44 protein-coding genes and 2 riboswitches (1 of these 46 only partly in view) are annotated in these 54168 nt (G+C 30.3%); of the genes, 16 read left to right on the top strand and 28 right to left on the bottom strand.

Features of this window, described 5'->3' with window-relative positions; genetic code table 11:
• From CRN98_RS04640 to CRN98_RS04620, 5 genes are all read right to left on the bottom strand, one after another.
• A partial coding sequence (locus tag CRN98_RS04640) for an acyl-CoA dehydrogenase family protein (RefSeq protein ID WP_179631923.1) occupies nucleotides 1–371 on the bottom strand: 371 nt, incomplete at its 3' end.
• A gap of 51 nt (nucleotides 372–422) precedes the next feature.
• Nucleotides 423–839 carry a MaoC family dehydratase gene (locus tag CRN98_RS04635; protein ID WP_097026238.1) on the bottom strand — a complete coding sequence of 139 codons (417 nt, stop codon included), beginning with the start codon at nucleotides 837–839 and terminating at the stop codon, nucleotides 423–425.
• 29 nt (nucleotides 840–868) lie between these two features.
• The gene (locus CRN98_RS04630; RefSeq protein WP_097026237.1) at nucleotides 869–2239 is read right to left on the bottom strand and encodes a GntP family permease; all 1371 of its coding nucleotides are present in this window, start codon (nucleotides 2237–2239) and stop codon (nucleotides 869–871) included.
• A gap of 35 nt (nucleotides 2240–2274) precedes the next feature.
• The gene (locus tag CRN98_RS04625) at nucleotides 2275–3825 is read right to left on the bottom strand and encodes an acyl CoA:acetate/3-ketoacid CoA transferase (protein ID WP_097026236.1); all 1551 of its coding nucleotides are present in this window, start codon (nucleotides 3823–3825) and stop codon (nucleotides 2275–2277) included.
• Nucleotides 3826–4124: 299 nt separating this feature from the next.
• Nucleotides 4125–5903 carry a sigma 54-interacting transcriptional regulator gene (locus CRN98_RS04620; protein ID WP_341455754.1) on the bottom strand — a complete coding sequence of 593 codons (1779 nt, stop codon included), beginning with the start codon at nucleotides 5901–5903 and terminating at the stop codon, nucleotides 4125–4127.
• Nucleotides 5904–6307: 404 nt separating this feature from the next.
• Here CRN98_RS04620 and CRN98_RS04615 point away from each other — a divergent pair, with 404 nt between their 5' ends.
• Nucleotides 6308–7309 carry a choloylglycine hydrolase family protein gene (locus CRN98_RS04615; RefSeq protein WP_097026234.1) on the top strand — a complete coding sequence of 334 codons (1002 nt, stop codon included), beginning with the start codon at nucleotides 6308–6310 and terminating at the stop codon, nucleotides 7307–7309.
• A gap of 192 nt (nucleotides 7310–7501) precedes the next feature.
• Here the strand turns inward: CRN98_RS04615 and CRN98_RS04610 are convergent, their stop codons facing one another.
• Nucleotides 7502–8425, bottom strand: a complete 924-nt coding sequence (locus CRN98_RS04610) for an NAD-dependent epimerase/dehydratase family protein (protein ID WP_097026233.1) — start codon at nucleotides 8423–8425, stop codon at nucleotides 7502–7504.
• A gap of 339 nt (nucleotides 8426–8764) precedes the next feature.
• Here CRN98_RS04610 and CRN98_RS04605 point away from each other — a divergent pair, with 339 nt between their 5' ends.
• Together CRN98_RS04605 and CRN98_RS04600 are read left to right on the top strand one after the other, a co-directional pair.
• Complete coding sequence (locus CRN98_RS04605) at nucleotides 8765–10114, top strand: glycosyltransferase family 2 protein (RefSeq protein ID WP_097026232.1); 1350 nt, start codon at nucleotides 8765–8767, stop codon at nucleotides 10112–10114.
• A gap of 27 nt (nucleotides 10115–10141) precedes the next feature.
• On the top strand, nucleotides 10142–12745 hold the full coding sequence (locus CRN98_RS04600; protein ID WP_097026231.1) for a glycosyltransferase: 2604 nt from the start codon (nucleotides 10142–10144) through the stop codon (nucleotides 12743–12745).
• A gap of 259 nt (nucleotides 12746–13004) precedes the next feature.
• Here CRN98_RS04600 and rlmD read toward each other — a convergent pair whose 3' ends face one another.
• Together rlmD and CRN98_RS04590 are read right to left on the bottom strand one after the other, a co-directional pair.
• Nucleotides 13005–14357, bottom strand: a complete 1353-nt coding sequence (gene rlmD, locus CRN98_RS04595) for a 23S rRNA (uracil(1939)-C(5))-methyltransferase RlmD (RefSeq protein WP_097026230.1) — start codon at nucleotides 14355–14357, stop codon at nucleotides 13005–13007.
• A 50-nt stretch (nucleotides 14358–14407) separates the two neighbouring features.
• On the bottom strand, nucleotides 14408–14725 hold the full coding sequence (locus CRN98_RS04590) for an RDD family protein (protein WP_097026229.1): 318 nt from the start codon (nucleotides 14723–14725) through the stop codon (nucleotides 14408–14410).
• A 296-nt stretch (nucleotides 14726–15021) separates the two neighbouring features.
• Here CRN98_RS04590 and CRN98_RS04585 point away from each other — a divergent pair, with 296 nt between their 5' ends.
• Nucleotides 15022–16881: an LTA synthase family protein gene (locus CRN98_RS04585; RefSeq protein ID WP_097026228.1), complete on the top strand. Its 1860-nt coding sequence runs from the start codon at nucleotides 15022–15024 to the stop codon at nucleotides 16879–16881.
• A 125-nt stretch (nucleotides 16882–17006) separates the two neighbouring features.
• On the opposite strand, the gene CRN98_RS04580 is transcribed toward CRN98_RS04585, so the two are convergent.
• The 4 genes from CRN98_RS04580 to CRN98_RS04565 form a co-directional block, all read right to left on the bottom strand.
• Entirely contained in the window at nucleotides 17007–17672 is a 666-nt protein-coding gene (locus CRN98_RS04580; protein WP_341455753.1) for a sulfite exporter TauE/SafE family protein, read from the bottom strand.
• Between the two features lie 360 nt (nucleotides 17673–18032).
• Nucleotides 18033–19424, bottom strand: a complete 1392-nt coding sequence (pepV, locus tag CRN98_RS04575; protein ID WP_097026227.1) for a dipeptidase PepV — start codon at nucleotides 19422–19424, stop codon at nucleotides 18033–18035.
• 105 nt (nucleotides 19425–19529) lie between these two features.
• Entirely contained in the window at nucleotides 19530–19790 is a 261-nt protein-coding gene (locus tag CRN98_RS04570) for an ATP cone domain-containing protein (protein ID WP_179631922.1), read from the bottom strand.
• Between the two features lie 280 nt (nucleotides 19791–20070).
• On the bottom strand, nucleotides 20071–21480 hold the full coding sequence (locus tag CRN98_RS04565) for a C40 family peptidase (protein WP_179631920.1): 1410 nt from the start codon (nucleotides 21478–21480) through the stop codon (nucleotides 20071–20073).
• A 391-nt stretch (nucleotides 21481–21871) separates the two neighbouring features.
• On the opposite strand from CRN98_RS04565, the gene CRN98_RS04560 reads away from it, so the two are divergent.
• Entirely contained in the window at nucleotides 21872–22759 is an 888-nt protein-coding gene (locus CRN98_RS04560) for an MBL fold metallo-hydrolase (RefSeq protein WP_097026224.1), read from the top strand.
• A 110-nt stretch (nucleotides 22760–22869) separates the two neighbouring features.
• Complete coding sequence (locus CRN98_RS04555; RefSeq protein WP_097026223.1) at nucleotides 22870–23940, top strand: AI-2E family transporter; 1071 nt, start codon at nucleotides 22870–22872, stop codon at nucleotides 23938–23940.
• 16 nt (nucleotides 23941–23956) lie between these two features.
• On the opposite strand, the gene CRN98_RS04550 is transcribed toward CRN98_RS04555, so the two are convergent.
• From CRN98_RS04550 to hisS, 3 genes are all read right to left on the bottom strand, one after another.
• Entirely contained in the window at nucleotides 23957–25189 is a 1233-nt protein-coding gene (locus CRN98_RS04550; RefSeq protein WP_097026222.1) for an NRAMP family divalent metal transporter, read from the bottom strand.
• A gap of 8 nt (nucleotides 25190–25197) precedes the next feature.
• On the bottom strand, nucleotides 25198–27486 hold the full coding sequence (gene helD / locus CRN98_RS04545; protein WP_097026221.1) for an RNA polymerase recycling motor HelD: 2289 nt from the start codon (nucleotides 27484–27486) through the stop codon (nucleotides 25198–25200).
• A gap of 152 nt (nucleotides 27487–27638) precedes the next feature.
• A complete protein-coding gene (gene hisS, locus CRN98_RS04540) occupies nucleotides 27639–28961 on the bottom strand; it encodes a histidine--tRNA ligase (protein WP_097026220.1) in 1323 nt (440 codons plus the stop codon).
• Nucleotides 28962–29291: 330 nt separating this feature from the next.
• Here hisS and CRN98_RS04535 point away from each other — a divergent pair, with 330 nt between their 5' ends.
• Nucleotides 29292–29966 carry a hypothetical protein gene (locus tag CRN98_RS04535; RefSeq protein ID WP_097026219.1) on the top strand — a complete coding sequence of 225 codons (675 nt, stop codon included), beginning with the start codon at nucleotides 29292–29294 and terminating at the stop codon, nucleotides 29964–29966.
• Between the two features lie 103 nt (nucleotides 29967–30069).
• Here CRN98_RS04535 and CRN98_RS04530 read toward each other — a convergent pair whose 3' ends face one another.
• The 3 genes from CRN98_RS04530 to CRN98_RS04520 all read right to left on the bottom strand — a co-directional run bounded on the left by CRN98_RS04530 (nucleotide 30070) and on the right by CRN98_RS04520 (nucleotide 31849).
• A complete protein-coding gene (locus CRN98_RS04530) occupies nucleotides 30070–30315 on the bottom strand; it encodes a hypothetical protein (protein WP_097026218.1) in 246 nt (81 codons plus the stop codon).
• Nucleotides 30316–30475: 160 nt separating this feature from the next.
• Nucleotides 30476–31048: a YdcF family protein gene (locus CRN98_RS04525; protein ID WP_097026217.1), complete on the bottom strand. Its 573-nt coding sequence runs from the start codon at nucleotides 31046–31048 to the stop codon at nucleotides 30476–30478.
• A gap of 120 nt (nucleotides 31049–31168) precedes the next feature.
• Entirely contained in the window at nucleotides 31169–31849 is a 681-nt protein-coding gene (locus CRN98_RS04520) for a Crp/Fnr family transcriptional regulator (RefSeq protein ID WP_097026216.1), read from the bottom strand.
• Between the two features lie 175 nt (nucleotides 31850–32024).
• Here CRN98_RS04520 and CRN98_RS04515 point away from each other — a divergent pair, with 175 nt between their 5' ends.
• Nucleotides 32025–32783, top strand: coding sequence for an ATP-binding protein (locus CRN98_RS04515; protein ID WP_097026215.1), 759 nt, complete (start codon nucleotides 32025–32027; stop codon nucleotides 32781–32783).
• 330 nt (nucleotides 32784–33113) lie between these two features.
• On the opposite strand, the gene CRN98_RS04510 is transcribed toward CRN98_RS04515, so the two are convergent.
• The 4 genes from CRN98_RS04510 to CRN98_RS04495 form a co-directional block, all read right to left on the bottom strand.
• Nucleotides 33114–34559 (bottom strand): NCS2 family permease, encoded by a 1446-nt coding sequence (locus CRN98_RS04510; protein ID WP_097026214.1) that lies wholly within the window; start codon nucleotides 34557–34559, stop codon nucleotides 33114–33116.
• A gap of 246 nt (nucleotides 34560–34805) precedes the next feature.
• A complete protein-coding gene (locus CRN98_RS04505) occupies nucleotides 34806–36209 on the bottom strand; it encodes an alanine/glycine:cation symporter family protein (protein ID WP_097026213.1) in 1404 nt (467 codons plus the stop codon).
• A gap of 100 nt (nucleotides 36210–36309) precedes the next feature.
• Nucleotides 36310–36409, bottom strand: a riboswitch (glycine riboswitch).
• A gap of 14 nt (nucleotides 36410–36423) precedes the next feature.
• A riboswitch (glycine riboswitch) is annotated at nucleotides 36424–36494 on the bottom strand.
• 271 nt (nucleotides 36495–36765) lie between these two features.
• Nucleotides 36766–37308 (bottom strand): ECF transporter S component, encoded by a 543-nt coding sequence (locus CRN98_RS04500; RefSeq protein ID WP_097026212.1) that lies wholly within the window; start codon nucleotides 37306–37308, stop codon nucleotides 36766–36768.
• Between the two features lie 119 nt (nucleotides 37309–37427).
• Nucleotides 37428–38270, bottom strand: coding sequence for a metallophosphoesterase (locus CRN98_RS04495; RefSeq protein ID WP_179631919.1), 843 nt, complete (start codon nucleotides 38268–38270; stop codon nucleotides 37428–37430).
• 188 nt (nucleotides 38271–38458) lie between these two features.
• Between CRN98_RS04495 and nuoE the strand changes: the two genes are divergently transcribed.
• The 3 genes from nuoE to CRN98_RS04480 are packed head-to-tail and all read left to right on the top strand — an operon-like array spanning nucleotide 38459 to nucleotide 42610.
• A complete protein-coding gene (gene nuoE, locus CRN98_RS04490) occupies nucleotides 38459–38941 on the top strand; it encodes an NADH-quinone oxidoreductase subunit NuoE (RefSeq protein WP_097026210.1) in 483 nt (160 codons plus the stop codon).
• 12 nt (nucleotides 38942–38953) lie between these two features.
• On the top strand, nucleotides 38954–40849 hold the full coding sequence (locus CRN98_RS04485; RefSeq protein WP_097026209.1) for an NADH-quinone oxidoreductase subunit NuoF: 1896 nt from the start codon (nucleotides 38954–38956) through the stop codon (nucleotides 40847–40849).
• Between the two features lie 24 nt (nucleotides 40850–40873).
• Nucleotides 40874–42610: an NADH-dependent [FeFe] hydrogenase, group A6 gene (locus CRN98_RS04480; RefSeq protein WP_097026208.1), complete on the top strand. Its 1737-nt coding sequence runs from the start codon at nucleotides 40874–40876 to the stop codon at nucleotides 42608–42610.
• Between the two features lie 70 nt (nucleotides 42611–42680).
• On the opposite strand, the gene CRN98_RS04475 is transcribed toward CRN98_RS04480, so the two are convergent.
• Together CRN98_RS04475 and CRN98_RS04470 are read right to left on the bottom strand one after the other, a co-directional pair.
• Nucleotides 42681–43853, bottom strand: coding sequence for a SpoIIE family protein phosphatase (locus CRN98_RS04475; RefSeq protein WP_097026207.1), 1173 nt, complete (start codon nucleotides 43851–43853; stop codon nucleotides 42681–42683).
• Entirely contained in the window at nucleotides 43850–45571 is a 1722-nt protein-coding gene (locus tag CRN98_RS04470) for a [Fe-Fe] hydrogenase large subunit C-terminal domain-containing protein (protein ID WP_097026206.1), read from the bottom strand. The genes CRN98_RS04475 and CRN98_RS04470 overlap by 4 nt, the downstream gene beginning before the upstream one ends.
• Before the next feature lie 201 nt (nucleotides 45572–45772).
• On the opposite strand from CRN98_RS04470, the gene CRN98_RS04465 reads away from it, so the two are divergent.
• The 3 genes from CRN98_RS04465 (at nucleotide 45773) to sdaAA (ending at nucleotide 50500) form a co-directional block, all read left to right on the top strand.
• Nucleotides 45773–47071: a hemolysin family protein gene (locus CRN98_RS04465; protein WP_097026205.1), complete on the top strand. Its 1299-nt coding sequence runs from the start codon at nucleotides 45773–45775 to the stop codon at nucleotides 47069–47071.
• 123 nt (nucleotides 47072–47194) lie between these two features.
• Nucleotides 47195–49375, top strand: coding sequence for a cell wall-binding repeat-containing protein (locus tag CRN98_RS04460; protein WP_097026204.1), 2181 nt, complete (start codon nucleotides 47195–47197; stop codon nucleotides 49373–49375).
• Between the two features lie 252 nt (nucleotides 49376–49627).
• Nucleotides 49628–50500: an L-serine ammonia-lyase, iron-sulfur-dependent, subunit alpha gene (gene sdaAA / locus CRN98_RS04455; protein WP_097026203.1), complete on the top strand. Its 873-nt coding sequence runs from the start codon at nucleotides 49628–49630 to the stop codon at nucleotides 50498–50500.
• Between the two features lie 9 nt (nucleotides 50501–50509).
• Here the strand turns inward: sdaAA and CRN98_RS04450 are convergent, their stop codons facing one another.
• Nucleotides 50510–51469: an aromatic acid exporter family protein gene (locus CRN98_RS04450; RefSeq protein WP_097026202.1), complete on the bottom strand. Its 960-nt coding sequence runs from the start codon at nucleotides 51467–51469 to the stop codon at nucleotides 50510–50512.
• A gap of 166 nt (nucleotides 51470–51635) precedes the next feature.
• On the opposite strand from CRN98_RS04450, the gene mscL reads away from it, so the two are divergent.
• Complete coding sequence (gene mscL / locus CRN98_RS04445) at nucleotides 51636–52049, top strand: large-conductance mechanosensitive channel protein MscL (protein WP_097026201.1); 414 nt, start codon at nucleotides 51636–51638, stop codon at nucleotides 52047–52049.
• Between the two features lie 36 nt (nucleotides 52050–52085).
• Nucleotides 52086–52262 carry a polynucleotide phosphorylase gene (locus CRN98_RS04440; RefSeq protein WP_242960825.1) on the top strand — a complete coding sequence of 59 codons (177 nt, stop codon included), beginning with the start codon at nucleotides 52086–52088 and terminating at the stop codon, nucleotides 52260–52262.
• Nucleotides 52263–52468: 206 nt separating this feature from the next.
• Here CRN98_RS04440 and CRN98_RS04435 read toward each other — a convergent pair whose 3' ends face one another.
• The 3 genes in view from CRN98_RS04435 to CRN98_RS04425 are tightly spaced (at most 25 nt apart) and all read right to left on the bottom strand, a layout consistent with a single transcriptional unit that may run on beyond the window.
• Nucleotides 52469–53122, bottom strand: coding sequence for a response regulator transcription factor (locus CRN98_RS04435; RefSeq protein WP_097026199.1), 654 nt, complete (start codon nucleotides 53120–53122; stop codon nucleotides 52469–52471).
• Between the two features lie 25 nt (nucleotides 53123–53147).
• Nucleotides 53148–53786, bottom strand: coding sequence for a hypothetical protein (locus CRN98_RS04430; RefSeq protein ID WP_097026198.1), 639 nt, complete (start codon nucleotides 53784–53786; stop codon nucleotides 53148–53150).
• Nucleotides 53783–54168, bottom strand: the 3' end of a protein-coding gene (locus CRN98_RS04425; RefSeq protein ID WP_097026197.1) for a sensor histidine kinase. It continues 1057 nt past the right edge of the window; 386 of the gene's 1443 nt are visible here — the last part of the coding sequence; its start codon lies off the right edge, out of view; it ends in the stop codon at nucleotides 53783–53785. Before CRN98_RS04425 ends, CRN98_RS04430 begins: the two co-directional genes overlap by 4 nt.

Here is a 54168-nt window from a genome sequence, read left to right as displayed (position 1 = left end):
CCGAAAGCACCTATTCTTTCACCCTTAGCAAGTGCTGGTAAGTACTTTTCCTTTTGAGCTGGTGTTCCATGCTCATTTATTACTGATGCACATAATGAAGTGTGAGCTGAAACGATAACACCTGTTGAAGCACAAACTCTTGATAATTCTTCAACTGTTATTGCATAGGAAACAACGTCTCCACCTGCTCCACCATATTCCTTTGAAAATGGGATTCCCATCATTCCAAGTTTACCCATTTTCTGTACATTTTCCATAGGAAATTCTTCTGTTATATCGATTTCTGCTGCTAATGGCTTTACTTCAGTTTCAGCAAACTCTCTTACCATTTGTCTTACAAATTCTTGTTCTCTTGTTAATGAAAAATTCATTATACTTTACCTCCTCATTTATTGTTAATTAATTAACTAGGCTAAGCATATTTATACTCTTGGGGGCATAACCAGAGCTTCACCTGCAATAACTATTTTGCCATCTTGATTAGTACAGGTTGTCCTTAATTTAACTCTATTTTTTTCTGTAATCAATTCCACTATTTCTGCCTCTGCTTTTATTGTATCACCAATTTTTACTGGTGCCATAAACTTTAATTCTTGACCTAAATATATTGTCCCTGGTCCAGGTAGCTGCATTCCTAAAACTGCTGAAATTAATCCAGATACTAAAATTCCATGAGCAATTCTACCTTTAAATATGGTCTTTTCTGATTCTATTTGATTTATATGCGCTGGATTTAAGTCTCCAGTTATTCCTGCAAAAAGATATACATCTGTTTCACTTATAGTCTTTTCTATATATGATTTATCTCCTATCTTTAGTTCATTTATTGTTTTTCCCATACAAATAACACCTCTTTATTTTAATTTTTCTATACTAATCCAAAACCAGCCGCAATTATACATACTATTGTAGCTATAACTGGAATAACTACTGTACACATTCCTATATCTGCATAGGATTCCCTATGTGTAAGACCTGTAATTCCTAATAATGTTATTACAGCTCCATTATGCGGAAGTGTATCAAATCCTCCACAAGCAATAGCTGCTATTCTATGCATTACCTCTGGATTAATACCTAAGGCTGATGCTTTTTGCATATAAATATCTCCTAAAGCTCCTAGTGCTATACTCATTCCACCTGAAGCTGATCCAGTTATACCAGCTAATATACTTGTTGAAACTGATAAAGAAATTAGAGGAGTTCCTGGTATTGCAAGTATCGCCCCTTTAATTAATGCAAAAGCTCCCAATGTTTTAATAACATTTCCATACCCAACCTCTGATGAAGTATTCGCAATTGCGAGTAATGAACCAATTGCTCCATCATTAACAGTCTTTATTATACTCTTAAAATTCTTTCTCATTAAAACTATTGCAAGTATTGTTGATATAAGAAGAGCAACAATTAAGCTCCATAATCCTTTTACTTTATCTATTGATGTTCCATATGATTTTAGATATTCTGAAGGAATTCTTTCAAAATATACACCAAATATATAATTTAATACCAAAACTGTTACTATCGGAATAATAGCTACAACAATATTGGGAAGTTTAGATACATCTACTGTTTCAAGCCTTTCATCTTTATGATTTCCATAACCTTCTCCAGCTGCAACTGCCTTTTGTGCTCTTCTATTAAGCCACATCATACCTAAAGCAAATATTACTATTGAACCAATTATACCTATTACAGGTGCTGCCCAAGCAGTTGTTCCAAAATAAGTCATTGGTATAGCATTTTGAATCTGAGGAGTTCCTGGTAATGCTGTCATTGTGAAAGTAAATGCTCCAAGAGCTATAGTTCCCGGTATAAGTCTTTTTGGCAGATTAGACTCTTTAAATAATTCAACTGCTATTGGATATACCGCAAATGCAACAACGAATAAAGAAACACCACCATAAGTTAATACTGCGCAGGATAATACTACCGCGAGCATTGCTTTATCTTTCCCAAGCTTATGTGCTATAAAATTTGCAATGGATTTAGCTGCCCCTGAATCATCCATTATTTTTCCAAATACTGCTCCAAATAAGAATAGTGGGAAATAGGTTTTTGCATAACCTGCAAAATCTTTCATAAATACTTCTGTATAAGTTACAAGTAATGGAAGCTCTCCAGAGAATACTACCGCAAGTAATGCTAGTGCTGGAGCCAAAATTAATACCGTTATTCCTCTATAAGCTAAATACATTAATAATACTAGGGAAATCATAATACCTATAACACCTAACATAAAAATTCTCCTTTCTCTCTCTAATTTAATTTATTTTAATTTACTTTAATCCCCATTAATTCATCTTTAAATATTCTTTCATCCATAACTTTAAGATTTTCAGATATTATTGGCTTGAAGTCCATATTTGCTAAAATATCCTTCTCTAAACTGATCCCTGGAGCTATTTCTGTTAAAACTAATCCTTCTGATTTTAACTCAAATACCGCTCTTTCAGTTATATATAAAACTTGTTGCCCTATTTCCCTTGCATATTCTCCGCTAAAGGTAATTTGTTCAACATCTTTAATAAATTTTTTAGTCTTTCCTTCTTGTCCAATTATTAGTTCTCCATTTTGAACCTTTATTTTTAAGCCTCCAGCTGTAAATGTTCCACAATATATTACTTTCTTTGAATTCTGTGTAATATTAATAAATCCGCCACAACCAGCTATTTTAGGCCCAAACTTACTAACATTAATATTTCCCTTTTCATCACATTGGGCTAACCCTAAAAATGCTATATCAAGACCTCCACCATCATAAAAGTCAAATTGGTAAGGTTGGTCTAAAATACACTCTGCATTTAAAGATGCACCAAAACTTAAACCACTTGCTGGCACTCCACCTATTGGTCCAGCCTCTACGGTTAAGGTCATCATGTCCCCAATACCTTCTTCATTTGCAACAGCAGCTACTCCTTCTGGAACGCCTATTCCCAAATTTACTACTGCGTTAGGCATAAGTTCCATAGATGCTCTTCTTGATATTACTTTTCTTTCATCTAATTTCATGACTTCCATACAATCTAATGGAACCTTTACTTCTCCACAGTATGAAGGATTAAAATGCTCTGAGAATGTTTGCATATGATTCTCTGGCTTAGCAACAACAACAGCATCTACATATATTCCTGGAATTTTTACTAGCTTAGGATCTAATGTTCCACTCTTAACTACAGATTGAACTTGAGCTATTACTATTCCACCAGAATTTTTAGCAGCTTGAGCTATGGATACAGCTTCTAATGTGGCTGCTTCTTTTTCAAAAGATAGATTACCTTTTTCATCTGCATAGGTGGCTCGTATAATACTAACATTTATAGGAAAAGCTTTATATAATAGTCTTTCTTCCCCTTCAATGCTAACAACCTTTACAATATCCTTCTTTGTTATATCATTTAGCTTTCCACCTTCAACTCTAGGATCAACAAAAGTCTTAAGACCAACATGAGTAATTGTTCCTACCTTTTTGGCTGCTATATCTCTAAAAAGATGGGATATTACACCCTGAGGAAGATTATATGCTTCTATTTTATTTTCTAACGCTAATTTTTGGAGTTTCGGTGCAAGTCCCCAATGTCCCCCTATTACTTTTGACACTAATCCTTCACGTCCTAAGTGGTTTAATCCTTTTTCATTTGAATCTCCTTGTCCAGCAGCATACACAAGTGTAAGATTATTAGGTGCTCCTGTATTAATAAAACTTTTTTCTATTTCTGATGTTATCTCTTCTGGATGTCCAGTTCCTATAAATCCACCTATGGCAACAGTACTGCCACCTTTAATCATTTGTACTGCTTCTGAAACAGTTTTTACTTTAATCATAAATATATCTCCTTTCTCATAACGATTACAAACTTACACTTTAATTAATAAGCAAAAGCCGTGCCAAAATAAATATTTTTTTATTTTTTCTTCTCTTAATGTTGATTTATCTGCATTCTTTAATAATATTATGAAAAACAAATTTTATAAATATTTAGTCAATTCCTAAAAAAGTGTATGCTTATCATTACACATCTAAAATAACAACAAAAAAGTGTATGCAAAATCGAACACTTTTAAAATAAGTCTAAAAATGTGTACGATTTCATATACACTTTACACAATTTTCATTAAATTTTTTATAATATTTTATATTTATTAATCTTTTCATATAAAGTAGTTCTACTTACTCCTAATTCTTTAGCTGCCTTTTGTTTATTACCTTTACATATTTTTATAGCATTAATAATTGTATTTCTTTCCGCTTGCCATATAACATCTTCAAGCTTTGAAATATTAATATTAATTTCAACTCCTGTTATTTCCTTTGGCAAATGCTTTGGTAGCAATAAAGTATTTGTATTTTCTATAATATTTATGGCTCTTTCAATTGCATTCTCTAATTGTCTTACATTTCCTTCCCATTTATAATTTTTTAAGTATTCTAAAGCTTCATCCGAAATTGTGCATTTTTCTTTATTTAATTTTTTAGATATTTTATCACATAAAAGATTAGATAATAATATAATATCATCTTTTCTCTCTCTTAAAGATGGAATTTTTATAGTAACTACATTAAGTCGATAATATAAGTCAGCTCTGAACTTTCCTTCCTTTACCATACCGCAAAGATCTTGATTAGTTGCTGCTATAATTCTTATATCTATATTTTTAGGAGAAACAGCTCCTACCCTTTCAACTTCTCTTTCCTGTAATACTCTTAAAAGTTTAACTTGCATATGTAGTGGCATATCTCCGATTTCATCTAAAAAAATAGTTCCTCCATCGGCCAATTCAAACTTTCCCATTTTCCCTTCTTTTTTAGCTCCAGTAAAGGCTCCCCCTTCATATCCAAATAATTCTGATTCCAATAAATCAGATGGAATTGCTGCACAATTTACCTTCACAAATGGTCCATAATTTCTATTACTATTTTTGTGTATAGAATGTGCAAATAGTTCTTTTCCTGTGCCACTTTCACCAATGAGTAATACATTAGAATCAGTTAAGGCTGCTTTTTTAGATAGCTTTTTAGCTTCCATAATTCCATCGCTATTTCCAACAATATCAGCGAAGGTATACCTTGCACTAGTTTTCTGTTGAAGTTGTTCTTTATAAGCTTCTAATTCCTTCTGAACTTTACTAAATTTCTTGTAAAGAGAATCTAATTCTTTTACATTTTTAAAAAGCACCTTACCTACAGCACCTTGTAGCTCTCCATTAATAAATAGTGGAGTTCTAGTTGCTATCATATATCTATTTCTAATTTTATGCAATTGAACTTCCTCTTCTCTTCCTGTTTTTACTACAATATGCATTCTTGTATTTTCAATTATATCTGTAATATGCTTGCCTATTGCTTTTTTATCATCTATCCCTAAAAAATCTGCATATCCTTTACTTATCATAATTATATATCCGTATTTATCTATAATTACTATTCCTTCATAAGCCATATCCAAAGCCTTCTTTAGCATATCACTCCAATTTTTTTCATTAATTAATTCTTCTTTTATTTTTTCTTTCTCAGTAATATCCTCACATACATAAATCACTTTTTTAACTTCTTTAGCTTCATTATTTTCAATGATTGGAATTTTAGTCATTGAAACTACTTTTTCCCCTATTACTATATTTTTATTAGTTTTTATATATTTTCTTTTCGGTAATTGAAATTCAAGAACTTCCGGAATTAAATCACTTATAATCCGTCCAATACCATAATGTTCAGCAATATTCAAAATTTCCTGTGCTGCTTTATTAATAATATTAATTTCCCCATTAATGTCTGTAACTACTATTCCATCATTTATGTTATTAATTGTGCTGTCAAAAACATTCAGATTGCAATTATTTCCACAGTCATTCATCTGTTCTGCCTCCTCTTTCAATATTTCATTTGTAATAAATAACTTCATCTCTATGCACTAATATCTATTTCTGCCCTCAAACTATAAAAGAGCCTTGTCATTGGCTCAATAAGTTTTATTTATTTTAATTCTTATAAATGAATTAATTTATTCCTTAATACTAATTAATGCAAGTTTTTATATAAATTATATCATATTTACACCCTTTTACAATAAATCAAACTTGTATTACATGACAATCGTATCTATAACCTGGTGCAAACTTAAGAAATAGCGAATTTCCCGACTCAAAGAAGCATACTAATAAATATGCAGTCCTTTTGTTACAAAATAGATGAATTTCAGAGTGTAAATGCATATGCTTAAATATCACACCCTACCATCTTCAAATCTTTATATAAGGTATGTTGTTGTGAAAATCAAATTTTATAAATCATAGGAGGGAAATTAACATGTGCACAGCAATAACGTTACAGTCCCAACAGATGGAAAACTTTTTCGGGCGAACCATGGATTTTTCTTATTCTATTGAACCACAGCTTTATGTGGTACCCAAAAATTATGTGTGGAATAATGTTTTAAACATGCATAAATTTTGTAATTACTATAAATTTATAGGAATAGGACAGGAAACTGATGGAACACTCGGTTTTTTTGACGGAGTAAATGAAAAGGGCTTTGCGGCAGCTGCATTATATTTTGCTGGTTATGCCAAATACAATATGCATGTGAAGCATATGGGAAAGGAGCCTATTGCATCTTTAGATTTTCTCCATTATATTTTGGGAAGATGCGGATCCATAGAAGAACTGGGAGAAATACTACAGGAAATATCTCTCATTGGTCTGCCAGATCCCGTAACACAAACAGTTGCACCATTACATTGGATTGCCACAGATAAAAGCGGAAAATGTGTTGTTATTGAGCAAACAGAAAAAGGTCTGAAGTTATTCAAAAATCCCATCGGTGTTATGGCCAACAGTCCTGATTTTCATTGGCATATGACTAATTTAAGAAATTATATGGATGTATCTCCAATGCAGACTAGTGAAACCTACTGGGGAAAAATTAAATTAAAGCCATTCGGTCAGGCAGGAGGAACCATGTCGTTGCCGGGGGGCTATACGTCACCAGAACGATTTGTAAGAACGGCATATCAAAAGACACATATTCAAACACCTAAAGACAGGATGGAGGCAATAATTACATGCTTTCATATTATGGAAGGTGTTTCTATTCCAAAGGGAGTTGTCATAACAGATCGAAATACTTATGATTATACGCAATATATAGCTTTTATGAATACAAATACTTGTGAATATTTCTTTAAAACTTATGGTAATAATCAGATTATAACTGCAAGTCTTTGGGATAATTATAAATATAGTACACAGCCAATCTGCCTTGGAAAATTAATGCGTCCGCTTATCTTTGAAAAAATGCAGAGCTGTTGAACCTGTCGCTCTAAATCATAAGTATTAAAATTTCTCTGCATTTATTCTTAAATTTTTTTTAGTAAACTAAATCCAGTAGTAAACAATAATAAGCTTTTCTACTGGATTTTTTGTATTTAATTAATTCCTTATTTTTTACAGGTTCTATTTGCTCAAATAACTAAGACATGCTACGTTCTTCTTTTTTACTTTTTAATCTTCTAGATTATTTTTATAATATTCTATAGTTTTCTTGAGTCCATCTTTCAAACTAAATCTTGGACTCCAATTAAGTTTATTTTTAGCTTTATTAATATTAAAATATGAATTTTCTATATCTCCTTTTCTAGCTGATTTATACTCTATATTAGATTTTAGACCAATGATATCTATCATATTTTCAGCTAGTTCCTTGACAGAAGTATAAACTCCAGTGCCTATATTAAATATCTCTTTGCCTCCACTGCTGATAGCTGCAATATTAGCGTCAACGATATCTTCTACAAAGATGTAATCTCTTAAGGCACTACCATCTCCAAATATATATAGTGGTTGTTCTTTTAATAAACTATTCATAAATGTGGATATTACGCCGCCTTCACCCTTTGGATCTTGCCTTATTCCGTATACATTTGCATATCTAAGTATGGTGAAGTCTAAATTATTTAAATTACTAAATACTCTTATATATTCTTCAGCAGTATATTTAGATAATCCGTAATAAGATACGGGTCTTATTTCATGTTTTTCATCTATAGGTAGGTACTGGGGATGACCATAAACAGCTGCTGAAGAAGAATATACTATTTTTTTAACATTATAGTTAACACAATTATTTATTATATTTATAGTACCACATACATTTACATTAGAATCAAATATAGGATTCGTTATAGATTTTTGCACATTTATCTGAGCTGCTAGATGATAGACTATATCAAACTTTTCCTTTTCAAATATTTTTGATACATTAGGATCCAAAATATCATTTATATATAATTTAGCTTTTTTATTTACATTATTTATATTTCCAGTAGATAAATTATCTATTATACATACATTGTGTCCTAGATTTATAAGTTTATCTACTAAATTAGATCCTATAAATCCTGCACCGCCACTAACTAATACCCTCATAAAGCTCTCTCCTTTTCTACAGCAAATTAAAATAATCAATTAATGGATGTAACAATCCATATTTTTATAATATTATGACAGGTATCATATTGTGAAAATAATAATGAGAGATTAATGAGAAAGTTATTATTATAAAGTTCTTAACAATTCTTAAATTTTATTAAACATTGTCAAGGCTATTCTCACATTAAGAATAAATAGAACATTTTATGATTTTACTCATATGATAATTATGTAATGGTAATAAAATGTTTTCTTTGAGTAGTTTCAATGAATCATTTATGTATCCTATGTAAACTTAATTTAAAAAATGATTTACTTCTGGAGGAGTGATATAAAATGACAATGTTATATGATCGATCAGCAGGACTTGTAAGCGTAATTATCCCTGCCTATAATTATGATCGCTATATAATTGATACTCTTGAAAGTTTAAAAAGGCAAACCTATTCTAATATAGAGATTATTTTGATAGATGATTGCTCACAGGATAACACAAAAACTATTGTAAATGAATGGCTTGCTGAAAATCGAGATGACTTTACGGACTTTATATATGTACGGCTGCCAAGAAATCTTGGTTTCGAGTGGGCCGTAAATATTGGTTTATGTCTATCAAAAGGAGAATATGTTGTATTTCACGACGCTGATGACATTAGTCATGATGAAAAAATTGAAAAACAGGTAAAATATCTTCAAGAACATCCTGATACTTCCGCATTAGGTACTATATTTTCATCTTTTCGCGATGATATATCAAACACTATATCTACCAGCAACTGGATTAGTTTTGATGCAAATGAAATTGAAAAAAACTATAAGATTGATATTAAGCACTGTGTGTGCTATGGAACACTTATGATCCGTGCCTATATTATCGACGAGATCATTGGCTTTAATAAACCAGTTCTATTTTCTAATGATTTCTTTTTTGTAAGTAATATTGTAAATCATGACTTTATCGTTGAGAACTTAAATGAAAACCTGTTTTTCTACAGAAACCATGATAAGCAATTTTCACGTAGTCTTTATGAGGACGATACTGTAACTCATAACTACAAAGAAAAAAGAAAAAAAAATGAAGGCCAAACAAGTATCGTTATCCCAATAAAAGGAATATCCGATAAAGTCAAGAAATCCTTAGATAGTATAGCCTCTCAAACTTACGATAATCTTGAATTAGTTATCATAGATGAGCAGCCTGATATTAATACAGAAAACTTTATTAGCAAATGGGCAGAACCATATAAAAATAATGGTAAATTTAAAGATTTAGTATATTTCCCTCTACCAAGGGAAGTTGGATTTCCTTGGGCTTATAATATAGGGACTTATCTTTCTAAAGGAGAATTTATAGCATTTCACAATGTTGGAGGTAAAAGCCATCCAAAAAGAATAGAAAAACAGATTGAATTTTTAACAAACAATTTCATGTATAGTGTTGTAGGCACAAATTATAATGACAGTGGAGATTATATAAAATTCAAGGATGATGTTGAATATTCCTATAACGTTGATTTTATGCCTTGCATGAATTTTAATACGCTTCTTCTTCGCAGTGACATTATAGATAAAACTGGAGGCATAAATAAACGTACTGATGGTGCAGAAGACTTTGAATTTATTTTTAATCTTTTACACAATGGCTACAGAGTAGAAAATCTATCCGATATCCTATACTATCAATAGATATAAAAAAGTAGGTGAATAGCAATTATGAAGCCAGAAATTAGTGTTATTATGCCAGTATACAATTGTAAGCAGTATATCTTTGAATCCATTAAAAGCATATGTAATCAAACTTTTCAAAACTGGGAGCTTATTATTATTAATGATAATTCTATAGAAAATATTGAGGAAGAAATAAAAAAAATACAGGACGACAGAATTCATTATCATGCTTTTGTAGAACATGAAGGCTTATTTAATTCATTAAAATATGGTTTACAGCAAGCACAGGGAGATTTTATCACATTTCATGATCCAGATGATATTAGTTCTCCTACCAGGTTTGATGAACAGCTCAATTACCTTAAATCTAATGATGATTTAGGGATGGTTTCATGCCTTATCAGATGTTTTACTAATGAGACTAGTTATCGTAGTGCCTGTATTTTTATAGAGAAAATTCAAAATAGTTATATATCCAAAGAACAAATTGAAAATGCAATTATCAATAAATTTTCTCCAGTTATATTTCCTACAATAATGATGCGTAGAACCTTATTAAATGGACTTGAATTCCAGAAAGAAGAAAATGAACTAGAAGACTACTTTCATATATTCTTACATTTGCTTAAACAAGGTAGATTAGAAAAGATCAACAGCATTCTTTATTATTATAGAAGGCATAAAAACTCCTATCATATTCAAAATGAAAAAAATTATTCTGAAACAGTAGAAGCTCAGCTAAGTAAAAGCGGAATACAAAATTTTATAAAGTATAGAGAACTCTACAAAGATTTAGAAAAAGAACAGTATATAGTCAGTAGATTGAATGAAGATAGTCCATTAAGAATATTGATGCTTATAGATGCCCTAAATATTGGTGGAACAGAGATGTATGTATTGGAGCTTGCAAAATCTCTGGAAAAGTTAGGGGCGCATGTAGTTATCGGAACCTCTGGTGGTCCACTAGTAGAAGTATTCAAACATTATGGATTAAAAGTTGTAGAAATTCCTTTTGCTAGCGACTATATTTCTAATAAAAACATTATGAAGTTAATTAAATTAACAAAGAAAATAATAGATGAAGAAAAAATCAATTTGCTTCACTGCCACCTTTTTGCAAGTATGCGTCTAGGAAATGATATTTATAGAAGCTACAAAATCCCATATATAGTCACGTTACACGGCTTATTTTATCCTAATGATATACTATTTGCTTCCTGTATCAATGCAACTAAAATTATTGCAGTAAGCGAACCAATTAAAAAACTAATTGAATCAAAATTAGGCTCAAGAATAAGAGGAGAAATTGTGGTGATTCCAAATGGAATTGATATGGAAATTTTCCATCCTCAGCATACAGTAAAAGGTTTGAAAAATCAGCTTGATATACCTGAAAACTCTCAGATTATAACTTACTGTAGTCGTCTGGATTGGGGAAAAACCTTAGCTGCTGAATCTTTTATTTTTGCATGTTTTATTTTAATGATTAAAAATAAACATCTACATGCTTTTGTTATTGGAGATGGAGCTGATAAGCATTTAATCACACATGAAGTAAGCATTCTGAATAAAATGTTACAAAGAGATGCAATTCATGTAGTAGGTGCGAAATTTAACGTACTGCCTTATTATCAGAATGCAAATATTGTAGTTGGTACTGCAAGAGTGGCACTTGAGGCCATGAGTTGTGGTAAGCCAGTTATTGCCGTAGGGAATCATGGATATACCGGAATCATTAGTCCTAGATGTATGAACGAGCAATGGAATATGTATTTTGGTGATCATGATTCAATAAAAAAAGCAGATCCCTTAACACTTGCAAAAGATTTAAATGAATTGCTACAAAATTCCAAAGCATGTAAATCTTTAGAAAAATGGGGTAGAAGCTGGTGTGAAGAAAAATTTGATAGTCGACTCGTAGCAAAAGATATTTTTGATTTATACCAAGAAGTTTTATCCGAAAAAGAAGTAGAAAATACAGATAAAGAAAATATACCTAATCTGGTAGCAACCGATATACAGACAAAAGAAAGTCCTATTTTAGAAAAAACTTCTTCCGTAATTAGCAGAATTCCTAATGAAATTGAATTTACTCCAGAAATAAGCGAAGTAGTATTTGGTTCCAATAATGCAGTTGTACGATACTGCAATCATCCTACCCATGGTAGATTGGACATTACAATGCCTTTTACTATAATATTGAAAGATAAAAAAGATTCCTGTAAAACACTAACTGTGTCTGATTTGCTTCATCTTGAGTTAAATGACTATAACTATAATAATTGCATTCACAAACAAGATTGTGAATGTGAAGCACTGGTGAATCTTAAAAATAAGTGTGGAGTGAAAATAGAAAATGAAATAAAAAATAACCCTATTATTGACGAGCATAACCAGAATATTATATTTGAGATCATTACCAGGATATACATTAATTTCTGTGATACAGGTATATTTGACCTGGAAACTGAAATTTATGAATCAAGTTCTATTATTGATGAAGATAATCTTCTAGTTAAAGATACAGGAAAGGATGAATTTAAAAAAAATACCGCTGCCGAAGATTCTACCAATATACACCATGAACTCTTTTATTGTTATGAAGACCATAACTCACTTATGAAAAAATATCCTTGTAACAGACTTTAATAAAAAATAAGTAAACTATATGAGAAAGTTGACAATGAGCAGTTATTGTGCATTGTCAATTTTCAGTTTCATATGTTTAGATATATTCATGCTACTATAGATACATATTCACATGTTACAAAAAATGAAACAGAGTACTGTGGATATATTTGAAAGTGTAGTAGCAAAAAAAATAATTACTACGAACCTTTTCTCATTGGTAGCAAGTTCATAGTAATTACCTATCTTTTATTATTCAAATTTCATTTAACCTTTGATTTTACTTATACAGCTTCACCACTGTCTCCACGTGCGGCGTATGAGGGAACATATCCTTTACCTTTACCTTTTCTATTTTATATCCCTGTTCAGTTAAGTACTTTAAGTCAGTTATCAATGTTTTAGGATTGCAGGATACGTATATTATATCAGGAGCATTAAAGTCTACCACGTATTTCAATGCATCTGGATGTACTCCTGGTCTTGGTGGATCCAGGATTATAACATCTGGCTTTTCCTTTACGCTTTTTATGATTTTAGCAACATCTCCTGCTATAAATTTGCAGTTATTTAAGTTATTAAGTTTTGCATTTTCATTTGCGGATTTTACTGCTTCTTCAATAAGTTCGATTCCTATTACTTTTTCCGCATCTGGAGCTACTATTTGCCCTATAGTTCCTGTTCCACAGTAAAGGTCGAATACTGTTTTAGATTTTGAATCTCCTAAGAACTCCTTTACTATGCTATAAAGCTTTTCTGCTCCTTTAGAGTTTGTTTGAAAAAATGAAAATGGTGTTATTTTAAATTTAAGTCCTAAAATTTCTTCTATAATATAATCTCTTCCATAAAGTAACTCTATTTTATCTGCTTGAACTACATCAGATAAAGAATCATTTATAGTATGTAATATTCCCACTAAATTTCCTTTATAATTTAAACTTTTAAGAATTTCAGTTATCTCAGCAAAGTCAAATTCCACCTGAGAAGTTGTAACTATGTTTATAAGTATTTCTCCTGTGTTATCAGCTTTTCTTATAACCAAGTTTCTTAAATATCCTTCATGGCTCATTATTCTATAATGAGAAAATTTCTTTTCCCTAAAGTAGGCTAAAACAGTAGCAAGTATATTTCTGTAATCCTCATCTACTATCTTACAATAATCTGCAGTTATTATACCAAAGCTTCTTCCCTTAGCATGCATTCCTAATGTAAGTTCTCCGCCCTTTTCCATGTCTCCAAATGTGAACTCCATTTTATTTCTATACTCTTCTTCTTTAGGACTACCTTCTATACCTAAATATTCAAATCCTGATAAATTTGCTTCTTCAAAGAGTCTTAATACTTGCTTTTCTTTTAAGTTTAGCTGAATATCGTAAGGCACATCTTGAGTACTACATCCTCCGCATCCTTTAAATATAGGACATAGCGCTTCCCTTTTAAAGTCTACATCTTCTAAAATCTTTATAACTTTTGCCTCTGCATATTCTCTTCTCTTTTTACTTAATCTAGCCAATACCTTTTGACCTGGTAGGGAATTTTTTATATATACCTTTAGTCCATCTGCGTAAGATACCCCTGTAGCTGGAAATTCTATATCTTCTATTAAAAATTCATATTCCTTACCTTTTCTCATCTAGTTTTTCTCTCCATTTCTACTATTGTTCTAAATTACTACCTGAAATTTTATTGTACTGTTTCTTTTTTTACTACTTTTAGTTCTGAACCCTTTTCTCCTATGGTTGCACCTTTTTTTCCTCTAATTATAGGAGAATAAAGTATACTTACTATAACAAATATAATTAATACAAATGCTCCTATATATGGCTTTAATATATTATATCCTGCTAGTCTTAGAGTAACTTGTAAAACAAAGAAAAGTACTCCTGATATTATAAGCATTATTGCTGTATCTGTAATTGAAGCTGAAATCAAATTGCTAAATTTTATATTACCTGTATCCTTAACTTCTTCTACATTATTATTTTGTGTTCCATTTTCCATAATTACTCCTCCAATACTTCATTTATATATGTCACTATATCATTATGCACCAGTATTTTATTATTGTAAATACATGGCTATACAATTATTTAAAATAATGGCTAATTTAATATAATGTTCATTTCTTTTATTGTATTATAATACTCTGTGAATTTACACTTACAAAAATTACTCTTAACGATAGAATTTTTACTTTAATTTGTGATATTATTATATATAATATTTAATTTGCATGTTTTGTAAAATTTCCCAATTTTATTACATAAACAAATTACATTTTAAAGGGGCTTTGAGAGATGCTAAATTTTAAAAATACACTTTTAAAATATATAGATGTTATTTTTTTTATATTTATTCTTACATTAAAAATATTAATTTATGGCAAACAAATTGAAACTGAATATTTTACTTATAAGTCTATTTTCCTTGCAGTATTTGCATCTGTAATGATTATATGTTCTATATCTTTACTATTTAAAGATAAACAAAGAGTTAAATTTCTTTTCATATTAAATATATTTATATCATTGTTTATAATAGCTGATTTAAACTACTTTAGATATTTCAAAGATGTAATATCTATTTCAGTAATATTAAATGGTATCCAATTATTAAAGGATGTAAAATCTAGTGTAACAAACTTATTTAAAATTACTGACTTATTGTTTTTATTGGATATAGTTCTTATTATGCCTATAATAAATAAATATAAATACAAAAATTTAACTACATCATCTTTAAAATATAGGCTTCTTTCATTTGTACTTGTATTTTTAGTTGCTGTAGGAATTGATACATGGAAAATATCTAAACTTTCCTTAGAGCAACCTAAGCTTATAAGCACTATGTATAATAGAATTTATGTAGCTAAAAATCTTGGAAACTTAAATTATCATTTTTTAGATGTTTTTAATTCACTAAATAATACTATTTCAAAACGAACTCCTTTGTCCACTGAAAAAAAGGAAGAAATTGAAACATTTTTACAAAATAAAACCTTAAACACTTCCTCAAATTTAAAGGGAGTTGGTAAAGGCAAAAATTTAATTGTAATTCAAGTAGAAGCACTACAATCCTTTGTAATAAATAAATCTATAAATGGGAAGGAAGTTACTCCAAATTTAAATAATTGGATAAATAAGAGCGCTTATTTTGATAATTACTTTTATCAAACAGCTTCTGGTGGAACTTCTGATGCAGAATTTTTATCTATTAACTCCTTATATCCTGCAAACTCTGGAGCTGTTACATCTATTTATTATAATAATGAGTTTAAAGGACTTCCTAAAGTATTAAAAGCTAATGGATATTCTGCTACCGCATTTCATGGCTTTAGGGAAAGCTTTTGGAATAGAAATGTGATATATCCTAAATATGGATTTGATAATTTTTATGGAGAAAAAAGCTATACAATAGATGAAAATATGGGACTTGGTTTAAGTGATAAATCCTTTTTAAATCAGAGCTTTGAAAAAATCAAAGATTTAAAGGAGCCTTATTATGCTCTTTTAATTACATTAAGCAGTCATTTTCCCTATGATGATACTAAAAAATACGATGAATTTGATGTAGGACCTTACGAAAATACGCTTCTTGGAAATTATCTTAAAGCAATTCATTATACAGATAAGGAGTTAGGAATGTTTTTAGATAAGCTAGATAAAGAAGGTATACTGAAGAATAGTATTATAGCCCTTTATGGTGATCATCATGCAATTCCAAAAACTAATGAAAATGAATTAGCAAGTTTTTTAAATAAAAATAAATTTACTGATTTAGAATGGGCTCAAATTCAAAAGGTACCTATGTTTATTCATTTTCCTAATGATATGTATAAGGGTACTTATAATATATATGGAGGGCAAATTGACTTATATCCAACCTTAGCAAACATACTTGGTGTGAACTGCAAATATGCAATGGGCAGGGATTTGTTTAACTCTAAAGAAGGATTGGTTATATTTAGAAATGGTTCATTTACTGATGGTGAAGTATTTTATTTATCTCAGCAAAACACCTACTATGATATAAAATCTTCATCAGTAATACCTGAAACACCAGAACTTAAAAATAAAAAAGACTCTGTTTTAAATCAATTAGAATACTCTGATTTGATATTAAAACACAATCTTTTTAACGAAGAGCTTAATGACTAGTTTCCATTCTCTAATCCCTAGTTGATAATCACTAATCCTTAGTCACCAACTTATGGTGATTAGAGATTAGTGATTAATTTTTAAGTTTAGCTTAAATACTAAATTTTAGCCATAGCTTATCTCATCTAAATTAAAGGTCTTACTACTTCATAAAGCATTTTTAACGCCACACCTAATGACATAGTCACAAATATAGGCTTAATAAGCTTTGCACCTTTCTTTAATGCAAACTTTGTGCCAACTCTTGCACCGAGCATCATGCAGAGGGACATTGGAATACCCATTAAGTACCATATCTTCCCCTTGATTGCAAATAAAAGAAGTGCTGTTAAATTACTTGTGAAATTCATAGCTTTTGCATTTCCGCTGGCCCTTACAAAATCAAAACCATATATTTTTATAAGACCGAATATTATAAAGGAACCAACTCCTGGGCCGAAAAATCCATCATAAAATCCCATAAAAAATGCAAATATACTTCCTATTATTAATGTTTTCTTAGTAGTACCTTCAAAATTGTCTTCTTGTCCCATAGACTTTGAAAAAAAACTATATACACCTACGCCCATTAAAAGTATCAGTATTATTGGTTTTAAAACTGATGAATTAATATGCAATACTGTGGCAACTCCTGCTGCTGCTCCTAAAAATGTAAATGGAAGAAGCACCTTTAATATATTCTTGTCTACCTTACCTGATTTTGCAAAATTCCATGTACTAACTAATGTACCACAAGTAGATGAAAATTTATTTGTGCCTAATGTAAAGTGAGTTTGAAATCCTACAACCATGTATGCAGGTAGGCTTATAAGACCTCCCCCCCTGCTATAGCATCTACAAATGCAGATAAGAATCCAGCAGCACCTAAAAATATAATCTTGTAAATCAATGGAACTGATGCCAACAAACTAAGCTCCCCCTCTAAATAGTATTAATTTTCTTACAATTAAATTATAGCATGATAACCTAAATCTTAGTATATAAATTTTCCATTTCATCATGCTAAATACCAATTCTATTATCTATATGTATGAAACTTATATTTCAAACTATTCTCAAGGACAAAAATATAAAGTAGGTATTAGGGCATTTTCATGTCTCCTAACACCTACTTTTCCCATAGTAACTAGTACCTTGCTCCTAACACCTTTTTATTTTGCTAATTCATATATAGCTTTTGCATATATCTTCGCGTTCATTACCAAATCTTCTATTTCAATATATTCATTAGCTTGATGATCTAAGTCAGGTTTCCCAGGAAATATTGGTCCAAAAGCTACTATATTTTGCATTTCTTTTGCATAAGTTCCCCCACCTATAGCAAAGGCTTCCCCACTATCTCCTGTTACTTGTTCATACACACTTAAAAGCTCTTTAATCAATGGGTGATCTTTAGGAAAATATAATGGAGCTTGATGATCCATATCCTCCACTTTTATTCCTGTTTTATTTATAGTTTTGTTAAATCCATCTAATACATCATCTAAAGTTTTTGTTACAGGATATCTTAAATTAAGTCCCATAGATATTTTCTTATCTTCAAAATTCACTGTTCCTATATTAAAAGAAAGTGAACCTGACACTTCATCTTGCAAATGGACTCCAAAAGATTCTCCATTTACTTCAAAGCCTACATGTTTATTCATAAATTGAATAAATTCATATAAATCTGTATTTTCAAATGCAAGCATTTCTAAAAATTTGAACAACTGCATTATTGCATTTACACCATTTTCTGGGGTACTTCCATGAGCTGAAATCCCTACTGACTTAATAACTACCATATCACTTTTTATATGAGCAGTTATGTTAAAATCATTTTTCACCTTGAATTTTTCTAATGCATGTATTATAACATCTTTTTCTTTTGACCATATTCCAGCCTCACAGTAGTCTGGAACCATATTTACTCTATGCCCACCTCTTATATAATTTATGCATATTTCTTCATTTCCACAATTAGTTATGTCTTTAATTAGATTAAAACTCATTAATCCCTTTTCTGCATGTATTAAAGGATACATAGCATCTGGAGTAAATCCTGATACTGGCATACTTTCCCTTTCTGTATAATGATGCATTTCCTTTGATCCTGTTTCTTCATTTGTTCCAAATATTATTCTCACTCTTTTAGAAATAGGTAACTTTAACTCTTTAATTGCCTTAAGTCCATAAAGAGCTGCCATTATAGGACCTTTATCATCTAAAGTTCCTCTTCCGTACATCTTATCATCATGAATTTCTGCAGCATAAGGTGGATATATCCATCCATCCCCTTCTGGAACCACATCTAAATGTCCAAGCACTGCAACATAATCTTCTCCTTCTCCATACTCAGCATATCCCACATATCCATCTAAGTTTTTAGTTTTAAATCCTAGTTTTCTAGATATCTGCAGTGCATATTCAAGAGCTCTATTTACTCCTTCTCCAAAAGGCATGCCATCCTTTGGTTCATCTTCAACGCTTTTTATTCTTATAATTTCTTGAGTAGATTTTATAAGTTCTTCTTTTAATTCATCAATTTTTTTGTTTAATTCCATATTATTTTCCTCCAGTAAAACTTGTCTGTGATAAACTCTCTCGCTAGGACTTCAATTATGCAAAATGATATAAAAGTAACGTCCTGTTTTTCTCTTTAAAGCATTTTATTTTCTTGAATCATATTTTCTAGCTATTCCACTAAATCCACAATAATTAAGCTTTTCTAGTATAATATTTCTTATTTCACGAGACTCTATTTTATCTTTTTTAAGTGTATTTAAATCTCTCATTATTCTTTCTTCAATGACCTTTAAGTCGCCGTCTGTTAAGGGATTTCTAGCTTCATCAGAAGTTCTAGCTAGTGAAGTTCTTATTTTATCAATCATAAACTCTTCAATTCTTCCATCACGTTTGATAACTTTCATAATACATGCCCCCAAACTTTTACTTACTTTATTAAGCTTTATTATATCATAGTATTTATGCATATATTATTAAATTTTTCATAATTTACTAAAGTTATGTCATTTATATAAGGCAATATAAATCATTATTTAATGTTTTTCTTCTATAAAACACAGAAGACATAGGCACCTTTGCTTGCATGTGCCTATGCCTTAGTATTATGTGTATAAAAGAGTTAAATATACTTTGTTCCCTGTATTCCTTAAAACCACCCCAATAAATATTATAAAATAATATTTATTACTTGCCTAATATAAACTCTTTTCCAATGGTCATTTCTTCCAAATAGGTTGTTCCATCTTCACTAGAAATTATAGTTACAGGTGTAACCATAGTTTGGCGTGATCTATAATATTTATATTTTCCGTTTTGATCTTTGTTATAAAATCCTGAAAAATCATGAATCATATAATGTTCCCCATTGTATTTACCAAGATATAGCATAGCATGACCTGGCATGTATAATGCAGCCCCTGTATTCATGCCATCAAATATCTTTTCCCTTTCATCTAATTTCATTTCTTTTGGCATATTATAATCTTTTGCTATATCTATTTTAGCTTGTTCTCCTGTATTTCTAGGTAATTTTACTCCCATAGTTCTATATATATCCATTATAAAAGCAGAACAATCTCTTCCATTAAACATTCCGCCCCAGCCATATCTCTCGCCTAATAATTTAAAAGCTTGATTTAATATATTCCTTTTTGTATAAGATATATATCCAACATTGACATCCTCTGACTTGGAAATCAAAGCAAACTCTAAAACCATTTTACCATTGTTATCTCTTGTAGGAAGTTTAACTACATAATTTCCTGTAGGGTTTTGTCCATAAATATCGTCTCCAATTTCATCCTGGCTAGCAAGTGGAATTCTTACTCCCATATCAAATTTTAATTCAGAAATTTGTGCATTTAATGGATTATTGACAGTGAAGGACCTCTTGCCTGTAGTAACTATAAAATCCTTTGTGTTAATATAATTAAATAATTCATCCTTAGTAGTTATAGCTACATCCTCTGCTGGTATCCAGGCTAAATAATTATACATTTGCGCAAAAACCCACTTATTGTCTTTACTATGACTTAATATGACTAATGGCTCTAACGGATAAACTGCTGTCTCCATAAATCTATCAAATTCGTAATTGTCTCCTTCTTTAAATATTGCATCGTAGGTTGGATATGTCCTCATAACTGTTCTTCTTACTGTAACTCCATACTTAATCTTGTTAACTTCTTCTAGTGCATTTAAGTTTAAATTTTCCTTTAGCTTATTATAATAACCTTCTGTAACTTGCTTACCATCTGCAGTATAGCGAGGTGTAGATGCAGGTGAGCTAATATTTAATATTAATTTTGTTAATTCATCCTTTTTAAATGATTTATCGTATTTTTCAAGATCTACGATTTCAGGTGAATTTTTTTGAATTTCTTTATTATATTTTTCTATTGCTTTATCATCCATGATAATTTTATCTGTATCTTTAGTATTATTTATCCAAAAATCAGCTTTCATCATCTCTTCGTTAACCTTAGGTACATTAGTCTTATATTGAACATAATTTTCTTCAGCAGCACAAACATTAGTTGAAATAAGAGCAATACACGCCAAAACTAAAATACTCCTTAATTTAAACTTTCCCATAATTATTATATTCCCCCCCATAATTTATAAATTACATTAAAGAAAATAACTTTGCCACTATAAGCTGCTGCAAGTATTGGATAGTTTTTCTCCTATCTCATCAATAAGCTTTGTATTGGAGGTTGTCCACTTACTAAACTTAGGCGAGAAAGATACTAGCCATAACAAAAACATAACCCATATAGAATAATTTATTTAATAGTTTATATATATTTATATAATAAATATGTTATATAATGAAATTCATATTACTATATTTATTATAAATTTTATAAAATTATTACATATTTTAAATACTATAAATTTACATACCAATCCATAAATGGTATATTAGATATTATGTTATAACTAAATTTAAAATCCTCATACATCATGCAAGGAGCTGAAAATTATGGAACTTACAAAGATTAAGGGTAACACTTATTACATAAATGCCACTACAAATATCGGAGTTTACGTGTTTAAAAATAAAAATTGCCTTTTAGTAGATACAGGCATGAATAATTCCTCTACTAAAAAAATAGATGAAGTGTTAGTGCAAAATGGCCTTCATCCTAAATACATAATAAATACCCACAGCCATTTAGATCATTGTGGTGGAAATACATATTTTCAAAATAATTATCCTGGATGTCTAGTTTATTCTTCTTTAAAAGAAAAACTATTTATGGAAAACCAGGAACTTCACGCTTCTATACTTTCCACAGGGGATCCTTTTAAAGGTTTAGATAAAAGTAATAAATCTTTATCTACGGACTTTTTACTTGAATATGGAACCAACAAAATAAATGATGAAAAGCTTGAAATAATTTCTCTTAAAGGACATTCCATAGAGCAAATAGGAATTATAACTCCTGAAAAAATATGTTTTTTAGGTGATTCACTCTTTAGTGATATCACAATAGAAAAGTATTCTTTACCATACTTATATGATATAGAGGAAAGCTTAAATACCCTAAGCTTTATAAAAGAAATAGATGCAGATTATTTTGTAATAGGCCATAGTGATAAAATTTATGAAAAGTTAGAAGTAACTGATTTAGCTGAAAAAAATATAGAAAATATAAATACATATATAAATGATATACTAGAATTATTAGATCAACCATTATCCAAAGAAGATGTTTTAGAAAACTTATCTCTTTTAAATAACTTAGATATGGAATTTAGACAATACCACCTAAATCTATCTGCAGTAAGTTCTTTTTTATCTTATCTTTATAATAGTGGTAAAATAAATTCTTCTGTACAGGATGGCAAGCTTTATTTTTATGTATAATTTTATAACAGTTGTTTTTGCTGGAGTTACAGAACTTATAAAAAGACAAGCTAAAGGATATTCATATATAAAAGTATAAAATATTGCACATGATGAAAGGATGTTTTTAATTGTTTCAAGATAAACTTATTAAATCACTTACAAAAGTTTTACTCACACTTGCTATAATTTATTTATTTGGCAAATTAACCTTTATATTAAACTTAGGAGAGAAAATCATAGGCACTGTCCTTATTCCAATTTTGATAGGACTATTATTTTACTATATGTTAAGACCTGCAGTAAGATTTTTAGTTAAAAATGAATTTAAAAAAAATTTATCCGTAACAATAATTTTACTGTTTTTTATCTTTACTATATACTTACTATTTAGCTATAGTAGTAATACCATTATAACTAGTTTAAGTACATCACTTAATAATATATCTAATCAAATTAAAAATATAGGAAATCCTAGCGATATTATAAATAACAAATTTCAACTACCTTTACTTAACCTTGAAGATATACAACAAAAAGCAATTTCATTCTTACAAACTGCTTTAGTGCATTTAAGTAACAATGTAGTAAATATATTTTCTAACATTGCAAATATAGGAAGTAAAATAATCCTTGTTCCTTTTGTACTATTTTATTTCTTGAAGGATGATGATGAATTTACTAATATGTTTACAAATTTATTTTCTGAAAAGCATAAAAATAATGTAAAGAATTTGGTAAGGGATACCGATAGGGTACTTTCAGATTATATAGCAGGTCAATTAGTAGCTGCTTTAGTTATAGGAATATTTATGTACATAGGATATTTAATTATAGGTATGGATAATGCTTTATTCCTTGCTATATTTGCAATAATTACTTCTATAATCCCATTTTTAGGCCCTATACTTGGAATACTTCCTGCTCTTTTAATATCACTATCCATGGGAAATTTTCCTATGCTTCTAAAGATACTAATTGTATCCATTGTAGTTCAGCAAATAGAGGGTAATTTTATAACTCCTAATATAATGGGTAATAGACTTAAAATTCATCCATTAACTATAATATTTGTAATAATGATTGCAATATCTGTATTTGGATTTCTTGGAGCGTTCATTGCAGTACCACTTTATGCCTTACTTAAGGTATGGTTTAAAGACATTAGACAAATGTATAAAGAAAGTAAATTAGTTGAATAAAATTATGGCGATGTTTTTAAAACATCGCCATAATTTTATATATGATTAAAGCTATAAAAAATATTACTATACTTATTGCTGTGAACCATACTATTATATTTTGTATTGGTTTGTTCACTTCTTTACCCATAATCTCACTGTTATTTGTTATTATAATCATATATATAAGAATTACAGGTACAACTATAGAGGCTAAAACCTGAGTTAAAATTACCAAATCTATAAGAGAATTCTTATTTAATAAAACAAAAATCCCACTTATAACTATAATAAATGTAAATATTATATAAAATGGTGGTGCTTCTTTATAGCTTTTTTCAAATCCATTTTCTAATGCAAAAGCATCGCATATTGCCAATGTTGTAGATAATGGAGTTAAAGCTAATGATATAATTGAAAAACTTAATATCCCTATTCCAAATATATATCTAGCATATTTTCCAAAGGTTTTTATAAGAATTGCTCCTAAATTTTTATCATTTATAGCAATTTCTCCTCCCCCTTGAAAGATTTTAATTCCTACAACTATAATAAGTAATGCTATTAAAGACATTATCAAAATCCCTATATATATTCCTATTTTTTGTTCTCTATATTCCTTGAGGTTCAAATCTTCCTGAGCCAAATATGATTGAAGATGAAACAGCATATAGGTTGGAATGGAAGCTCCTATTATGCTCAAGAAACAATATATATAGTCATTTTGCCAAATATCTATACTCTGCAAAGAATCAATCATAACTTTACTTGAATCATTAACGTCAATTACTGAAATTATATATATTATAAATATAATACTTAACAAGAAAAATATATTTTGAGCACCTTCATAGTATCTCTTAATTACCATAAACCATATAAATATAGAAATTATGGGTATAGCTATATACTTATTTATACCTATAAGCTCTGAACCTATTAAGGACACACCAAAGCTTGAAACGGTAAGTAATATACTTGATATTAAAACCATAATCATAGCAAAAGATGCTGGCTTTACTCCATACCATTCTCTTATAAGATCCGCAAAACTTTTTCCAGTTACTTTTGCCATTCTTATATTCATTTCCTGTATAACTAAAAAACTTATAGCTAAAAATACAGCTGGCAGGAATAACCTATAGCCATATTTAAATCCGCCATTCATATAGGCAATTATTTTTCCCCCATAATTTGCAGAACTTACAACAATTAATCCTGCAATTATAGTAGATAATGTGGATAATGTTTTATTTTTAGATCTTTTCATAACAACCACTACTCCTTAAGTAAAGGTGTCAAGTCTCCGCTATATAGAACATACTCATTATGAAGAGCTCTTGTAAGAACAACATATAGAAGTCTTTTATCAAGTTCATCTTCTTTATAGTTTTCATTATTTCCATTTATAATTATCGAACAATCAAACTCTAATCCCTTAGTCATATAAGATGGAATTATTATCTTTTCTGAATTTACCTTTTTATCCTCTTCATTTACAAGCTTCCATCCTCCTATGTCATGCATATCAAACATATTTTTTATATTTTCACATTCCTCTGAAGTCTTTCCAATAAGTGCAATGGTTTTTCTATTTTCTTCATTCATTTTATTTTCAATACTTTGCACTATATCTATGAATCCATTATAATCATCATACTTTATAATTTCCGGTATCATTCCATGTCTTAACACAGGTTTGGCTGGCTTCAAGCTATTTTGTTGTTTTTTAAGCACTATATTTGCAAAATTAACTATTTCCACTGTAGAACGATAACTTTGAGATAATGCCACATAATTTGCATCTTCATCATATACAAATTCAACAAGTCTTTTCCAGTCATCTATTCCCTTGTAGTAATAAATGCTTTGACCTGTATCTCCAACTATGGTAAATGAATTATTTGATACCATGGACTTTAAAACATATAATTGAAATAAGCTGTAATCCTGTGCCTCATCTACTACAATGTGTTTAAACTCAGTCTCTTCATCTACTCCCTCTAAATTAAATTTTAAATACAAAAGAGCAGCTAAGTCATCACTATCTATAAAGCCTTTATCAAAGTTTTCTTCTGACTCCTTTTTCATACTTTCCCAAAGGTTTTTTGGAATTTTTCCTTCTGTAAGCTTGTCATAGATTTCTTCTTCAAACAAACCTAAGTATACTTTATTTATATTTATCTTACCTAAGTCACTAAAGTAATTTTTTATTATTTTTTTACTATCTACTTTAATTTTTTCCTTTAAATTATCTCTTTCTTCATAAGCTTCTTTAATTTGATTTCTCTTTTCTTCTCCTTCTGGCATTTCTCTTAATTCTTTGAATAAAAACTCATATTGAGCATCAATTATTACATATATATTTTTTATCTTTCCGTCTAGCTGATTGTTAAAATACTTCTTTATTTCTTCCTTCCTTTTTTCCATAGGAAGGTGCTTTAATCCATCTAAAAATAGCTTCTTTATATCTTTTCCTTTAAAAAGTGTATACTCTTCTACCTGTATATCTTCATAATCTAAATTATTCAATTGAATATATTTTATATATCTATCAATTACATTTTTAAATAGAATACTTCCCTTTACTTTACTTGCTGCGGTTATAAATTTTACTTCCTTATTGTTACTATTTTCAATTACATAAGCAAGTTTCTTATCTTTATTATATACTGCAAGTTTAGTTTTTAATATCTTTAAAGCAAGCTCTTCAAATGTAAACTGATTTACCTTACCTGCCCCAAGGTTTGGAAGCACTTCTGAAATGTAATCTAAAAACAAATTATTAGGTGCAACTACAAGCACATCTTCTCCCGTGATATTTTTCTTATACTTATACAAAAGGTATGCAAGCCTATGTAGTGCCACAGTAGTTTTACCTGAACCTGCTGACCCCTGCACTATAAGTGATCTATTTTTCTCACTTCTTATTATGTCATTTTGCTCTTTCTGTATTGTAGCTACTATATCTTTGAGCTTTTTATTTGCACTTTCTTCCAAATTTATTCTTAAAAATTCATCTTGAAGGGCTTCTTCACTATTCTCACTTACCTTTAATATTATTTGATTAGCGCCTTCATCAAAGGCGTCCTTAATCTTACCACCCTTTATCAAGAACTTCCTCTTTAAAGATAACTCCCCTTCAATTTCACCATAAGGGCCGTAGTAAGAGCTTTTTCCTTCAGTGCCGCTATAATATAAATCTGCAATAGGAGCTCTCCAGTCTATTACCTTTTCTTCCTGCTCCTTTTCATCATTCAGTCCGATTTTGCCTATATAAAAACTTTCTGAATCTCTAAGTCTTTCTCTAAAATCTATTCTTGCAAAGTACGGTGCTCCTTTTACCTCTTTATAACTTTTTACCTTCTCTTTATTTCCCTCTTGAATATGAATTGCAGTATCAAGCTCAAAGCTGTACTTGCCTTTAGATTCTTTTTTAAGTTTTTGTACCTTTTCATTGAGCTCTTTAACGTTATTTTCTAAATATTTTATTTCATCTTTAAGCCAAGTTTTAGTTTCTTCTAACTTTTCCTTTTCACTCTGTAATTCTTCAGGATGTATTGCCACTCCAGTGTGCCTCCAATCATTAATTTATGTAAAATTTTACTATAATTATATTATATAACAAGATTTTATGATAATACACTTAATCATTTAAGTCAAATCAATAAAGGCCAGCCTAGGGCTGACCTTTGTTAAAAATTATTATTGATTGTCTATTAATTATTATTTATTACTTCCATAGCTTCTTCTAGCGTGATAGTTCGCTGTTCACCTGTGCTCATATTTTTTAATGTAACCTTATTCTGATTTATTTCATCAGAACCTATAAGTATTACATAAGGTATATTAAGCTTATCGGCATAACCAAACTTTTTACCTACCTTACCATCTTCAAAATAAATCTCACATACTATTTCATTTTCTCTTAAATCACTAGCAACCTTTATAGAATGTTCTATACATTCATCTCCCATAGGAATAATAAGTGCTTGTGATAAAGTTGAAGATGCATTTTCTCCTATTATATTAGCTTCTCTTAGCTGATAAAATAATCTCGTAAGGCCTATAGATATCCCTACTCCTGGAAGCTTTTGTTCAGTATAGTATTCTGCTAAGTTGTCATATCTCCCACCAGAACACACGCTTCCTATTTTAGGATAATTATTTAGTATAGTTTCATATACAGTACCTGTATAATAATCAAGGCCTCTTGCTATAGTCAAATCTATGATAAAGTTACTTTCAGGAACTTTAAAACATCTTATATAGTATACAACTTCAGATAATTCTTTTAATCCTTCTTTAAATTCATCATTTTCTATATTAAGTTCTTCTAAGGATTTAAGCATTTCATCATTACTGCCTTTTATTTGTATAAATCCTATTATCTTATTAACTCTTTCCTCATCTAAACCTAAGGATTTTAATTCTTCTATTACTGCATTTAATCCTATTTTATCAAGTTTATCTATAGTTCTTAATATTTCTGCCTTATTATCAACATTTAAAGATGCAAAGAAGCCATTTAATACTTTTCTATTATTTATATGTATAGTAAAGTCTTCAAAGCCAAGCTCTTTAAATGTAGAATATATAACACTTGGAATTTCCGCATCATTTATTACATTTAATTTGCCATTTCCTATTATATCTATATCACATTGATAAAACTCTCTAAAACGTCCTTTTTGGTTTCTTTCTCCTCTATATACCTTTGACATATGATATCTTCTAAAAGGGAAAGTTAAATCTGAAAAATGCTGTGATACATATCTTGCAAGTGGTACAGTTAAATCAAATCTTAGGGATAAATCTGTGTCCCCTTTTGTAAATCTATATATTTGCTTTTCTGTTTCTCCGCCGCCCTTGGCAAGAAGTATTTCGGATTTTTCTATAGTTGGAGTGTCTAATGGAATGAAGCCACACTTTTCATAGTTATGTCTTATAGTATCCATCATTTTATTAAAAAGTATTTGATCTGCAGGAAGTAACTCCATAAATCCTGGCAGTATTGAAGGCTTTACTATATTTTTAGCCATTTTTATCCCTCCATATACTTTAGTATGATAAATTGTTAATATTTTACACTATTACAGGTAAAATTTCAAATATTTTCTAAATATTTTTTTACTGTTACATTTTATTATAACATATTTTTTATTTAATAGTTACCATATTATCAAGAAAAACTTATATTTTATTTAAGCAACATCTTTATTTTATATGCGCAATAGCATCTTTTTAATACCTTTTTATGCATTATTATTTGTCATTTAATTTTACACATTTACTTTTAAAAAATTGCAAGTTTTCTCAAAAATATATATAATATAAACATTATACTAATATTAAACATAGGAGCTGATTTAATGTTATTTTTTGGTAAAAAAACTGTTAATGATGAAACTATTCAAGGTCTATCAAATGTACTTGATAAATACGAAGACGAATTTAATAAATGTTTTGTTCCTAAAGATGCTGCAATAACATTGTATTTAGGTGGATCAGAATTATTAGATAATCAAATTGAAAAAGAGCTTAAAGAATTTGATTTTCATGAGATAAATTATAAAAACAAGAATCTTCCTCAGGTATTAGATGAAAATCTTAAAATGAGAAAATCCTTTTTTGTTGCTTTAAACAATATAAAACAAAATGAAAATTTGTTTTACAATAATGCTCTTTTAGATTTTCTAAAAGAAAATGGAAAAATATTTTTAGGTAATTATCTTGATGGATTTAAGAAAGAAGCCAAGGCATATAATAAGCAACTGCAAAAGGGTAAACTAAAGGATGGAAGGTATGTATTCGTATGGATTGAAGATGAGAAGATTTATTTATTAGATAACTTATTCGTATATATAACTCCATTAACAATAAATATACAAGATATCATTGGTTACTATGAAGAAGATAATGAAACCTTTGCAGGTACCGTACTTGAATATACGGAGAATGAAGAAATTAAAAAGTTAAAATTCAACCTAGCATCCTTTGAAATGTTAAAGAAATTAATACCATTTAAAGCGGAAAACAAAGAATAAAAAGTTGCTTACGCAACTTTTTATTTAATCTCTAGTCGTTAATTTCTAATCACTATCCTCAGTTTTGTTAAGAATTTAGAGATTAGAAATTGGGGACTGTTATTTAAAGTACCTTTTTTAATTTATCAAATTCATATTCTTTAATGTATGTTTGATTATTTTCATCTCTTATTAAAAGCTTTACTAAATCATTTTTGATTTTTAATACCTTACCTTTTAATTTGCTTCCCATGATATTTACTGGTGATCCGTGAGTAAGTTCTTTTAAATTGCTGCTATTGCAGTATTCACATTTCTCTGAGTCTTTTAATATTCTTTTGCAATCCTTACAATAATATAACTTATCCATGATTAACCCCTCCACCACTTTTTTGTACATTTGTACATTTGTACATTTATATTATTCTATATTTTACATTTATTACCTTCAAAATATGAATGTTTTCTGAAATTAATTAAACTTTTTTTATATGAATTATTTAAGTTTTACTTTTTGTTTTAAATTTAAATCAACTTATATAAAATTTAATAAGAGCTGGTATTTCCCTAATAAATCCATAACGCTCATGATTAACATAGTCCTTTACAAATACTCCAGAAAAACTTGCATGAATTCCTACTTGTTTTGCCATAAGTGAAGCTCTTTTTAAATGATATTTATTAGATACCACTATAGCAGAATCAAAGCTCCTATCTTTCATTATTTCTTTAGAGTTTTTTAAGTTTTCCATAGTACTAGTAGACTTATCTTCTTTTATTATGTATTTTTCATCCATCCCCAGCTGAATTAAGTATCTTTTTATTGCTTCAGCTTCAGAAATTTCTTCTCCCTCTCCCATTCCTCCTGATGCAATTATATAATTTGCATATCCTTCCTTATATAATCTGAAAGCTTCTTCTGTTCTGCTTTTTAAAAATGGGCTTGGAGTTTCCCCATAAACACTGCACCCAAGTATTATTACGCAATCCGACTTTTCAGCCTTAGAAAACTTACCAAATTTATAAACTTGTATGCCAATAACTAAAATAAAAAACATACATAATATAACTATACTTATTCCTATTCTTATAGCCATCTTCATTTTCCCATTACTCCTTATATATTTTAATAAATCTTTAAATATTGGGACATTTTTAATGGTGAACGGGTCGTATGGAATTTGCATTTAGGAAAGCTTCTCTTCGCAAAAAAGCTCTAATTATTATTCAACTAAACACTCTTCTAAAACTTCTAAATCATTTATAGTTATAGAATTTTTATCATAATCAATTATTCCTTCATCCTTCATATTCATCATTTCTCTTGAAAGTGATGGACGAGGAATTCCAAGTTCTTCAGACATTTCTTTTCTATTTACCTTTAACTTAATATGGAAACTATCTTGCTTTCTATATTCTTCTAATATAAAACTTGCAATTCTTTGCCTTATATTTTTATAAGATAACATTTTAACTTTTTTATTAAGCATAAGTATCTTGTTAGATAATAAACTCATAAAGCTATTTAAAACTATATTATTTTCGCTACATATTTTAAGTAATTGTTCTTTAAATATAAAAAGCACTTCACTCTTTTCCGTTGAAGTTATAGTAGCTGGATACTTATGAAAATTAGAAAATATTATAGCTTCTCCAAATATTCTATTTGGTTGAAGTCTGTCCATAGTTACAGTTTTACCAGATGCAAATATTCTACTAATTTCAATCTTACCTTTTATTACTATTCCTATACTATTGCAGTCATCTCCTTCAATAGCTATTACATCACCTTTATTATAACTACTAAGTTTAAATGTGTTTTTATCTAATATGTTTTCTAACTGTTCTCCACTTAAATTTTTAAATAGTATACATTGTTTAAGTACTAGTAATGCTTGTTTCATATTTTTCTCTCCTAAAAATCATATACTAAATTCTAACTTGGTTTCATGTGTTACTGATTTATAAATATAATTCTAATATAATAAAATTACGAAATCAATTGAAAACAGAATAACTAAGATTAAAGCTATATTAATTTTATGTAAATTTAAATAAAATATCTAGGAGGATTATATTATGAAAAGAAAAATAGTTCACATATATGAAGATAAATGTAATGGTTGCGGGTTATGTGTAAGTGCTTGCCACGAAGGTGCTATAGAGCTTGTTAACGAAAAAGCAAAACTTATAAGTGATGAATACTGTGATGGGCTTGGAGATTGCCTTCCTGAATGTCCAACAGGTGCTATTGAAATAATTGAAAGAGAAGCTAATGAATATGATGATGAACTTGTTAAACAAAAAATAGCTGAAAAAAAAGCTAAGGAAGAAGCTAAAAAAACTTTAATTCCTGATATGCCTTGTGGCTGTCCTGGAAGTGCTGCAAAGCTTATACAAAGACAACCTAAAGTTCAAAAGCCAAAAGCCCTTCCTATGCAGGTAGGACAAAAAATAACCTCCAGTAGTTCAGATTCAGAACTTAGACAGTGGCCTGTACAACTTAACTTGATAAATAGCAGAGCTCCTTACTTAAATGGTGCTAATTTATTAGTTGCTGCTGATTGTACAGCTTATGCTTATAAAAACTTTCATGAAGATTTTATAAAAGATCACATTACAGTTATAGGATGTCCAAAACTTGACGATAACAAATACTACGAAGAAAAATTAGCTGACATGCTTAAGAACAATGATATAAAAAGCATTACTGTAGTTAGAATGGAAGTACCTTGCTGCGGTGGAATTGTATCTGCAGTTAAAAATGCAATGTTAAAATCAGAGGTAATAGTTCCATATAGAGAAGTTATAATTTCAACAGACGGCAATGTACTTTAAAATCAATTATTAAATAACAATAAATAATAATTTTGAATAAAAGTCAGCAATTGCTGACTTTTTGTCCTTCAGCAGTTTAGTTCACATAAAGACACTTTTAATATTGAAACCAGTATGGGATTTGCATCGTAGAAAGCATTTAAGCAAGCATTAAAAGCTCTTTATTTATAATTTTAAAACACCGTTAGAACTTTCTACTGTCTGAGCAACAGCGAGTTTAGAAAGTTTAGATGTTTTAAAATTATAAATATTAGAGCTTTTTTGCGTAGCGAACTGCTTTCTTAGATGCAAATCCCATACGATAGTTTCAATATTAAAAATGTCGTAAAATTACTTAGGAAGTATTGTAAATCTTAATATAAATAATGCTGCTAAAATATATACTATTGGATGAACTTCTTTTCTTCTTCCAGTTACTATTTTAACTATTGGGTAAAATATAATTCCTGCTGCTATTCCATTTGCTATACTGTAGCTAAATGGCATTATTGATATTGTAAAGAATGCTGGTAAAGCTTCTGTAAAATCATTAAAGTTTATATTAGTTACTGCCCCCATCATTAGTACCCCAACTACTATTAAAGCTGGAGCAGTTGCTTCTGCTGGAACTATTCCTACAAGTCCTGTAAAGAACATTGCAACCAAGAACATTATTCCTGTTACTACAGAAGTAAGTCCTGTTCTTCCACCTTCTGAAATACCAGCAGTGGATTCTACGAAAGTTGTAACAGTACTTGTCCCAAGCAACGCTCCTGTTGTAGTAGCTACTGCATCAGAAAGTAACGCCTTATTCATGTTTTTCATTTTTCCGTTCTCATCTAACATATTTGCCTTTTGAGCTGTTCCAACTAATGTTCCAATTGTATCAAACATATCTACAAGGCTGAAGGATATAACAACCATAAGTACATTTAAAATAGCCTTAAATAATCCATGTTGTCCTATATTTAATAATCCTGCTAAATCTAATTGTAAAAAAGTATGACTTAAAGAAGGCGGTGCACTTACAAGCTGAGTTAATGGAACAGTTTTAGTAACCCCTAATGGAATACCTATAATAGTAGTTAATAAAATACCAATAAGTATTGAACCTTTTACGTTTCTAGACATGAGTATTGCCGTTATCGTAACTCCAATCAAAGTAAGTATAGTGTTTGGCGCCATAAAGTCTCCAAAACCAACTAAAGTTGCGGGATTTGCTACTATTATTCCACCACTCTTAAATCCTATTAAAGCAATGAATAATCCTATACCACCAGAAATTGCAAATTTTAAGTTAGTAGGTATTGCATCTACTATCATTTCTCTTACACTTGTTAATGTAAGTATAATAAATAAAATACCTGAAATAAATACTGCTGCTAATGCTTGCTGCCAAGTATATCCCATTCCAAGACAAACGCTGAATGTAAAGAAAGCATTAAGTCCCATTCCTGGAGCTTGGGCAAAAGGAACATTTGCATATATCCCCATTATAAATGTACCGACTGCTGCTGAGATACATGTAGCTGCAAAAACTGAAGCAACCATTGGATCATTTAAAGCGCTAATTCCTGCTTTTACTGCTGCTTCCCCTAAAAGCCCTTGTGTATTCATTCCTGCTTGCATAAGTATTCCTGGATTTACAAATATTATATACGCCATTGTTATAAAAGTAGTAATACCTGCTATAATTTCAGTTTTTACATTAGTTCCATTTTCACTTAATTTAAAAAATGAATCTAAAAAACCTTTAGATGGTTTTTGATCATATCTTTCTTCTTTTAACTGCTGCATTATTTAATCCTCCTTATAATCACTTATAATCTTCTCATAATCACGAACGATATATTATAATTTCCAACCTAATATTAGCATTATTTTTATACTCTGTCAACATTGCTTTTCAAATTTATTATTATTATTCGTGTATACGGTGTTTTTCGCAACATTTTTATAACTAATGTTCGCAAATAAATAAAAACCTCCTATGTAGTTAATATATTCACTATATATATCAACTACATAGGAGGCTTTTATACATTACAATGCCTTAGACATTATTATATCTTCATCCTCTGGATTTTCTTCAATTTTTAATTTTTCAAAGTAAAGTTTTGTCTCATTAATCACTACAGGGCTTAATCCTATTAATGCTATTAAATTAGGTATAGCCATAAGTCCATTAACTATATCTGCAATTATCCATATTAAATCTAACTTTAATATAGACAATCCTCCAACCGCTACAATTGCTATAAATATATATCTATAAGGTTTTACTCCCTTTGCTCCAAATAAATATTCTGCACATCTTTCACCATAATAATTCCATCCTAATATAGTTGTGAATGCAAAGAACATAAGTCCTATAGTTATTATAAATTTTCCCAAAGCTTCTATAGGCATACCTTGTGTAAATGCTGCATTTGTCATAGCAGCTCCTGCTAAATCTGATTTCCATGCTCCTGTTAAAATTAAGGTTATACCTGTCATTGTACATATTAATATAGTATCTATAAATGTTCCTGTCATAGATATAAGGCCTTGTCTTACACAGGATTTTGTCTTTGCTGCGGCTGCTGCAATAGGTGCACTTCCAAGTCCTGATTCATTTGAAAACACTCCTCTTGCCACACCATTTTGGATAGCCTGTTTAACTGTAGCACCTAAGAATCCGCCCACTGCTGCACTAGGAGTAAATGCACTTTTTATAACAAGTAGCAAAGCTCCTGGTACTAGCTTAATATTTAAAGCAAGTATTGTTAATGTTGCAATTATATACATTATAGCCATAAATGGAACTATCTTTTCCGATACTCTTGCTATACTTTTAATACCACCTAAAGTAACCATTGCAACCAAGAAAGTTATTACAAATCCTGTAGTAATAGTTGGCACATTATATGAATCCTTTAGAGATTCAGTTATTGCATTTATTTGTGCAAAAGTTCCTATTCCAAAGTAAGCTACTCCTATTCCAAATATAGCAAATAGCTTAGCCATCCATTTGTTTTTAAGTCCTCTTTCTATATAATACATAGGTCCACCAGACATTTGACCATTCTTATCTATTACTCTGTATTTTACAGCAAGTAATCCTTCTGCATATTTTGTAGCCATTCCAAAGAAAGCTGCCATCCACATCCAAAATAATGCTCCTGGTCCTCCAGCCTTTATCGCAGTGGCTACACCTACTATATTACCTGTACCAATAGTTGCAGCAAGTGCTGTACACAACGCCTGAAAGCTTGTAACATCACCTTTACCTGAATTATCTCCATCTTCTTTAGAAAATAAATATTTAAATGCTAATGGAAGTTTTGAAATTTGTAGACATTTAAGTCTTAGTGTAAGATAAATTCCTGTTCCCACAAGAAGAATTAGTAAGGGTGTTCCCCATACTATTGAGTCGATTTTGTTAAAGATTTGAATTAGATTTTCCATGATCCATCCTCCTAATAAAATTATTTCTGAGGACAGCAAAAGAATAGATTCGTGACAAATAAATAGAGGTACTGCAAAAAAACAGACCTCTGGATATACTGTTCTATTCTCTGTCCTTTTACCTGAGAGTTTCATTGGAATAACAATATCCCAACTTTCTCCTTCGGTGCTCTAAATAGAGTCTCTCCAGAGTTTCGTCCAGTAACAGTCCTCCCCATAAATAATGGTACCTGAAAGATTAACATCTTCGGTGGGCTATAAAAGCCTCTCTCCTATTACCTTCATCCGAGACAAATATTAATTTCGCTTAATTATAAAACACTCGATGTAATATTGCAATAGCAACTTTAATCCATGTAAACATTTGAAATTAAATTTTATTAATTATTTCATTGATTTTTACCTTATTTCATTAAATTATTATATTTTTATAGAAATAATTTCTTGCACTCTTTGTTAGTTTATCAAATTAACCTTTTAAAAAGTTAAAAGTTCGCCTAAAATTTCTAGGCGAACTTTTCCTGTAGATTATTAACACACCATATATTAATTAGACTTAAAATCTTATCTTCCCCTTGATTGCTTTTAATAAAAGAATAGCTACCACAATTCCAACAGCTATTTGCATTGTATTTGCTGGAATATCCGCTAAGGCTAAAACTAAACTTTCATAAAAACTTGCTGATTCAACATATATATAACGCACTATTACTGCATTGGCTAAATAATATGCTAAAACCATCCAAGCTCCAGCTACTGCAAAAGCAAAAATATTGTTTTTTACATTATCTCCATTATAATCATTTCTATATGCTAAAGTTGCTGCTATATATGCCATAACTGCTTTTATTACAAATGTAAATGGTGCCCATATAGCATATCCCCCTAAAATATCTGCAAGAGTCATTCCTAGTGCTGCAGCAATCGCTCCTCTTCTTTTTCCAAATACTACAGCAGCCACAAATACAAATCCATCTCCTAAATGAGTATAACCTATAACTGTTGGTACTTTCATTGTCATGGTCACTAAACATATAATTGCAATCATAAGTGCCATTTCTACTATTGTCTTGGTTTTAATTCTTCCGTTAATCTCCATACCCCTTCCATCTCCTTTACATCTAATACATTAATTGTTTTTATTATAAGTTATAGCCATATTCTTTTCAAATGTACCGATACAATACTAGTTAATAGTTAATAGTTAACAATTACCTATTACTTCTTCAAGCTAATCACTACAAGTTCTGGTCTATTAAATACTCTTAGTGGAAATGAGCTATTTCCAAGGCCTCTGCTTATTTCAATTTTAGCACTTCCTATGTTATGGACCCCTTCTTCATACTTTGGAAAAAAACCTTGTCCTGGTGCTAAAATTCCTCCTATATAAGGAAGTCTTATTTGTCCTCCATGAGCATGTCCAGACAGAATTAAATCCACATTTGCATTTTCATATATATCTATTCTTTCTGGTCTATGGGATAATAAAATTTTAAAGCTATCTTTAGGAACATTTTTCAAACTACTTTTTATATTTTTTACAAGTACTTTTCCTTCTTCTTTTGTTTTATATACTACTGGATCATCAATACCTAGTATATAAATACTTTCATCACCTATTTTTATTTGATTAGATTCATTCCTAAGTACACTTACCCCTATATTTTTCATTTTTTCTTCTAGTCCATTAAGTTTTCCACTCCACATTTCGTGGTTTCCTGTAGAAAAGTATACAGGTGCTATTTTCATACACTGTTCTGCAAAATAAAGACTTGGCTCTTCATTATAATTTCTTCTGTCTATTATATCTCCTGTGATAAGTATGAAATTTGGCTTTTCTTTTGCTATCTTATCCAATAATACTCTGTTCCTTTTTCCAAACTCTTTACTATGTAAATCTGAAATATGGATTATCTTAAAATTGTCAAACTTTTCAGGCATTTTTTTGAATTTCAGAGTATAATAACTTGTTTCTATTAGATTATTTTGAAAATAAAAAAAACTAATACATACAACAGCAATTAATGATAATACTACTATTTTACTTGCATTCAGCTTCATATCAACCATCCTCTCAAATCATTACCAATATTTACATTGTATAATTAACTTTATCATTATTGCAATTCCAAATTTTTTTTAGTATATTTAAAATAAATCCAAAAATAAAAATTGTTAATATTTAAACAAAATTCTGATATAATTAAATTATAAAAATATTAAATCATTTACAAAGGGGGCACTTAAAATTGAGTTGTAAAAACGAACTAGCAGAAGCTAAATTTCAAGAATTAAGCGAGTACATAGATTCTTTAAAGGACAAAGAAGGAGCCTTAATAAGTGTACTTCATAAAGCTCAACAGTTATTTGGTTACTTGCCTGAACAGGTCCAAAAATTTGTAGCTGATAAATTAAATATACCTGTTTCTAGTGTATATGGTGTAGTGACTTTTTATTCTTACTTTAATACAGAGCCTAAAGGCGAATATGTTATAAGTGTATGTATGGGTACTGCATGTTTCGTAAGAGGTGCTGGAGATGTAGTAAGTGAATTACAACAAAGATTAAATATAAAGGTTGGAGAAACTACAAAAGATGGCAAATTTACTTTAGATGTATTACGTTGCGTTGGTGCTTGTGGCCTTGCACCTGTTGTTACTGTAAATGATAAAGTATATGGTCATTTTACTAAAGATAGAGTTCCTAAATTGATGGAAGAATATGGCGAATAGGAGGAATAAACCTTGAATAAAATAAAATCTTTTGAACAATTAAAAAACTATCATGAAGATTGCAAAAAGTTGGTAGCAATAAAGCAAGTTTCCCATGAAGCTGAATTAGCTGCAGAAAACAAGAGATGTAAACGTTCAATATCTGTTTGTGCAGGTACAGGCTGTAAATCTGCAGATAGCTATGAAATAGTTGAAAATCTAAAGAAAGAAATTAAAGATGCAGGACTTGAAAATGAAGTGCAGGTAAGCTTGACAGGTTGCTTTGGATTTTGCGAGCAAGGTCCTATCATTAACATAAATCCTGATAATGCCTTTTATGTACATGTGAGACCTGAAGATGCAAAAGAAATCGTAGAAAATCATCTAATGCAAGGAAAAATAATTGAAAGACTTTTATTCATAGAACCTACTCTTCAAAAAAGAGTTAAAAGACAAGACGAAATGTCTTTTTATAAAAAGCAAAAGAGAATTGCACTAAGAAATTGTGGACTTATAAATCCTGAAGATATTGAAGAAGCTATAGGCGAAAAAGCTTATTTAGCTTTAGGAAAAGTTCTTACTGAGATGACTCCTGATGATGTTATAAAAGTTATTAGTGATTCTGGACTTCGCGGACGTGGAGGCGGTGGATTCCCTACAGGAACAAAATGGGGATTTGCAAAGAAATATGAAAGCTCTAAGAAATATATAATCTGTAATGCAGATGAAGGAGATCCTGGTGCATTTATGGATCGTTCCATACTTGAAGGAGACCCTAACAGCGTATTAGAAGCAATGGCAATAGCAGGTTATGCTATTGGCGCTGATGAAGGAAATATATACATTAGAGCTGAGTATCCTCTTGCAGTTCACAGATTAGAAATCGCTATAAAGAAAGCTCATGAATACGGACTTTTAGGCGAAAATATTTTAGGTACAGATTTTAGCTTTAACATAAATATTAAATATGGTGCTGGTGCATTTGTATGTGGTGAAGAAACAGCTTTAATTCACTCCATAGAAGGAAAAAGAGGAGAACCTACAAACAAGCCTCCATTCCCTGCTGAAAGTGGATTGTGGAAAAAACCTACTTGTGTAAACAATGTAGAAACTTTAGCCTTAGTTCCTGCAATTATCAATGAAGGTCCTGGCTGGTTTAGTTCCATTGGTACAGAAACCTCTAAAGGAACAAAGGTTTTTGCCCTAGCTGGAAAAATAAATAATGTAGGTCTTGTGGAAGTACCTATGGGAACTACTTTAAGAGAAATCATATACGATATTGGTGGCGGTATAAAAAATGGTCGTAAATTTAAAGCTGTCCAAACCGGTGGTCCTTCTGGTGGATGTATCCCTGCCGAGCACTTAGATACTAAAATCGATTATGAATCCTTATCAAATATAGGTTCTATGATGGGTTCTGGTGGAATGATTGTAATGGATGAAGATAACTGTATGGTTGATATAGCTAAATTTTATCTTGAGTTTACAGTGGACGAATCCTGTGGAAAATGTACTCCTTGCAGAATAGGAAATAAGAGACTTTTAGAAATGCTTACGAAGATTACTGAAGGAAAAGGTACTGAAGAAGACTTAGTTGACCTTAAAGAACTTGCTCAAACCATAAAAGATACTTCTCTTTGTGGTCTTGGACAAACTGCCCCTAATCCAATACTTAGTACAATTAAATATTTTTATGATGAATATGAAGCTCATGTAAAAGAAAAAAGATGTCCTGCAGGAGTTTGTAAAAACTTACTTCGCTATGAAATTACAGATAAATGTATAGGTTGTACTAAATGTGCAAGAGTATGTCCTACTTCATGCATTGAAGGAAAAGTAAAGGACAAGCATAAAATTATGCAAGATAAATGTATAAAATGTGGAAGCTGCTTTAGCGCCTGCCCTGTAGGTGCAATAATAAGAAAGTAGACTTAAGGAAAAGAGGTGTGAAGTTTGAGTTTAGTTAATATTACTATAAACAATAAGGAATTTCAGGTTCAAGAAGGAACTACTATATTAAATGCTGCAAAGGAACTTAACATAAATATACCTACTCTATGTCATTTTCATCTTCACGATAATAAGACTGAAAATCACCCTGGTTCTTGCCGTGTATGTGTAGTTGAAGTAGAAGGAAGAAGAAACCTGGCTCCTGCCTGTTGTACTCCTATAACTCCTGGTATGGTAGTTAAAACCAACTCCATAAAAGCTATAAAAGCAAGAAGAACTATGGTAGAACTTCTATTATCAGATCATCCACAAGATTGTCTGCTTTGCGAAAAAAATACGGACTGTGAACTTCAGACGCTTGCGGCGGAAATGGGAATACGTGAAATTAAATACAAGGGAGAACAATCTAGATATCCTGTAGATAATTCTAGCTACTCAATAGTTCGTGATTTAGACAAATGTATACTTTGCAGAAGATGTGTAACCATGTGTAACAAGGTTCAAACTGTTGGAGTTTTATCCGCTGTAGATAGAGGTTTCGAAACAATAATAGCTCCAGCTTTTTCAGCTCCTATGTTAGAAACCAACTGTACATTTTGTGGTCAATGTGTAGCAGTATGCCCGACCGGTGCTCTTACAGAAGTAAATAATACTTCTAAGGTTTGGGATGCATTAAATAATGAAGAGAAGACAGTTATAGTTCAAACAGCTCCAGCGGTACGTGCTGCACTTGGTGAAGAATTTGGACGAGAACCTGGTACAGCAGTTACTGGTAAGATGGTTGCAGCTTTAAGATCTTTAGGATTTAACAAAGTATTTGATACAGATTTTGCTGCTGACTTAACTATAATGGAAGAAGCTTCTGAGTTAATTCATAGACTTGAGCATGGCGGAACTCTTCCTATGCTTACTAGCTGTTGTCCTGGATGGATTAATTTCTTTGAACATCAATTTAGTGATCTTTTAGATATACCATCCAGCTGTAAGTCACCTCAGCAGATGTTTGGTGCTATAGCAAAAACATACTTTGCTGAAAAAATAGGAATTGATCCCAAAAATTTAATTGTAGTTTCAGTTATGCCTTGTCTTGCTAAAAAATATGAAGCTGCAAGACCTGAAATGAGTACTAATGAAATTCCAGATGTAGATTTAGTTATAAGTACTCGTGAACTTGCTAAAATGATCAAAGAAGCCGGAATAGACTTTAACTCTTTACATGAAGAAAATTTTGATAATCCATTAGGAGAATCCACAGGTGCCGGAGTAATATTTGGAACTACAGGTGGAGTTATGGAGGCAGCTCTTAGAACTGCTTATGAATGGGTTACAGGAGAGGATTTAGCTGATGTTGAATTTGCTAACGTACGTGGTGCTGAAGGAGTACGTGAAGCTACTATCTCTATTAAAGATACTGATGTAAAGGTTGCTATAGCAAGCGGTCTTGGAAATGCTCGTACTCTTCTTGAAAAAATAAGAGCAGGAGAAGAACAGTATCACATGATAGAAATAATGGCCTGTCCTGGCGGATGTATCGATGGTGGTGGTCAGCCATACATTAGAGGTAATACAGATATTATTAAAAAGAGACGAGTTGCTCTTTATACAGAAGATAGAAACAAAACTTTAAGAAAGTCTCACGAAAATCCATTTATTCAAGAACTATATAAAGACTTTTTAGGAAAACCTTATGGAGAAAAAGCTCACGAGCTTCTTCATACAACTTATGTTAAAAGAAAATAAAAAATTTCTGAGCTAAATCATTAAGGAAGAAATTCAGCCATATGAATTTCTTCCTTAACTTATTTAATAATTATACCTCTTTCACTTCTACTTTTTTACCAAGCTCCACCATTATATCTCTAAGTTCCTTTATCAGTTTTAACTTTATGCTTAGCTCCTTTGGAAAGTCGTCTTTTTTATGAGCAGGATTTGTAGCTTTTCCTATCCAAAGAGTTAAATGAGTACATTCATTTATGAGTATTTTTGTAAGTTTTGAAGCCCCATCTTCTCCAATTATCTTTATTCCTTTATTTCCATTATCAAGATTATCTTTATATTTTTTAATGTTTTCTATAGCTCTATTTAATGTAACTACCCCTTCAGTTATTAAATCTATTCCTTCCATTTTTCCTGTTGGTGGTACCCCATTATATATTTTTTCTGTATTTGTTTTAATTTTTCTTTTAAGCTCCCTTGCTGCAATATTCCCAGCAGTTCCTCCACATATTATTTTTTTACCTCTAGATTTCATAAATTCTTTTATAAGCTTTGAATCTACTTCTTTATTTAGCGGAGGACCTGTAAACAAATCCACGTATTTAGGCATTATAGCTTTAATGGAAACCACCGTTGCATCATCATAAGATTTCCCACCATATAAACTATAAGTTATATTTATTAAATCCTCTGTTATGCTTTTTGCATCAATTTGGTTCGATATGCTTCTTTCTAAGTAATCTCTTATATTATCTATGCTCCAATTCATATTCATTGTATTTCCTGGTCCTGCATTTACAACTCCATCACTTAATATAACAAGGGCATCTCCTTCTTTAATATAAAATCTACTTTCTACAATTCTTTTTTCATTTATAACAATTTCTTTTTTAGGCATATCGATACGACTTCCTGCTCTTATGAGTAGAAATGATGGATTTTCATACTCAGCTAAATATGTTTCTCCATCTTCGTATATCTGTACTAAAGTAAATGTAGCATATGCTATGTTTCTTTCTTTACAAATAGGCAGTGTATTTACTATGGTATCCATAGTTTCGTATATATCTGCTCCTCCTTTTAACATAGTAGATGTTATTTTTGCCGTGAGTGTTGCTAATATGTTAGCTTTGACCCCACTCCCTAAACCATCTGCCATAACTACTATTAACCTGTTCTTAAGTCTTATGACCTCTACTATATCTCCACAAAGTTCTTCATTATATTTAACAAGGCTTTGAAAGGCAACATCTAAGAAAAGACTCATCTAATTTCACCTTCTTCCCCTTCCACAACTTTTTTAAGCTTTGTAAGTATAAGCTTTGTTTCTGCAGTTGTTTCTCCTAAAAGACTTGCTATTTCCTGCGCTACCCTCATTTGTTTTTCTATAACTTCTTGAGCTGCATTTAATGTATTCTCCTTAACTTTAATTAGAGCCTGTCTTTTCTTTTCTTCTTCCATAACATTTACCATTATTGCAAGTATCAAATCTTCCTTTTCTAAATACACTATGCTCTCTATAAGCACTGCATTATATTTAAAAAGTACAACTCTCTTGGCTTTTATGCTGTCCATAGTTTCTTTTACATACACAAAATCTTCATCTTGCATAAGCATAGATATTGGTTTATCCTTTATATTTTCATTTTTCACAAGGAAGAGCTGTTCTCCTGCCGGATTTATTTCCTTTATATTCAGTTCACCATCTAGCAATATCATTATTGCATTTGAGTTTTTAAATATCATATTAGTAATTTTTTCAGCCTTGTTTCGCATATAATGAAGGCACATAGTAGGCTCTGACATATTTTCATATATGGCAATTGCCTTATCTTTGCAAGTATCATATCCACATACTCCACAATTTAATTCATCATCTTGGCTAAATTTACCCATACTTTTCATTATTGCCTTTAAATATTCTTCATGCGGGTTAACTTTTCCTAAGGATTCATCTTCAAATTCACAGTAAAAATCAATGCCATCTTTAAGTACATAATCATCTCTTTTAGTAGACTCACCTTTGCTTCTAATGTAATTTTTAACCCATGAAAGCCTTTTAAAATATCCATTATTCTCCTTTATACTGCTTGGACCTCCAATACAACTTCCTGAGCAAGCACTAACTTCTAAAAGCACATTTGTTATTTCTCCCTTAGACAAAGCATTAAAAACCTCCATACACTCCTCTAAACCTGAAACAGATATTTTCTGAAAACCACAGGTATTATCTGTTTCTCCAATAGCATTTAAAATACCACCTGTAATAGGATAAGCTCTAGAAGCATTTGAAGAAATATTATAAAATTCCTGACTTTCAATATCTTCTAAGTTTATTTTCTCTTCATTTATCCAATTTAAAACTTCTTCATAAGTTAAAACTCCATCTATATTTTCATTTTTATCTTTATCTGCTTCTATCTTTTTTGCAGTACAAGGTCCTATAAACACCACAAAGCTATCCTGTCCATAAATATCCTTTAATATCTTCCCAGAGGCTGTCATAGGGGTTACTACAGGTATTATATAAGGTATTAATGTTGGATAATATTTTTGTATAAGATAATTTGCTGATGGACAACAGGTAGATATATATATTTCTTTTTTATTCTCTTTTATATATTTTTTGTATTCATGTGTGACTCTTTCCGCACCTATAGAAGTTTCTGTAACCACTTCAATTCCTAGCTTTCCTAATGCTCCTATGAATTTTTTATAATTCACTTCAACATATCCTGCAAAGGATGGAGCAATAGATGCTATAATTCTTTTTTTTGATATTATTGCACCCTTAACTTTATCTAAATCACTTTCTATATATCTTGCATTTTGAGGACATATAACAAGACAATGAGAACATCCTATACATCTTTTTTCTACTATTTCCGCTTGTTCATCTTTAAACCTTATAGCTTTAACAGGACATGTTCTTAAACATTTATAGCAATTTTTACAATTAGCTGTAGAAAAATTCATATGTGCCATTTATTATTCCTCCTAATAATTACAAATATATAACTTATAAATCAAAATTTTTTATATTTTTTTGTTTTTTCTTTATATTGATTCCACATACTAATTTTACAACAAATATGTCATGTATTCTATAGGTTCTAAATATTGTAATTTTACTAAATATATGATTTAATATATATACTATTTAATCGGAAAGGACTGTTATATTTAATGAATGATTCCCCCAGTATTTTACCTGATTTGTTGTTTATATTGATACTTATACTTATAAATGCATTTTTTGCTGCTTCTGAAATGGCAATAGTATCTATAAATAAAAATAAAATTACTCGTATGGCAGAAGATGAAGATAATCCTAAGGCAAAACTTCTTTTAAAGTTAACTAATGAACCTAGTAAATTTTTAGCAACTATTCAAGTTGGCATAACTGTAGCAGGATTTTTGGCCAGTGCTTCTGCTGCCACAAAACTTTCTGCGCCTTTAACTAAATCTCTTAATAATTTAAGTATTCCTGGAAGTTCTAATATCGCCTTAATAATTGTAACAATACTTCTTTCATATATAACGCTAGTATTTGGAGAACTTTTACCAAAGAGAATAGCTCTCCAAAATTCCGAAAACATTGCTTTATCCGTAGTAAAACCTATAGTCTATTTTTCAAAAGTAGCACTTCCTTTTGTTAAAGTGCTTACTTTTTCTACCAGTGTACTAGGAAGATTATTTGGAATTAATAGTGATAATATCGAAGAGGATGTATCTGTTGAAGAAATAAAAATGATGATAGAAGTCGGTCAAGAAACTGGTGTTATAAATGAAACTGAAAAAGAAATGATAAATGGTATATTTGATTTTGACGATACTTTAGCAAAGGAAATTATGACTCCAAGAACTAATGTATTTGCAGTAGACATAACTTCAAATACTGAAGATCTTTTAGATAAAATATTGGAGGAAAAATACTCAAGGATCCCAGTATATGAAGAAGATGTAGATAATATAATAGGAATATTATACGTTAAGGACTTATTCTTTGGATTAAGACATAATAAATTTCTAGCTGAAGATTTAACAAAGCTTTTAAGACCTGCTTATTTTGTACCTGAAACTAAACCCATAGACGTACTTTTTAAAGAAATGCAAAAGGACAAAACCTATATGACAATACTTATAGATGAGTATGGTGGATTTTCAGGTATTGTTACCATGGAAGATTTATTAGAAGAAATAGTTGGAAATATATTTGATGAATATGATGAGATGCATATGAGCATTACCAAAATTGATTCAAGTACATATATGATAGATGGGCTTTTATCCATAGATGAGATAAATGAAGTATTTCATTTAAATTTACCTACAGATAATGCAGATACCATAGGAGGATTTGTGGTAAATTTATTAGGAGCTATGCCTAACGATAATGAAATAGTAGAGCATGAAAATATAACTTTTAAAATTGAAAAAGCTGAAGATAAGCGAATTAAGACCTTAAAGATTATAATCAGTTAAATTAAATTATTCTTTATCTTTACTAAAATTAGATGTATAATTTAGTAAAGGGATAAACTTCCTATTAATGAAAAAAATTAGTAGGAAGTAATTTTTTATCAAACATAAAGGAGAGATTATATTATGAAAAAGATTAAGGCTTTAGTGGCATCAGCTACCTTAGCAGTAATGCTTAGCGTTACTTGTACAAGCACCGCTAGTGCTAAAGTAGAAAATAGACTTGGTGGAGAAAATCGTTATGCCACTGCTTATGCTATAGCTGAAAAGTTTAACAACGCTGCAAATTCCTTAGACAGCGTAGTAATTGCAAGTGGTGAGGGCTTTGCAGATGCATTAAATGGAGGTTTACTTGCTAAAAACCTAAACTCCCCTATTCTTCTTATGGGAAAGACTGAAAAAGATAACAACTATGCATTTGATTATATTCAAAAATACTTAAAGGCTTCAGGTAAGGTGTATATTCTTGGAGGACCTTCAAGTGTGAATGCTAAAACAGAAGATAAAATTAAAGCTCTAGGATATACCACAGAAAGATTAGCTGGTAATAATAGATTTGAAACAAATAGTAACATTGTAAATAAGCTTTCTGTTAAGGAAGGTACTCCTGTATTTATAGTAAATTCTAATGCTTCTGCTGATGCGCTAAGTATATCTAGCATATCTGCTATAAAGGGATATCCTATCATTATGAGTGCTAAGGATTCTATTCCTGATACTATGAAATCACAACTTAACAAAATAAAACCTTCTAAGGTTTATGTAATCGGTGGAGAAAGTACGCTTTCTTCAAAAATAATTGCACAAGTGCAAGCTATTAATCCTTCTTTAACAGATACTGATATAGTAAGAATTTCAGGTAAAACTAAATATCTTACTAATTTAGCAGTATGTAATGCATTTAATTTAGATACCAATAATGCTGTAATAGCTTCTGGAGATAATTTTTCTGATGCTTTAGCTGGAAGTGTCTTAGCTGCTAAATTAAATGCTCCAATACTTCTTACAGATGGTAAAGACTTTAGTGCACAAACTCAATATTTAAGTGGTACAACTTATACTTCTCAGTATATCCTTGGAGAAATAGGTTCTATAAGTAAATCTATAGAAGACACTTTAAATCAGCCTCTTCCAAATACAAAAGAGGGTCAGGCATTTTGGAGTAAATTAGCTGACGCAAAACAAATGCAATCTGTAGAAGCTTCCTCTAATACAACAATAAACTTTTCAGCTTCTGGTTTATCATCAGAAATGCAGGAAGGCTATAATCAAATGGTATCTATGATTGGAAATAAGCTAGATGTTACTTCTAATGTTAAAGTTAATTGTCCAACCAAAACTACAGTTACAGAAGAAGTAAAAAGTTCAGTAAAGTTTGGTGGAATGATGGGCGCTATGCCTGCTCAAGAAACTTCCGTGTGGCTTGATTATTCAAACAATAATATGAAAATGCTTTATAAGCTTCCTAAGGAAACAATGGCACCAATAGCAGGATCTGACCCAAACATGGCAGCTCTTAAAGATAAAGACTACTTAGTGCTTGATTTCAATAAACTAGGACAAATGTCTAGTCCTGAACAGCCTAGCATGGACTTTAAAAAGTTAAATAAAGTTGTTGAGGAATTTACTCCTCAGATAGAAGCTTTATCTAAAGAATATGCATTAGGTTACAAACCTAATCTTAACATAATTTCAAAATTATCAAATGTGACTAAAACACCTGATGGAAGAAATGCTGAAGTTTATAGACTTACACTAAATAACAGTACTTTATCTGCACTTATGAGCTATACAGGAAACAACGCTTTAAACTTTATACAAAAGGATGCTGTTAAAAAATTTATAGTATCTTATATGAGTGCTATTACCGAGGCTATGCCTACTCCTGAAGGAGAAACTAAGCCAGATTATAAAGTAGAAATAGAAAATTTAATGTCAAATATGCCTTATGTAAATTTACAATATAGTAATTTTGTAAATAAACTATCTTCATTAGAATTATTAGGTAGTAAAGGTATAGTAATAGACTATTACTTAAATGAAAATGGTCATGTCATGTATGAAACTGGTTCCATGGACTTAAAAGTTGACTTAGGTAAGTTTAGTGCATTATCTTCACAACCATCACCTGCTTTAAAAGGTATATTAAACTTAAATGTAAACTTTAATACAAACTTAACTAAGATAAACGAAACTGTAGATATTAATATGCCAACATTAAATCCTACAAACTCTGTAGACTTTGTAGATTTAATGAACATGATGAATGCATCTATGGAAAAAGAAAAAGAAACTGAAATAAAATAATATGTTGTAAATCATAGTTTTGAATGAAAGTCACCTAATAGGTGGCTTTCTGTTTCTTGTTTATAACAATAGATTCAAAGATATTTTATATTTAACTCCACCATTTTATTGTTTTTAGGATATAATAAAAATACAGAGCAATTTCTATAATTCTATAAAAGTTTCAAGTTATTTTATACGGTAGTTGCTAGAGATTAGCGACTGGATACTAAATTAAATTGCTTTACAATTTACTGCAAAGGAGTTTTAATGATGTTTGTAAATACTGGTGAAGAATTAATTAAAGTATGTGAAGAAAAAAATATAAGCATATGGGAGTATGCCTTAGAAGCCGAAAGTGACGAAAGTGGATTTTCATCGGATATTATATTTGAAAGAATGAGAAAAAACTTTCAAGTCATGATAAACTCATCAAATGAAGCTCTTCATACAGAAGTAATATCTGTAAGTGGCCTTATTGGCGGTGATGCTTATAGGCTTTATAAATATTCTCAAGGTGGTTCAAGTCTTACAGGAGAGTTTACAACTAAAGCTATGGCCCGTGCACTTTCTTCTTCTGAGGTAAATGCTGCTATGGGTAAAATAGTTGCATGTCCTACCGCAGGCTCCTGTGGAATACTTCCAGCAGCTATAATATCTGCTGGCGAAAAGCTAAATAAAAATGAAGACGATATGATAAAAGCTCTATTTACAGCCTCAGCAGTAGGAGTAATTATAGCTAAAAATGCCAGCGTATCTGGAGCTGAAGGAGGATGTCAAGCAGAATGTGGATCAGCTGCTGCTATGGCTTCTGCAGCAATAGTTGAAATGATGGGAGGTACTCCTAGCCAAAGCTTACATTCATCCACCATTTGTATTCAAAATATAATGGGACTTGTATGCGATCCAGTTGCAGGACTTGTAGAAGTTCCTTGTGCCCTAAGAAATGCAAATGGAGTTGTAAATGCTCTAACTTCTGCAGACATGGTTATGGCAGGCATTAAAAGTGTTATCCCTTTTGACGAAACCATTGCAGCTATGTATAAGGTTGGAAGGCAGCTTCCTATGGAACTTAGAGAAACAGCTCTAGGGGGCATTGCTGATACTCCTACAGGACAAAGATTAAAACAGCAAGTTTTGAAATAGGAGCTAATGCTAGCTCCTCATCTTTCTTTTAAACTTACGTTTTATCTTTAAAAAATGTTCCATATCATCTAAAAATTCAAAGAGAGATGCTCTATTTTCGAATTCCTCACGTGTACTAGGAAGTTCCATGCTTCTAAAGTCACTTTTCAATTTATATAAATCTTTTAAAAGCTTTTCTGCTGTATTTTCTTCATATATTGAACGTGCTACCTTTTCTGTAAAATCTGCCATCATGATTGTTTGTTCATAGGTTTCAAAAAACCTTCTAAAACTTCCTACCATTCTTTTTATAACTTCAAATTGTCTTATTCTCATTTCCATATATTTCACATAATAACTCATATCTTTGGTAAAATAGTTATTTAAATTATCATAGGCGCGTAATCTAGCACTATCTAATCTTTTTTCGAAACTTTTAATTAAATGTTTGTTTCCTATATCCGTTTTTTCCCCTCTCATTGCCTCAGCCATCTTCATAAAAATATCTTTCATAGTTTTTTCAATATAAACTTGATCTTTTTTTATTTGAGATTCTATACTTGGCATATAAAGATTTAATATCAACGCTACTCCGATTCCTATAAGCATAAGGGCTAGTTCATTTCTCATCCAATAAATATCTGTGGACTTTTCCACTAACAAATGAGTCACAAGTACAGAACTTACAACTATACCCTCTTCTGCTTTAAACTTTACTGTTAAAGGTATAAAAATCAATATAAAAATTCCAAAAGTTATTTCATTATATCCTAATATATTAAAAGCTATAAATGCAATACCTAAGGCAAGTATGGATGCTATAACTCTCTTAATAGCAACCTCTAATGACTGTCTTTTAGTTGTTTGTATACTTAAAATAGTGATAATTCCTGCAGCTACTGAATACTTTAGTCCTAATTCCCTTGCTATAACCATGGCTAAAAATGCACCTACTGCAGTTTTTAATGTTCTATATCCAATAAAATTCATATTTCCTCCTTGTACATCCCATTATAAAATATATTATAATGAGATGATTTTCATATATCAAGATGTTATAGTGTAAATTATGTTAATTAACGAGTTAACTTTGACTATATTTCTTAGTTTAAATATAATATACCTATAACTTAAAGCTATTTCAAGGAGTGATTAAATGCTAAAAGAGTTTAAAGAATTTGCTATGAAAGGAAACGTAGTAGATTTAGCAGTAGGTGTTATCATAGGTGGCGCCTTTAATAAAATAGTTTCTTCATTGGTAAATGACATTGTAATGCCTATTATAGGTGTGTTAACTGGAGGAGTTAATTTTACATATCTTAATACAACTTTAAAAGTTGCAGAGGGTGCCAAGCCTGCTGTAACTTTAAATTATGGACAATTTATACAAAACATAGTTGATTTTTTAATAATTGCATTTTCTATTTTTGTGGTTGTAAAGACATTAAATAAATTTAGACGTGAAAAAGCTGAAGAAGTTACGCCTGCAGAACCGCCTACTCCTCCAGCTGATATTCAGTTATTAACAGAAATAAGAGATTTATTAAAAAAACAGGACATAACAAATTAAAATTCATAATCTAATAATACATATTTATCAAATCTCATGGAAACAATTAAGTATGAGGTGATAAATATGAATAATAACAATACAAACTCTAACAAAAATCTTGCCCTTGCTCCTTTGCAAGAACAACAAGAAAAAAGAATTAGGGAAGTAGAAAATCAATTTAATACTGAATTTGGAACTGACTATTATTTAATGGCTATGAAGAAAGATTAACATTTTCATGACTATCTCAAAATAGATATTTCAATTAAGACAGAGTGTATAAGAGATACAGTGTCAAATTTATAAAATGCAAAAGCATCAGGCGTTAACCTGATGCTTTTCATATTGCGACTAAGTCTAGAAGCCGGATTATTTTGGGCATTACGCCTATGCTAAAATGCCTTCATTTAATTAGATAATATTTATATACTTCTATTTTAACCTTCAAGCCTATAACCTACTTTGAAAACTGTCTTTATATCATCTTTTAGGTTAAGCTTATCCCTAAGTCTTTGTACGTGAATATCTACAGTTCTAGTTTCCCCTGCATAGTCAAATCCCCACACCTTCTCAAGAATTTGATCTCTGGAAAGAGCAATATTTTTATTTTGTATAAATAACATTAAAAGGTCAAATTCCTTATAAGTTAATTCAATTAACTCCCCATCTAGCTTTACTATTCTTTGGTCATAAAATACTTCTATATTTTTAAAGATGAAATTTTGCGGTGATGCATCATATCTTCTTAGGACAGCTTCTATTCTAGCTATAAGTTCTATTATTTCAAAAGGTTTCACTATATAATCATCAGCACCTAACCGTAGTCCCATAACCCTATCCAGTACTGATTCTTTAGCAGTAACAAATATGGTTGGTATGTTTTTATTTTTAATTTGAGATATTAGAGTAAAGCCATCAATCTTCGGAAGCATTACATCAAGAAGAATAAGGTCAAGGCTTTTTTCTTCTACAAGCTTTTTTGCAAGATAACCATCACTAGCCTTATATACTTTATATCCTACGATCTCAAGATTTATGGATATTAAATCACATATTGCTTTATCATCCTCTACTACTAGAATTCTTTTCATAATTACTTTTCTCCTGTTCAATTTATTATAATTGCTTATCTAATTTTACAAATCTATCAACTATTTTATTGACTAGATCAATAGTTATAATATATTCTTCTTTGTGGCTTTTCTTATTATATAATATAATATCCATGTAGGTATTGTACTCATAACTTGATATTGGAATGATCGTATAGTCTTTAACATCAATTTCTAATTGCTTAAGCAGAGGTTCTATTAAATTTTTAATTTCCAAATCTGATAGTTTAGATACAGCAACTTTGTTTGAATTTAAGTTTGAGTGGTTAAACCATTGGATTTCTACAATTTCTCCAGTAGATGAGTCTAAAACGCATCTATAAAGCGTGTCTCCATAACCTTTAACCCAGCTTATTTGCCATAGTAAACTGCCCGTTCTATCATTTTTAACAAGCTTTATATTTTCTGTAAATTTTGTTCTGTCTATTTTAATATTCAAACCTTTATCAAATACATCCAGTGTCTTTTTTATAGCATTTTGCCTTGTAACTACATTTGTCGCCTTAGTATTTAAATCTTTATCACTAAATACAGTCTTTTCAGAATATAACTTGTCTTCATAGTGATCAAAGGTTTTAGTACAGCCGGTTAAAAAAACAACCATCAATAATACTAAAGCAAGAATTTCAAATGACTTTTTCATGATATAATACTCTCCTTAAAGAAACTAATAAACACCTCTGTCCCCTTGTTAAGTTCACTCTCAATAGACAACTCTAATTTATACAGCATGCATATTTCCTCACATATAGCTAGCCCTAAACCAACTCCGCTTTTAGCTCTATCCCTAGCCTTATCCACCATATAAAAAGGCTCTTTAATTTTATTTAAGTCTTCTTTAGGTATACCAACACCATAATCTTTAAAGCTTAATTGATAGGTGGATGAATTTTCTAAGAAGTCTCCTTTGATTTTAACAACTCCATTATTCTCGGAAGTTTTTATGGCATTATCTAAGATATTTATAAAAAGGACTACAATAAGCTGCTTATCGCCAGATATTTTAATATCTTTCATATCAAATT

The organism is Clostridium peptidivorans (assembly GCF_900205925.1).
GTDB classification, from domain to species: domain Bacteria; phylum Bacillota; class Clostridia; order Clostridiales; family Clostridiaceae; genus Clostridium_AK; species Clostridium_AK peptidivorans.
The sequence above is the reverse complement of the archived record's forward strand: the minus strand, read 5'-3'. Positions and strand labels throughout refer to the sequence as shown.

Coding starts and splice junctions, on each gene's coding strand:
- CRN98_RS04635 (WP_097026238.1), bottom strand. CDS start 839: ATGGGAAAAACAATAAATGAACTAAAGATAGGAGATAAATCATATATA.
- CRN98_RS04630 (WP_097026237.1), bottom strand. CDS start 2,239: ATGTTAGGTGTTATAGGTATTATGATTTCCCTAGTATTATTAATGTAT.
- CRN98_RS04625 (WP_097026236.1), bottom strand. CDS start 3,825: ATGATTAAAGTAAAAACTGTTTCAGAAGCAGTACAAATGATTAAAGGT.
- CRN98_RS04620 (WP_341455754.1), bottom strand. CDS start 5,903: ATGAAGTTATTTATTACAAATGAAATATTGAAAGAGGAGGCAGAACAG.
- CRN98_RS04615 (WP_097026234.1), top strand. CDS start 6,308: ATGTGCACAGCAATAACGTTACAGTCCCAACAGATGGAAAACTTTTTC.
- CRN98_RS04610 (WP_097026233.1), bottom strand. CDS start 8,425: ATGAGGGTATTAGTTAGTGGCGGTGCAGGATTTATAGGATCTAATTTA.
- CRN98_RS04605 (WP_097026232.1), top strand. CDS start 8,765: ATGACAATGTTATATGATCGATCAGCAGGACTTGTAAGCGTAATTATC.
- CRN98_RS04600 (WP_097026231.1), top strand. CDS start 10,142: ATGAAGCCAGAAATTAGTGTTATTATGCCAGTATACAATTGTAAGCAG.
- rlmD (WP_097026230.1), bottom strand. CDS start 14,357: ATGAGAAAAGGTAAGGAATATGAATTTTTAATAGAAGATATAGAATTT.
- CRN98_RS04590 (WP_097026229.1), bottom strand. CDS start 14,725: ATGGAAAATGGAACACAAAATAATAATGTAGAAGAAGTTAAGGATACA.
- CRN98_RS04585 (WP_097026228.1), top strand. CDS start 15,022: ATGCTAAATTTTAAAAATACACTTTTAAAATATATAGATGTTATTTTT.
- CRN98_RS04580 (WP_341455753.1), bottom strand. CDS start 17,672: ATGGTTGTAGGATTTCAAACTCACTTTACATTAGGCACAAATAAATTT.
- pepV (WP_097026227.1), bottom strand. CDS start 19,424: ATGGAATTAAACAAAAAAATTGATGAATTAAAAGAAGAACTTATAAAA.
- CRN98_RS04570 (WP_179631922.1), bottom strand. CDS start 19,790: ATGAAAGTTATCAAACGTGATGGAAGAATTGAAGAGTTTATGATTGAT.
- CRN98_RS04565 (WP_179631920.1), bottom strand. CDS start 21,480: ATGGGAAAGTTTAAATTAAGGAGTATTTTAGTTTTGGCGTGTATTGCT.
- CRN98_RS04560 (WP_097026224.1), top strand. CDS start 21,872: ATGGAACTTACAAAGATTAAGGGTAACACTTATTACATAAATGCCACT.
- CRN98_RS04550 (WP_097026222.1), bottom strand. CDS start 25,189: ATGAAAAGATCTAAAAATAAAACATTATCCACATTATCTACTATAATT.
- hisS (WP_097026220.1), bottom strand. CDS start 28,961: ATGGCTAAAAATATAGTAAAGCCTTCAATACTGCCAGGATTTATGGAG.
- CRN98_RS04535 (WP_097026219.1), top strand. CDS start 29,292: ATGTTATTTTTTGGTAAAAAAACTGTTAATGATGAAACTATTCAAGGT.
- CRN98_RS04530 (WP_097026218.1), bottom strand. CDS start 30,315: ATGGATAAGTTATATTATTGTAAGGATTGCAAAAGAATATTAAAAGAC.
- CRN98_RS04525 (WP_097026217.1), bottom strand. CDS start 31,048: ATGAAGATGGCTATAAGAATAGGAATAAGTATAGTTATATTATGTATG.
- CRN98_RS04520 (WP_097026216.1), bottom strand. CDS start 31,849: ATGAAACAAGCATTACTAGTACTTAAACAATGTATACTATTTAAAAAT.
- CRN98_RS04515 (WP_097026215.1), top strand. CDS start 32,025: ATGAAAAGAAAAATAGTTCACATATATGAAGATAAATGTAATGGTTGC.
- CRN98_RS04510 (WP_097026214.1), bottom strand. CDS start 34,559: ATGCAGCAGTTAAAAGAAGAAAGATATGATCAAAAACCATCTAAAGGT.
- CRN98_RS04505 (WP_097026213.1), bottom strand. CDS start 36,209: ATGGAAAATCTAATTCAAATCTTTAACAAAATCGACTCAATAGTATGG.
- CRN98_RS04500 (WP_097026212.1), bottom strand. CDS start 37,308: ATGGAGATTAACGGAAGAATTAAAACCAAGACAATAGTAGAAATGGCA.
- CRN98_RS04495 (WP_179631919.1), bottom strand. CDS start 38,270: ATGAAGCTGAATGCAAGTAAAATAGTAGTATTATCATTAATTGCTGTT.
- CRN98_RS04475 (WP_097026207.1), bottom strand. CDS start 43,853: ATGAGTCTTTTCTTAGATGTTGCCTTTCAAAGCCTTGTTAAATATAAT.
- CRN98_RS04470 (WP_097026206.1), bottom strand. CDS start 45,571: ATGGCACATATGAATTTTTCTACAGCTAATTGTAAAAATTGCTATAAA.
- CRN98_RS04465 (WP_097026205.1), top strand. CDS start 45,773: ATGAATGATTCCCCCAGTATTTTACCTGATTTGTTGTTTATATTGATA.
- CRN98_RS04460 (WP_097026204.1), top strand. CDS start 47,195: ATGAAAAAGATTAAGGCTTTAGTGGCATCAGCTACCTTAGCAGTAATG.
- sdaAA (WP_097026203.1), top strand. CDS start 49,628: ATGTTTGTAAATACTGGTGAAGAATTAATTAAAGTATGTGAAGAAAAA.
- CRN98_RS04450 (WP_097026202.1), bottom strand. CDS start 51,469: ATGAATTTTATTGGATATAGAACATTAAAAACTGCAGTAGGTGCATTT.
- mscL (WP_097026201.1), top strand. CDS start 51,636: ATGCTAAAAGAGTTTAAAGAATTTGCTATGAAAGGAAACGTAGTAGAT.
- CRN98_RS04440 (WP_242960825.1), top strand. CDS start 52,086: ATGGAAACAATTAAGTATGAGGTGATAAATATGAATAATAACAATACA.
- CRN98_RS04435 (WP_097026199.1), bottom strand. CDS start 53,122: ATGAAAAGAATTCTAGTAGTAGAGGATGATAAAGCAATATGTGATTTA.
- CRN98_RS04430 (WP_097026198.1), bottom strand. CDS start 53,786: ATGAAAAAGTCATTTGAAATTCTTGCTTTAGTATTATTGATGGTTGTT.